This window comes from Brevibacillus sp. MCWH, from assembly GCF_013096935.1.
Lineage (GTDB): Bacteria > Bacillota > Bacilli > Brevibacillales > Brevibacillaceae > Brevibacillus > Brevibacillus aydinogluensis.
The window spans coordinates 57,672-115,216 of record NZ_SDLF01000008.1 but is presented as its reverse complement, the minus strand read 5'-3'; the positions used below and the strand labels follow the sequence as shown (position 1 = coordinate 115,216).

Sequence of the window (57,545 nt, the reverse complement as noted above, 5' to 3'; positions counted from 1 at the left end):
CGCTCACCGACGAGGATTGGGCGAACATCCACGAGCTGTCCCGTTCCCGCTACCAGAGCTGGGAGTGGAATTACGGAAAATCGCCGAAAAGCAACTTCCGGCAGTCCCGCCGGTTTGACATCGGGACGGTGGAGGTGCGGTTGGAGATCGAGAAGGGGCGCATCAAGGAAGCCAAAATCTACGGGGACTTCTTCGGAATGAGGGACGTGTCGGAAATCGAGGCCGTGCTTCGCGGCGTGCCATACGACAAGCAAGCGGTGGCGGATGTGCTTGCTGGCATCGACATCGAGCCGTTTTTCGGAAAATGGTCGCGTGAGGAACTGCTGTCGCTGCTGTTCTGACGAATACGCCTTTGACCACTCGTCCGCAGCGCATGAGAGATCGGGCCCGCTCGCTCGCTTGACGCCCAGCACAGAAGCGGATGAAGTCGGCTCCAAAACGAGACGCGGGCAGGGGACAAACATCTGGGTATTTCGAGGAAGTGAGACTTGTGTCCCCTGTTGATTCCCGCGTCTTCGTTTTTTCACTGAGTCGGTCGTCAAAGGAGCTCGCTTGGCCCATCCCGCCATGCGATGCCCATTGTCTTTTCGCTTTGGTTGATGAATAGGCACGCCTTTCGGCCTGGAAATCATTTTTTGTGGACGCTAACTCAATGAACCGTTTGTCTTCAGTCTGAAACCTCCCGAAAACGGGAGGTTTCAGTGCTGATTGAACGCAGCGGCGCCCGTTATGCCGAAATGGCCGGCGATTTTTCGTCCGACAGGGCAGGCGGATGAAACTCGTTCTCGTGCTTGGCGATGACCACCGCAGCCACGCCGTTGCCGATCAGGTTGGTGATGGCACGGGCTTCCGACATAAAGCGGTCGACACCGAGCAGGAGCGCGATGCCCTCGACCGGGATCATCGGGAACGCGGCCAGCGTTGCCGCCAGGGTGATGAAACCGGAGCCGGTGACGCCGGCTGCCCCTTTGGACGTGAGCATCAAAATGCCGAGCAGGGTCAGCTGCTGCCAGACGGACAGGTCGACGCCGTATGCCTGCGCGATGAACAGAGCGGCCATGGAGAGGTAAATGGACGTGCCGTCCAGGTTGAACGAATATCCGGTGGGCACGACCAGACCGACAACCGATTTGGAACAGCCGTATTTTTCCAGACGCTCCATCATGCGGGGCAGCGCCGATTCGGACGACGAAGTGCCCAACACCAGCAGGATTTCTTCGCGAATGTATTTGATAAACGAGAAAATGTTAAAGTTGAAGAAGCGGGCAATCAGCCCCAGCACCACGACGATGAACAAAAACATCGTGATGTAGACCGACCCCATCAAGAGGCCCAGTCGTTTCAGGGAGTCGAGGCCAAAGGTGCCGATGGTGTAGGCCATCGCTCCGAATGCGGCGAGCGGGGAGACTCTCATGATCATGTTGACGACGCCGAAGAATCCGTGCGCCAGCTTGTCAAACAGGTTGATCACCGGCTGGGCGGCGGAGCCCATGGCTGCGAGCGACAGGCCGAACAGGACGGCGAAGAACAGGATGGGCAGCAGTTCGCCTTTGGCCATGGCGTTGACCACGTTGTCCGGAATGATTCCGACGAGGAAGTCGATAAAGCCGTGACTGGTCTCCTCAGCCGCTTTCGTGTACTTGGAGATGTCAGCGCCGCTAAGGCCGGTCTTGTCAAAGCCGACGCCCGGCTTGATGATGTTGACCACGACCAGGCCGATGGCCAGCGCGATTGTGGTAACGATTTCAAAATAAATCAGCGCCTTGCCGCCGATTTTTCCCACCTTCTTCATGTCGCCCATGCCGGCGATGCCGTTGACGACGGTGAAGAAGACGATCGGCGGGATGACCATTTTGATCAACTTGACGAATACGTCTGCCAACACTTTCAGTTCAGCCCCGAACTTGGGCGCAAACTGGCCGACGAGAATACCGAGGATAATGGCGATCACGACCTGCACGGTCAGGTTTTTAAAAATACGCATAAGTCCCCTCCCTTTTACGCACAATGAAAGCGCTTTACATTCTCTGTACTTGCATTCTAAAGAATTGCTGGAATATTGGAAATGATACGGTCATATTGGTTGTTTTGGTCTTTTTGGTCACAGAGCATGCGGGGAGCGGAGACAAGCAAAATGCCCTTGGCCCGCCAATCCGGCAAGCCAAGGGCTGTATGGGTGCGGGGAATTTTTTCGACATCAGGTGCCGATATGGCCTGCATCGCGAGCGGAAGCGGCGGGTGCTGCGGATGGTGCGGCTGCATCCAGCCACTGTCTGTACCGGTCCCAAGCCTCTCGGGAATCTAGCGCCTGGCGGGCCGCGGCCACACCTTCATCCAAGTTCGGGACGCGCCCGGTGATCCACAGCCGCAGGGCACTGTTTAGGAGCACCATGTTGCGGTAGGCAGGTTCGGCTGTTCCGTTCAGCACCGCTTCCGCCGTCTGCCGCTGCAGTTCCGGCGTCCAGTCGGTATCCGGCGCTTCCGCCTGCAAGCCGAGCGAGGCCGGATCGACGACGAAGGGACGACAGCTGCCGTTTTCCACGATCAAGGCGCGGCTCGGTTTGGCGGCGGACACGTCTTCGGAGCCTTCCATGCCCTGCACGACGATTCCCCGTTCCACTCCGAGACGGAGCAGCAGTTCCGCCACTTTTTCAAATACCGTGCCGTGGAAGATGCCGATGGCCATGGACGGAGAGTCGGCTGGCCGCAGCAGCTTTTCCACCGTGTTGAACAGGGTGCGGACGCCGAGCTCCAGCCGCAGGGGGCGCAGCTTGTGCAGCGCGGGACACCACGTTTCCGTGGGGACAATCAGGACGCCGCTGCGCTCGGCAGCCGACAAAAGCGCCTGCCTGTCGGCGGCATCCACGGATACGCCTGCGGTCTTTAACACGTCCGTCAGCGTGATGCCCCACTTGGGCGGCAGCGATGGACTGCCGTGCAGAGTGACCCGCTGCCCGCAAGCGGCCAGTACAAAGGCGGCAGGCAGCGTGGCCATAAACGATTTTCGCCGCCCGTCGTAGGGGCCGGCGCAATCGAGACTGTCCGGAAACGAGACGGGCGACATGGTCCGGCGTAACACCTCCACAAACGCCGCCAATTCGTCCAGCGACTCCGATTTGATCCGCTCCGCCATCAGAAACGCGCCCATCTGTGCGGGTGTCGCGCTGCCGTTGAGAAACAGTTCCGCCGCTATCGTTGCCTGTTCGTACGTCAGGTCTTTTGCGCCGCGTTTGCCGCGTCCCACTTCTTTTAACAGTTCATACATCGTGGCTGTCACCTCTCTCAAAATTGCGTCATTCACCGACCATTAACAATCGGGCCGCGTCCAATATATATACGATTAAGTATACAGGAATACTATGATTTTTGAGAAGTCGTACAACTAGGTGGACTGGTCGCTGCAGAGCGTCTCTTTTGCTCTACTGAACTCCGGGCCGCTGCGCTGTCGAATCGGGGACTGTAAAAGCAGGGGAACGAGCAAGATATAAGTGAACGGGGCGAAACAACCAATCGGAGCCATCTCGGTCCTATGATTGACATGAAACCAAAAGGTGTCATAAAATCAAAAAGGAAACCATTTGGTTTCGTATTGCGTACAAGAGTTCCGCTCGGGTTTGCCCCAGGAAAAAGGGAAGCACACATATCAGGAGGTACGACGATGGAGAACAAAACCCCGCAAACCATTCCGGACATTCGACACACCCAGGTGTTCCATGCACCGATCCAGAAAGTGTGGGAAGCCGTTGCCACGGCGGAAGGTCTGGCCGCATGGTTCATGCCAAACGACTTTCAACCAGTGGTCGGTCACGAGTTTCACATAAATGCCGGTCCGTTCGGCATGTCCCCCTGCAAGGTGACGGAAGTGGACCCTCCCAACCGTCTGTCGTTTCACTGGGGGAAAGACTGGATCATTACGTTTGAACTGAAAGACCTCGGCGGGAAAACGGAGTTTACGCTGATCCACTCCGGCTGGAATCCCGATACTGTCACGGAATTCGGCGAACCGCACACGATCGTGCGCGACCGCATGAATCAGGGCTGGACCGGCATTATCCAAAAACTGGGTAAGTATGTCGAGGGCTGACATGGCTGCGGCGCCGTCCAGACATGACGTCTTTCAGGCAATTGCCGATCCCACGCGCCGCCAGCTGCTGAAATTGCTGGGGGATCAGGAATTGCCGGTCACCGTGATCAGCGGACACTTTCCGATGAGCCGGACGGCCGTTTCCAAACACCTGCGCATTTTGGCCGAAGCCGGCCTGGTCAAAGGGAGGAAAGTCGGCAGGGAGACGCGCTACCGGCTTGATCCGGAACCGCTGCTCGCAGTGAAGCAGTGGCTTGCGTATTACGAGCGGTTTTGGGAGAACAAGCTGGCGATGCTCAAACACTACGTGGAGTCCGGCGAAACGGACGGCGCCGAGCCTGTCGCCACGCGAACAGCGGTCCAGCCGACGAAACAGGAATAACCACGCAGCCAGCTGCCGCCTGGCCTGACGCTGTGAAGAGAGTGCATGAAGACAGTCCAAGACGGTGCTTTCCCCGTTTTGGCCTGTCTTTTTTGTCGGGGAAGACGCATTTCCTCGGGGCCAGGGAGATGGAACGAACGTGTTTACTGCTGCCTGTGCAGTTTGCTGATCTCGTCCATTAACGCCGAACCGATCATCGGGGCAAATGATTTGTACACCGGCTGCAGCGCCTCCCTCCAGACGGCCTGCTCCTGTGGTGTCAGCACGTGGATTTCCATGCTGCTCTCTTTGGTCAACTGCTTCCACTGCTGCTCGTTCATGGAGACGGCGATTTGGTCGCTGTAGGCCGTCGCCTCCTCCAACGCCTCGGTCAGCACGCGCTGTACGTCGGGGGGAAGCTTCTCCCAGAACGATTTGTTGATGATCACGGCATATCCCAGATAGCCGTGGTTGCTGACCGTCATGTATTTCTGCACCTGGTAGAGACGCTTGCTGTAGATGTTGGAGATGGTGTTTTCCTGGCCGTCCACCTCGTTGTTCGCCAGCTTGCGGTAGACGTCATTGAACGGAGCCCCCTGGGCTGTCGCCCCCAGCGTGCGAAACTGCGCTTCCAGCACGGGGCTTTGAATGATCCGGAAGCGCTGGCCGGCGAAGTCCTGCGGCGTGCGGATCGGTTTGTTGCTGGTCATCTGCTTGAAGCCGTTGCTCCAAAAGGCCAGTCCCTTCATGTTCAGCGGCTCCAGCGTCTCAAACAGCATCCCGCCGATCTTCCCGTGAAACGCCTGCTCAACATCCTGCTGATCGCGAAACACGTAGGGCAGGTCCAGCACCGACCACGCCGGAATCCGGTTGGCCAGATTGGAAAAGGCGGGAGCAATCATCTGGATGTCGCCGCGCCGCAGCGCATCCATCTCCGTCTGGTCGGAGTGGAGGATACCGTTGGGAAATACCTGCACTTCCACCCGGCCATTGGACTTATCCTTGACCAGTTGGGAAAAACGATCCACGGCCAGACCCTTCGGCGTATTTTCCGCTACCACATGGCTGAACTTGATGATAATGCGCTCGCTCAGCCCTTCCTGCTCCTCGTCGTATCCCAGCGATGCAAACGGCAGGTCGCTGCGAAAGCCGATAATCACGGCGCTGAGCAGGCCCAACAGGACGAACGCGACAATGCTTGCGATTGATCTCACGGGCCGACACCTGCTTTACCATCGGTTGATTTGCTTCACGTACTGTACCAAAATATATGGTAGCAGGCAAACCTACCGGAAAGGAAGAACACTCCTGTTCAAGCGTCTGAAAATTAAGTGGAAAATCATGCTGCTGTCAGTCGGCATCGTGCTTTTTTCCCTCTTGATCGGCGGCATCATCATCGTGGGCAGCATCATTCGCCTGACCGAGGCGGAGTTGGGACAGCGGCTGATGACCACGGCGCGGACAGTGGCGGAAATCCCGCTCATCCAGAAAAGCATCCAGGAACCGGACGGCTGGCGGACCATCGCTCCGACGGCACGGCGGATTCGCATTGTCAACGACGTGACGTACGTGGTGGTCATGGACATGAACAGGGTCCGCTATTCCGATCCGCTGGACGAGCGCATCGGCACCGTCTTTCTCGGCAAAGACGCGGAGGAGGCGTTTGCCGAGCACACCTACATCCGCAAGGTGCGGGGGGAGCTGGGAACGGCGCTGCGGGCCTACGTGCCGATCATGAACACCGATCACCAGCAGGTGGGCGTGGTCATGGTGGGCCATCTGCTGCCGAGCATCCCGCAGATCCTCTACGACCAGCGGGAAAACATCGCGATCACGTTTTTTCTCTCCCTGCTGTTTGGCATCTGGGGTTCGTACCGGCTCGCCCGCCACATGAAACGGCAGATGCTCAACCTGGAACCGGAAGAACTGGCCCGCATGCTGGTGGAGCGCACCGCCACGTTTCACGCCATGCGCGAGGGCGTGATCGCGATCGACACGCAGGAGCGGATCACGATCGTCAACGACAAGGCCAAACAGATTTTCAACATCGAAGACGACGTGCTGGGCAGACCGATCCGCGAGGTGATTCCCGATACCGCGCTGCCGGAAGTGCTGGAGAAGCAGCAAAACTTTTACGACCACGAACTGCACGTCGGAGGGGCGCTGATCTGGTCCAACCGCTTTCTGATCAGGACCGACGGGAAAGTCGTCGGGGCGCTGGCCATTTTCCAGGACCGGACCGAAGTGGCGCGGATGGCGGAAGAGCTGACCGGCGTAAAGGCATTCGTCGACGCGCTTCGCGTGCAAAACCACGAGTACATGAACAAGCTGCACACAATCGCAGGACTTTTGCAGTTGAATCAGAAAGAGAAGGCGCTGCAGTACTTGTTTGAAATCAGCGAACAGCAGGAAGAGCTGACTGCATTTCTCTCGGCCAAAATCACGGATGAAAGCGTTTCCGGCCTGCTTTTGGGCAAGGTGAGCAGGGGCAAGGAACTGGGCATTCGCCTCGTCATCGACCGGCGCAGCAATCTGGAGCGCTTCCCGCCGTACATGGATCACCACAATTTCGTGCTGATCCTCGGCAATCTGATCGAAAACGCGTTTGACGCTCTGGAGCAGACGGACAAACACGACAAGGAAGTCTACGTCAGCATCGAACAGGATGATGACATCTGCTCCATCCTGGTGGAAGACAACGGCATCGGCATGGATAACGAGACACGGCGGCGGATGCTGGAGCGCGGCTTCTCCACCAAGGAGGGGAAGAACCGCGGCCTGGGCCTCTACCTGGTGCAGCAGCTGGTGGCGAAGGGGCGAGGCGAACTGAGCTGCCAGTCGCAGCCGGGCGAAGGCACGAGCTTTTTGATTACCTTTCCGATGAAGGAGGCGGAAGCGTAGATGGGCGACCCATTTCGCGTGGTCGTCATCGAGGACGACCCGATGGTGCAGGAAGTGAACAGGCAGTTTATCGAACGGGTGTCGTCTTTCCGCGTGGTCGGCGCGGCCTCCAACGGAGCGGAAGGACTCGCCTTGGTGGAACAATTGAAGCCTGACCTGGTGATCATGGACATTTTCATGCCCGTGCTGGACGGCGTGCGCACCCTGCAGAAACTGCGCACAGCCAATCAGGCGGTGGACGTGATCGTGATCACGGCGGCCAAGGACAAACCGACGATCCAGGCAATGCTCCGCAACGGCGTGATGGATTACATCATCAAGCCGTTCAAGTTTGAGCGCATTCAGCAGGCGTTGGAAAACTACCGGGCGTTTCGCCAGCAGTTGGAGCAGGAGGGCACCGTCTCCCAGGCGGAGGTGGACCAGCTGTTGTTCCGCTCCGCCGCGAAAAGCCCCCGGGAGCTGGAGACGCTGCCGAAAGGGCTGCACATGCACACGCTGGAGCAGATTGTCCGCCATCTGCGCCAGGAAAAGCAGCCGCTGTCGGCGGAAGAGGTGGCAGAGCGGGTCGGTATCGCCCGCGTGACGGCGCGCCGCTACCTTGAATACCTGGAAAAGAGCGGACGGGTGAAACGGGACGTGGCATACGGCGGCGTCGGCCGGCCGACCAACCGGTACGTGCTGGTGTGACGCACTTTTCAAAAAATGGCGGTCAGGGGTACGGCAGGGCGGACCAAAAGTATCAATCAGTGAGGAGAATTCCGGATGAACAAGGGACACGCACTGAAACCAGGGGATACGATCGGGATCATCGCCCCGGCAAGTCCTCCGAAAACAATCGACAGCGTACACAAGGCCAAAGCTGAGCTGGAAGCGTTGGGATTCAAGGTGGTACTGGGAAGAACCTGCTATGAAAGCTATGGCGGCTATCTGGCGGGAACGCCCGAACAACGGGCAGCCGAACTGAACGAGATGTTTGCCGATCCCGACGTCGACGCCGTGATGGCTTTGCGCGGTGGCTACGGTTCGCCGCAAATCCTGCATCTTCTCGATTACGACATGATTGCGCAAAACCCGAAACTGTTCATCGGGTACAGCGACATCACCGCGCTGCACACGGCGCTCCGGCAGGAGGCGGGATTGGCGACTCTGCACGGTCCCAACGCATCGCCCGGACTGCTCAGCGGGACCAACGCGTATACGCGGGAATGTCTGCTGCGCGCCATGACCAGCACCGAGCCGCTGGGCGAGATCGTCAACCCGCCGGGGGAGGAGATCGTCTGCCTGGTGGAAGGAGAAGCGTGCGGCGAGATCGTCGGCGGCAATCTCTCGCTGGTGGCGGCGCTGGCGGGCACGCCCTACCAGGTGGATGCAAAAGGCAAGCTGCTCTTCCTGGAGGATGTGGACGAGGAGCCGTACCGGGTGGACCGCATGCTGACCCAGTTGGCGCTGGTCGGCACGTTTGCGGAGTGCGCCGGGATCATCCTCGGCACGTGGAACAACTGCACGTCGAAAAAACAGGACAGCTTCACCGTCCTCGACGTCATTTCCAACATGATCGCGCCGTATCAAAAGCCGATGATCTGGAACCTGCAGGCGGGCCACGGCGAAAACAACGCCGCCCTGCCGTTTGGCGTGCAGGCGTATCTTGACGCGACAGGCTGCCGGCTGATCGTCGAAGAGGCGGTCGTCCGGTAAAGGGGCCAATCAGGCGTACTTGCGGAAGGCCGGATTGCTGTCAGGGACGGGGAGATGTTGGCGGCGTCAGGCCGCAGCATCACCGGCGGAATAAACAGCAGTTCCCAGCGTAATACTAACATCGTTCTGTAGCATCTTCATGCGAGGAAAGGATGAAGTGACGCCGAATGAGCACTGCTGTGACAGGAGTGAAAAGCCCTTCCCTGACGGACGTGTTGAACAAACAGGTTGCCAACTGGAGCGTCCTGTACATAAAATTGCACCACTACCACTGGTATGTGACAGGACCCCACTTTTACACGCTCCACCAAAAGTTTGAGGAACTGTACAACGAGGCGGCCGGCTACGTGGATGAACTGGCGGAACGGCTGCTGGCAATCGGCGGACAGCCGGTCTCGACGATGAAAGCCTGTCTGGAGCAGTCGACCCTGCGCGAAGCGGCGGGAGGGGAGACTGCGGAACAAATGGTTCAGGCGGTAGTCGCCGACTTCCGGCAGCTCATCCGCGAGTTGGAGGAGGGAATGTCCATCGCCGAACAGGCAAATGACCAGGCGACCAGCGACATGTTCCTTGAGATCAGCACCAGCCTGCAAAAACACGTCTGGATGCTGCAGGCGTATCTCGGCAGGCGGCCGTGAAAAATCCCCCCTGGGCTGCGATAAGGCCAAAGGGGGGATTTTTTTCGCCAAACAAATGGTGACGCCCATGTTCTCCATCAGGCCAGGAATGGTATGCACCTTTCTTGCCGAGAGACGCACCTCACGTGTTCCCAAAAAGCGGCCGCAGGTGGTACACTATTGTGGAACATCTAATGGACAAGAACGAGAAAGGATGTACGGTTCCCATGGCATCTCCTTACATCACATTCAGTCGCGAGCAGTGGAGAGGACTGCGGGCTTCCACGCCGCTTACCATATCAGACGAAGAATTGGCCTGTCTGCAGGGGTTGAACGAAAAGCTCTCCCTGTCGGAAGTGGCGGACATCTACCTGCCGCTCTCCCGGCTGTTGAACCTGTATGTGGGGGCCACCCAGGAACTGTATCATGCAACGCATACATTCCTCGGCAATCAGGACAAAAAGGTTCCGTTTATCATCGGCATCGCCGGCAGCGTCGCAGTCGGCAAGAGCACAACCGCCCGCATTTTGCAAACGCTTTTATCCCGTTGGCCCAATCATCCCAAAGTGGACCTGGTGACCACGGACGGTTTTCTCTACCCCAACCGCGTCCTCGAAGAGCGCGGCCTGATGAAGCGCAAAGGGTTTCCGGAAAGCTACAACACGAAGCGGCTGGTGTCGTTTCTGTCCGACGTCAAGTCCGGCGTGCCGGAAGTGGCTGCCCCTGTCTACTCCCATCTGGTGTACGACATCGTGCCCGGCGAGTGGCAAGTGGTCCGCGAACCGGATATCTTGATCGTGGAGGGGCTAAATGTCCTGCAGACGCCGATCGACGAAAAACAGCGCCGCGTCACGGAAGTCTTCGTCTCCGACTTTTTCGACTTCTCCATTTACGTCGACGCGCGTGAAGAGGACATCATGAAGTGGTACGTGGAGCGGTTCAAGCTGCTGCGCGAGACGGCCTTCTCCAACCCGGCCTCTTACTTCCGCCGCTATGCCAGCCTGACCGACGAAGAGGCGACAGAGGTGGCCACGAGCATCTGGATGGAGATCAACGGCATCAACCTGCGGAAAAACATCCTGCCGACGCGGGGACGCGCCCGACTGATCTTGGAAAAAGGGGCGGATCACATGGTCCAGAGCGTCAAGCTGCGCCGGCTGTAATCCGGTGAATCCCCAATCGCAAAAGGCCGATCCGGCTGGAGGATGTTTGCAGTGTGGACAACCCTGGTCCCTGGTATCGAAATGAGGAAAGGAACTGGTGACAGTGAAAATCGTCAGTGCCTGTCTGATTGGCTGTCAGTGCCGATATGACCAGCGCGCCTGTCTGGACGCGGAAACCGAGGCGCTGTTCAAGGAAGGCAAGGCCATTCCTGTCTGTCCCGAGCAGATGGGCGGTCTGCCGACACCGCGCACGCCGGCGGAGATCGTCGGCGGCGACGGTTTTGACGTCCTGGACGGGAAGGCCCGGGTAATCGACCGGAACGGCTGCGACGTGACGGACGCGTTTCTCGCCGGGGCCAGGCAGGCGCTCAAGCTGGCGCAGGCGGTGGGGGCCACGTCCGCCGTGCTGAAGGAAAACAGTCCTTCCTGCGGCAGTTCGTTTGTCTATGACGGGACGTTCTCCGGCAATAAAAAGGCCGGAGTGGGCGTGACGGCCGCGCTGCTGATCCGCAACGGCATCGCGGTCCAATCGGAGCAGAAGAAATAAACGGAAAAAACGGCGAGCGTTCTCTCCCTGATGCGCTGGCTGACCTGATCAAGCCGCCCAATGCGCGAACGAAAAAAAGGGCGGGGAAAAGAGAACATAAGGCCAGCCGGCGAAACCATGCAAACAGGCCCGAGGTGCTGCCTCGGGCCTGGCTGTTTTCTATTTCGTTTCTACGGCGTGTCCGCCAAATTCGTTTCGCAGGGCAGCCACCACTTTGCCGTGGAAGGTGTCTTCCTCCAGCGAGCGGTAGCGCATCAAGAGGGACATCGCGATCACTGGCGTTGCCACTTGCAGGTCCAGTGCCGTCTCCAGCGTCCATTTGCCTTCGCCGGAGGAGTGCATGACGCCGCGAATGCTGTCCAGCTTCGCGTCTTTGCGGAAGGCCCGCTCGGTCAGATCCATCAGCCAGCCGCGGATGACGGAGCCGTTGGCCCAGACGCGCGCCACTTCGGCGTAGTCAAACGTGTAGCCGCTCTTCTCCAGCACCTCAAAGCCTTCGCCGATCGCCTGCATCATGCCGTACTCGATGCCGTTGTGCACCATTTTCAGGAAGTGTCCGCTGCCTGCTTCCCCTGCGTACAGGTAGCCGTTTTCAACGGTGATATCCTTTACCATCGGTTCGATATGGGCAAACGCCTCCTTGTCCCCGCCGATCATCATGCAGGCGCCGTGCCGCGCCCCTTCCATGCCGCCGCTTGTGCCGACGTCGAGGAAGTGGATGTCCTTTTGCTTAAGCTTGTGATAACGCTCAACCGACTGCTTGTAGTTGGAATTTCCGCCGTCAATCACGATGTCGCCGGGGGACAGCAGGCCGGACAGTTGGTCAATCAGCTTGTCCACGATGTCTCCTGCGGGCACCATCAGCCACACGACACGCGGCGCAGACAGTTTCGCGACCGCCTCTTCGACCGAAGCGGCCGGAATCGCTCCGTGCTTGCTCAGTTCAGCGGCAGGTGCGGGGTCGACGTCATAGGCGACGACCTCATGCCCGTGCGAGAGCAAGTTCAGGGTGAGATTGTATCCCATTTTGCCTAATCCAATCATCGCTAATTGCATTGTGATCGAAACACTCCTTATCCAGGTTCTCCAGGTGTCCAGGTTGTCAAACATGCAGAATCTGACCTAGCTGTATTATATGACAAAAATATTCACGTTTCATCATAAATGAAGAAAATTTTTTTCAAAATGACTTCGACCCGGACATTGCCTATAATGTGAACGAGAATGTTAGTGAACCAGAAAGGCACGATTGGGAGGTGCATGTCGTTGCCTGATTCCACACCGCGTGTTTCTGAAAGCGTGCTCGCCAAACTGCGTGCCGTTTATTCGCAGCTCAGCAGCAAAGAACAGCAGGTGGCCCGCTACATCCTGGAGCATGCGAGCGACATTGTCCATTTGTCCATTACCGAGTTGTCCGAGCTGTGCGAATGCGCTGATGCGACTGTTTTTCGCCTCTGCCGGCGATTGGGCTTTCGCGGATTCCAGGCGTTCAAGATTGCGCTGGCTAGCGAAGTAACCAACCCCAAGCAGGTGATTTACCAGGAAATCAACCTGGACGATGAAGACGTGCTGTCGATTGCCGGCAACATTTTTGCCGCAAACATGGAGACGCTGCGCGATACGCTGCACATACTCAACCGCGACGTACTGTCCACTATTATTGACTGGCTGGCGGGTGCCAAACGCATTGAATTCTACGGATCTGGCGGATCGGCTGCCATCGCCCAGGACGCCTATCACAAGTTCATGCGCACCGGGATTCCCTGTATTCATCACTCCGATGCACACTACCAGGTGATGTCGGCTTCCCTCCTGCGGGAAGGGGATGTGGCGGTGGGGATTTCCCACTCCGGTTCGAACAAGGACATTTTGAAAGCGCTGCACGTGGCCAAGGACGCGGGAGCGAAAACGATCGGCATCACCAGTTACGGAAAATCGCCGTTGGTAAAACTGGCGGACTGCTGTCTGTATACAACTTCGCGGGAAACGTTGTTCCGCACGGAAGCGCTCTCCGCCCGCCTGGCCCAGCTTTTCCTGATCGACCTGTTGTACGTGGCGGTCTCGCTTCGCCGGGAAGCGCAAACGATCGAGAACATCCAGCATATACGGGAAGCCATTTCCTTAAAACGCCTTTGACCGCGGGCGTTTTTTTTATTGGAAATAATACTGGTTGCGGAGCACATCACGAGCACTTTTTGAAACAAATTTTTTTCTCATGTATTAACAAAAGAAAAAAATTTCGATATAATCACTTTGACATCTTGAAAGCGGATACACATGAAGGGTGAGACGATAATGAACGAGACGTATTTTATCGGACTGGACATCGGCACCACCAGCACAAAGGCGATTGTGTTCACACGCTCCGGTTCGATCAAGGGAACGGGGAATGTCGATTATCCCCTGCTCGTTCCGCAGCCTTCTTGGGCGGAACAGGAGCCGGACGCGATTTTTAACGCGGTCATTCAGGCACTCCGCCAGGCGATTGCCCAGGCCGGGGCAAAACAGTCGGACATCGCCGGCATCGGGTTCAGCACGGCCATGCACAGCCTGATCGCCGTAGACGACAGCGGCAATCCGCTGACCAATGTCATCATCTGGGCGGACAACCGCAGTGTGGAGCAGACGGAGCGCTTGAAACAGGACGGCACCGGTCACCGGATATACCTGGCCACCGGGACGCCGATCCATCCGATGTCTCCGCTGACCAAACTGATCTGGATGAGGGAGAAGGACCCCGATACGTTCCGCAAGGCGGCCAAGTTTCTCTCGATCAAGGAGTACGTGATTTATCGGCTCTTTGGCCAATACGTGGTCGATTATTCCATCGCGTCGGCCACGGGGCTGTTCAATCTGAAGCGGCTTGACTGGGACGAGGAGGCGCTGCATGTCGCCGGCATCTCTGCGCAGCAGTTGAGCGAGCCTGTTCCGACCACACACGTGCTGCGCGGCCTGGACAAGCGCTACGCGGACGAAATCGGCATCGATCCCGATACGCCGTTTGTCGTAGGGGCAAGTGACGGGGTGCTGGCCAACCTGGGTGTCGGCGCGATCGAGCCGGGTCAGGTGGCGATCACCATCGGCACGAGCGGCGCTGTGCGGACCGTTGTGCCGGAGCCGATTACGGATCAGAAGGGACGAACGTTTTGTTACGTCTTGACGGACAAGCACTGGGTAATCGGCGGTCCGACCAACAACGGGGGATTGATGCTGCGCTGGTTCCGCGATGAGTTTAGCTGGCCCGAAGTGGAAAAGGCCAAGGAATTGGGTGTCGATCCGTACGACGTGATGATTCAGGCGGCCAAGGACGTACCGGCCGGAGCGGAAGGCCTGCTGTTCCTGCCGTTTTTGTCCGGGGAGCGGGCGCCCTGGTGGAATCCGCAGGCGCGCGGGTCGTTTTTCGGCATCGGCCTGCACCACAAGCGGCAGCACTTTATCCGCGCCGTGCTGGAAGGGATTTTGTTCAGCGTGTACAGCGTGGGGATTGCCCTTCGCGACTTGGCCGGAGGTGCGCGGGAGATTCGCGCGTCCGGCGGCTTTGCCCGCTCCAAGGAGTGGCGGCAAATCATGGCGGACATGTTTGGGTATGAGGTATTGATTCCGGGAACCCATGAAAGTTCCAGTCTGGGGGCGGCCGTGCTGGCGATGCATGCTGTCGGTGCCATCCGCGACCTGTCCGAGGTAAACGATCTGCTGCGCATTGTTCACCGCCACGAGCCGGATCTGGAGCGCTCCGGCACCTATCTGGAGTTGTTTTACATTTACGAGCGGGTTTATCTCAACCTGCTTGAGGAATACAAGCTCATCGCCGACTTTCAACAACGGTCGAGAGCATCGCTTAACACTCGATAAAAAGGAGGGGTCATGATGCCGTTGCTCATCACCTTGCTGGCTATTCTCATCCTGCTTATTCTGATCACTCGATTCAAGGTAAACCCGTTCATTACCCTGTTGATCGTTTCCGGCTTTGTCGGGATCGCTTCGGGGATGCCGCTCGACAAAATCGTCGATTCCATCAAGGAAGGGATGGGCGGCACGCTTGGATTTATCGCTATCGTACTCGCACTGGGAACCATGCTGGGGAAAATGATGGCGGAGTCCGGCGGTGCAGAGCGGATCGCCCGTACGCTGATCAACCTGTTTGGCGAAAAGAACGTCCACTGGGCGATGATGTTCGTGGCGTTCATCGTTGGGATTCCTGTTTTCTTCCAGGTAGGCTTTGTGCTGCTGATTCCGCTTGTCTTCACCATCGCCCGTCAAACGGGCATGTCCCTGCTGAAGATTGGCATCCCGCTGATTGCCGGGCTGTCCATCGTGCACGGGATTGTTCCGCCCCATCCGGCGGCGATGGCGGCCGTCGATATTTTTCAAGCGGACGTGGGCAAAACGATTGTGTACTCCATTCTGGTTGGCCTCCCGTCGGCGATCGTCGCCGGGCCTCTCTACGGAAGCTGGATCAGCAAACGGATCAAGACCAGCATCTCCTCGGAGCTGGCGGCACAGTTGGCGGAACCGAAGCAGGACCGCGAACTTCCCGGGTTTGGCATTACCGTCTTTACGATTTTGCTTCCGGTCATCCTGATGCTGGGGGCGACCATCGCAGACGTTACGCTGCCGAAGGAACACGCGGTGCGCGTGTGGGCTGACTTCATCGGCAACCCGATCACGTCCCTGCTGATTGCAACCGTGATCTCGTTCTGGACGCTGGGCTTTGCCCGCGGATTTAACAAGGATGACATTCTGAAGTTCACCAACGACTGCCTGGCACCGACGGCCACCATTCTGCTGGTGATCGGGGCAGGCGGCGCGTTCAACAAAGTGCTGCTCAACAGCGGAGTGGGCGATTACATTGCCGATCTGGCCACGGCGTCGGCCATCTCCCCGATCTTCCTCGGATGGCTGATCGCGGCGCTGATCCGCGTTGCCACCGGTTCGGCGACGGTGTCCATGATGACCGCTGCGGGCATTGTCGCCCCGATTGCGCAGCAAATGCCCGGAGTCAGTCCGGAGCTGCTGGTGCTGGCCACCGGCGCGGGATCGCTCATCCTGTCTCACGTAAACGATTCCGGTTTCTGGCTGATCAAGGAATACTTCAACATGAGCGTTCAGGATACGTTGAAGTCCTGGACAGTCATGGAAACCATCCTGTCTGTCACGGCCATCATCCTGATCATGGGCTTGTCCCTGATTATCTGAGATATCAGGCGGTGCTATTCTGGAAACAGGAAGCACCGTGCGCCATCCCCCACTGCGCGTGGGGGATGTTTTTTTGTGGTCTGTGCATGACGCGGCCTACACGTCGGCTGTGGGGGCAAACATCCGGATGAATCGGCGGGCTGCCTTGGACAGATGGCGGCCGGTCTGCCAGACGACGGCAGCGGAGGAGGAAATGGAGGTGCCGGTAATCTCCAGACAGTCAAGCGTATCGCTGGCCTGGGTCTCCCAGGCGGAGCGGGGCACGATCGACGCTGCCACTCCGGCTCTCACCATGCTGACGATCAGCGAGATGTCAGGACATTCACAGATGACGTGTGGATTTACGCCCAGTCGGGAAAACTCCCGGACCAGCATCTCGTAGATACCCAGCCCCGGCGCGCTGGGCATGATCAGCGGATGATCGGCGATGTCCCGCATGTGGATCCGGCCGGTGCCGGCCAGCGGGGAGGAGTCGGGAACGATCAGCACGAACGGCTCCTCGTCCAGCGGGATGGTGGTGCAGCCGGACAGCGAATGAGGCAGGCGGACGATGGCGACTTCGATCGTCCGCCGCTCCAGCCACTGGCTCAGCAACTGCGTATCTCCTTTCCACACCTTGTAGATGATCAGCGGATACTGCTGCTGAAACCGGCGGATTTGTTCCGGCAGCCCGTAGGAGGAGAGAGCGCTTACGCCGATTGACAGCGTGCCGCGGATGCCGGCCCCGGTTTCCTGTACCTCTGCGATCGCTTCCTCCATCTGGTGCACGATGTTGAGTGCCTGCCGGTAGAGTGTGACGCCCGCCTCCGTCAGCTCGATTCGTTTTCCCACACGTTCCACCAGCGCGACGCCCAGTTCTTCTTCCATTTGCTTCAACTGCTGGCTGAGGGGCGGCTGGGCCATGCGCAATCGCTTGGCGGCCCCGGTAATCTGCCCTTCTTCGGCAATGGCGATAAAATAGCGCAACTGACGAATGTCCACCGCGCAAGCCTCCGTTTCTTCCATATTGTTTTCATATGGATATGAGATTGAATCAATATTTTTCATATCATACGAGCTATGATAGCATATGTCTCGGCAACAAAACATGAGAAGCAAGCGAAAAAAAGAAGGGACATGTAAAATGCGTACATGGTTGGATCACATCTTTCGTTTGCGTGCTTTTGACACGACCGTTCAACGGGAAATCACGGCCGGATGCATCGGCTTTGTCACAATCGTCTATATCGTCGCCGTCAACGCTTCGATCTTGCAGGACGCCGGAATTCCTCTGGAAGCCGGTATCCTGGCGACGGTGCTGACTGCGTTTGCCGGTTCGCTGCTGATGGCGTTCTGGGCCAACGCACCGATGATTCTGGTGCCGGGAATGGGCATCAACGCGCTGTTTACCTATACGCTGTGCCAGACGATGGGACTGCCCTGGCAGCAGGCGCTGGCCGCCGTCTTCCTCGCCGGGCTGCTGTTTTCCATCATCGCTTTCACACGGGCGGCGACTCTGCTGTCGGAGGCGATCCCCGTCTCGCTCAAAGAGGCGATCACGGTGGGGATCGGCTTGTTTCTCACCTTTATCGGGCTGCAGAAAGGGGGCTTGATCGTCACCAATCCCTCCACGTTTGTCGCCTTGGGCAATTTGGCCAGCCCGCAGGTGATCGTCACGCTGGCGACACTTGTCCTGACGCTGATTTTGTTCATCCGAAACGTGCCGGGAAACTTTCTGATCGGGATTGCTGCCGGGACGGTGATGGGGATGCTGGCGGGGTTGGTACAGCCGGAAACAGGCGGACTGGCCTCCTTGTCGCTGCACGAATACGGCCGGGTGTTCGCCGGCTTGTCCTTCTCCGGGGTGTGGACGCTGTCGTTCTGGGCCGCTGTGTTTTCGATGGCGATGGTGATCGTCTTTGAAAATATCGGCCTGCTGCACGGCCATACCGGAATGCTGGGCCAGCCGCAGAAGTTTCAACGCTCCCTGCAGGCGACTGCCGTGTCCACCGCCCTGAGCGGCATGCTGGGCACCAGCCCCACGGTGGCTTCGGTGGAATCGGCCGCCAGTATTGCCGCCGGAGGGAGAACCGGCCTGACCTCGCTGGTCACCGGCGTGCTCTTCCTGCTGACGCTGGTGTTCCTGCCGCTGGTCAAGCTGATTCCCGACAGCGCGATCGCGCCGGTGTTGATCATCATCGGCGGGCTGATGCTGCAACACGTGCAGAACATCAACCTGCGTGATTTCACCGAAGGCTTTCCATCCTTCCTGATCATCGCCCTGATTCCGCTGTCCTACAGCATCGTGGACGGGATCGCCTTTGGCTTCGTCGCCTATCCGCTGCTGAAACTCGCCCTCGGCAAACGCCGGGAGGTGCCGGCGCTGCTCTACGTGATCGCCGGGCTGTTCCTGCTGAACATGGTGCTGCCCTTTGTAGCGTAGTGCAATCCGCCAGCCGCGGCGAATCGTGTGACAGGCCAATCCGCACGTCTCTTTTCGTCGACAGCCGTCTTGCGCCAGCTGTGCGCGGGGCGGCTGTTCGTCGTGACAACCTGCTTTTGCCGTGTTCGGCAATTTCCATGCTCCTCTTGCCAGGAGGGCGCATATCTTGTAGGTGAATCACGACAAAGGAGACCAGATCGAGATGAGCGGATACTGGTATGGACCTTTTCAGTACACTTCTTACTTGCCCGTGCGGCTCGCCGCGCTGGAGGGGTACGATGAGCGGATGAAGGTCGTCCTCCGGATGTTGCAGGAAGGCATTGCGGGAGAGCGGCGGGATGAGCTGTTATACGACTTTCTGATCGAGCAAGCACCGACCGAGCAGGAAAAACAGGTGATTGCCGGCATCCGCGATGACGAGCGGAGACACCGCCGGCTGTTTCTCCAGATCTACGGCCAGTTGACCGGACAGCGTCCTGCGGCACACTATGAGATCGAGGCGCTGCAGCCTCCGGTGAGCTATCTGGACGGGATTGAGCAGGCCCTGTTTGGCGAATTGAAAACGTTCGAACGTTACCGCACGATCTATAAATACATGCTGCTGCAGTATCGGGATACCGTGTTTGAAATCATGACCGATGAGCTGAAGCATGCCAGCTATTACAACTGGCTGTACGCCAGAAACAGGTGACACAGCCGACGGCCGCCTCTGTTGGTTGGGAGCGGCTGACAATCCATACTGATGCGAAATAGCAAGCAAAACCGCCCGAAAACGGAGCGGTTTTTTTGCTTCCGGTGATGGCACGACGTACCCGCCGCACAGCAAGACCGGTTTTTCCGAAAAGCATCGGTCAAAGTGCGTATGCCCATCGTGCGTATTCGACTGTTGTAGGGCCCAGCAGCATGTAGTACAATACCCATGAATATGATAACAATTATCACTATCAATTATTGAACAGAAAATATGCCTGAACCGGAGATGATGAGCATGCAGCAAAGTGACTGTGACAAACTGGAACGGCACTTTTTTGTCAGCAGACGCGAGATGGACAATGCTGTCTGGTCCGGCCCCGCGTCCGAACTGTTGGAAACAGCACAAATGTCCAGCCTGATCAGTGTGTACGCCCGACTGCTCAAAGCAGCGGATCTGGCTCCTGCCGCCACCTTTTTCAGCGGGTGGCTGAGCGGACCGGCCCTGGCCGTCCAGTACGCGATGTCCGTCTGGAACAAGACGTTTGACCTGTCGCTGAACAACCTTAGCGTGCAGTTGTACAACCAGGACGGCTATTACCGGTTCTCGTTCATGCTCAACCGCTGGGCGGAGGAGGACGGGCCGGCCGATGAGGCAGCGAGAACAGAGTGGCGCAGCAGTGTGCTTCAAGATGTGTATGGAAACACGCTCAGGCCGCTTTTGGAGGCTGTTGCTGCTGCATCCGGGGTGCATGTCGGCCAATTATGGGGACAGCTTCCGGCCCGATATCATTACGAACGGAACGAATGGCTCAAGGCGGCGGAGCATGAGCTGTTGCGCCGCCGGATCGCTGACGACTTCCGTTTTTTGACCGAGCAGCTTGACCCGCAGGTGTTCGGCCAAGCGAAAAATCCGTTGGGGGTGAAGCTGCGGCTGATCGAAGACCTGTGCGATTCCGAGCGGCACGTCAGCATAAAAAGCGCCTGCTGTCTCTACTACCGCACGGAGGGTGGCCGTTACTGCTACACCTGTCCGCGTCTGAAAGAAGCAAAGCGGGCGGAGATGAGAGCCAGCATGAGAGCGGAGGCGGCTCAGACGAAGGCCTAACGCCATTGACAGACGGCTGTCATCCGCGAAAGAGTCGCCACTGCATCGGCCGTCTTTTCCTTGCGGGTGCAAAACGGGTATTTTTTCCTGAAACGATGCGCTGCGGACGCCGTCTAACCTTATAAAGAAAATGTAAACAGCCCACCATGAATCGAGGGGATACCATGCGCGCGTTGCTTGTGCTCTGCCTGCTGGTCGGGCTGCTCCTTGGCTGCACGGCGTCGAAAGAGAAGCCGAACGACCAGGCCCAACCCGGCAGGGAGCCCATTACGGCACCATCGGATCAACCGCCCGCCACGGCTCCGTCCGACCAGCCAAACGATGCCGTTCCTGCACAGCCGGATGACGGACAAACACAATACGAAAATGACCGGTTTCAAGGCGTAACGGTGAAAACGACAAACGAACATACGTATGAAGTAAAAGGAAAAGCGCGTGTATTTGAGGGCGTCGTTCACTACGTCGTCGAGGACGGTCACAATGAACTGGCGGCGGGGGTGACTCAGGCGTCCGCCGGGGCGCCGGAGTGGGGAGAGTTTCACTTTACGCTTTCCGTGAAGAAGGAGAATCCCTGATGTCTATGTGGCAGATGACACGTGCGCACCGCACGGGTCTCAGTGTGCAGACCAAGTGGCCGGTTTCGAGGAGAACACGTTTCCGTCATCCTCGTGTCAGCAGGTCGATGCAAAGCCCCGTTCACAGCGATACGGGCCTTTCGGATGCCAGAAACGTCACCCCCACCGGGAAGCTCCGGTGTGGGTGACTGTGTTAGCGGACAGCCGCTTAGTCCTTGGCTGTCTTCCAGTATTCGTATGCGTGGACGGCATTCCCCTTGTACGACGGGTGCTCTGCCAAGAGATTGGGCAGTTTTTCGAGCTGACGCATCATTTCCGCTTTCCCTTCCTCGTGGAACGTGATGTGTTCTCCTTCTCCGCTTTCCTTCATTTCCACGGCGATGATCAGCTTCTTGTTCAACTCGTCGGCAAATCTCAATTCATCCTTGGACACGGCGGCGATGCCACCCGGTCCTTCGGCGTAGTCGCGAAAAGCCATCAGCGTCACATGGTCCAGCCGGGCGATTACCCATTTGCTGAAAGGGGTTCCGGGGTCGTCCGGGACGTCAAACTGATCCAGCCAGACGGCCAGGTCGCAGCTTGTCTCCAGGTTGGAATCCCGTTTCGTCTCTTCCACGAACGCGTCGAGATTGCTCATCCACTGCCGCAGCACCTCGTCTCTGTCCTCCCGCCAGACGGGCATGACGTAGGGCTCAATGTCCAGATGGATGCCGCGGAACTTCTGATTGGGAGCGACATTTTGATTGTAGCCTTTCACGTAGCGGACCAACTTCAGCATCCGCTCCCGGTACTGCTCCAGGGCCCAGATCGGGTGTCCGCCCATCGCGTGCACCTCGATTCCAGCTTCCGTTGCCTTTTCCACAAAATCGGCGTACGCCTCGTAGGGCTGCTCCAGGTCCAGCCGCACGTACAGCAAATTGATTCCCTGCTCTTTGGAAAAGGCGAGAATCTCGTCCCCTTCGGTAATCGCGTGCTCGGCGTGCCATATGTACGTGCCGAGCAGCGGCTTCGTCGTCGAGTCCGTATGCTTGATCATGTTTCGCCAGTAGCGGTAATCGTGAACCGCGACGCCGGTGAAAGACGAATGTCTGCCCAGCCGCGATGTCACTTCGGCGAGCTGAGCGTCCATCTCTTCCGCGCCCACCCCAAAAAACGTCGTGTGCGGCTCATGCGGCATCTCTTTTGTGTTGACGGCAATGATCACCTGTTTGCCGAGGGCGTCCGCCGCCTCCATCTCGTTCTTGACGATCGCTTCGATGCCATTGGAGCCGTCCACCTTGTTGCGGTACGCCATCAGGGTGACGTGGTCAAATGTGTCGATCATCCATGTGCTGAACGGCATATCGGCTGTTCCCGGCACCGGAAATTGATCGAACCAGGCGGCCATGTCGGTGCCCACTTCCAGACCGTTCTCCTCTCGGGCTGCGGTCACAAACGCTTCGATGTTTCCCATCCATTGTTTCAGTACGGCGGGTTGATCGTCGTACCACTCGTCAAGCAGGTACGGCTCGATGTCCAGGTGCACCCCCCGGATGCGTTCCACCTGGTCCACTGTGCGGTTGTATCGTTTTACCCAGTCCACGAGGCCGAGCATTCGCTCCCGGTCGACAGTAAGCGCCCAGCGCGGATGTCCGCCCAAGGCGTGCACGTCGATACCGGCCAACTGAGCCTCCCGGATGAACGGACGGTAGTAGTCAAAGGGCTTGTCCCTGTCGATGCGCAGATAGATCAGATTGATCCCTTGGTTTTTGGCAAAGTCAAGAATTTTTTGGCGTTGGGTGTCGATCAGCTCTGCCTGCCAGATCCAGGTTGCTTTTTTCCCCTTGTCGGGCGACGAAAAGCCGACCAGAAAACCGGCAGCCAGACAGAGTAACAGGTAGAGAAAACGAGCTGGTTGCATGGCAAGATCCTCCGTTGAGTAGTTGGTGCGTACAGGCCACTTGTCAAGCGAAAGAACTGCTATCGCTCGGGGGGGATTTACACTTTTCCCATCTTATTACAAGGGAAAAAGCAGCTACAAGTGAACATTAGCCTACTTTCGGGTATGAAAAAACGAACATAAAAAAACAGGCTGTCCCGAAAGACAGCCTTTTGGCAGGGGAGTGTTCCCCGCATCCAATTTGTTTACAACCGGGCCATGCCCATGGCCTTTTCCACTTTGTGCAGCATCTGGTTGGCAACGCGGTTCGCCTTTTCGGCGCCGGCAGAGAGAATGGCGTCCAGTTCCGGCGAGTCGATCAGCTGGTGGTAGCGATCCTGGATCGGTCTCAGCGTCTCGATGACCACCTCGGCCAGATCGGTTTTAAAGACGCCGTAGCCTTTGCCGGCGTACATCTCTTCCAGCTCCTCCAGAGATTTGCCGGAGCAGAGCGAGTAGATGGTCAGCAAGTTGGAGATGGCCGGCTTGTTCTGCTTGTCGTAGCGGACGGCGTTGTCGGAATCGGTCTGCGCCCGCTTGATTTTTTTCGCGATTGTGTCCGGCTCGTCAAGCATGGAGATGTACGCGCCCTGGTTGGGATCGGATTTGCTCATTTTCTTGGTCCCGTCCTGCAGCGACATGATTCGCGCGCCCACTTCCGCCACGCGGATTTCCGGGATGGTGAAGATCTCGCCGTAGCGTTTGTTGAAGCGGATGGCCAGGTCGCGGGTCAGTTCCAGGTGTTGTTTCTGGTCCTCACCGACCGGGACGTAATGCGTGCCGTACAGGAGAATGTCGGCCGCCATCAGCGGCGGATAGGCCAGGAGGCCCGCCGGGATGGACTCGCCGCGCCCTTGGGATTTGTCCTTGTATTGGGTCATTCGCTCCAGTTCGCCCACGTAGGAGGTGCAGAGCATGATCCAGCCGAGCTTGGCGTGGGCCGGTACCTCCGATTGGATAAACAGGGTCACTTTCTCAGGGTCAAGGCCGACAGCCAGGTAGAGGGCGGCCAGGCGGCGAATGTTTTCGCGGAGCGCGGCCGGGTCCTGCGGAACGGTGATGGCGTGCTGGTCGACGATACAGAAGTAGCAGTTGAATTCATCCTGCAGCGGGACGAAGTGCTTCATCGCGCCCAGGTAGTTGCCCAGGGTGAGGATGCCGCTGGGCTGGATGCCGGAAAAGATGGTTTTCATTATTGGATTCGCTCCTTTCCAAATGTGACGATGAAGTTGAAGATCAATAAAAAAGGTCCATCCGCCCATAACAGGGACGGATGAACCGCGGTGCCACCCTTCTTATTTCAATCCACGACCGTGCCATATATGTGCGTGCTCGTGGTTGAAATCGCTTTGTTCCGTACCAGTGATACGGTGTCCGTTGTAACGTGCGGACGTTCACGCCGAAGCCTACTGCCGCCGGGCGGGTTCGGTCCGGAGCTCGGAAGCCCATTCAACATCCAGTTGACGCTGATTCGCACCAGCCATCAGCTCTCTTCAGTCTCCTGTGATGCCTACTCTTCTTCCTCATCGCCATGTACTTCCTCTTTGAGCTAACATTTTACCGATTGCCCGGCAAAAAATCAAGGGAGATCCCTTTTGGATCGACGAAAAGGGCGGTTGGGTTGGTTCGGTTCGGTTGGCCGGGAATTGCTCTTGGGGGCTGACGAAATGAACAAAAAACGGTGATTTTCGCATTGCTCGGCCTGTTCCTCTTGTCTTCTCCATTTATATATGTAAAAGGAACGTTGGTAAGTTTGGAGAAAAAGGTACGCCACTATCTCATTACCGAGAGAAATATTGATGAGAAGCTGATCGTTCGCATCGATGGCGTATTCGGGAAGCTTCCGGTCTTCGGTGCAGAGGTGGTTTTTGCAGATGAACCTGATGTAAGATACTATTACACGGAAAGAAACGGGAAAATAATCCCTTTACAGCCATCGTTTAAACACAGAGGATATAAATACAAACACAAATAAGTCCCCAGGCGCTGGCTGGTACTATCCCATCTTCGCTCAATGGTTCTAGACGGCCTCGCCCTGACACCACGACTGCATGCAGCTGTATACCAGCAAAGAGGAATGCGGATACGGCGCCAACGCGCTGTACCGAACCGTACTGTCACCGAGTGAATTGACATAATTATTGAAAAATACGGAATGTGAGCTCCCTTGACCAGCGCAAGCCGTCTGCAAGGGGGGCGCACATCACAAGGAGGCATGAATGATGACGACAACAGCGACGTTAAACGACGCGGTGGAACAAATCAAGGAGCAGGTGATCGCGTGGAGGCGCTATCTGCACCAGTATCCGGAGCTGTCTTTCCACGAGGAACAGACGGCCCAATTCGTATACGATACACTCCTGTCGTTTGGCAACCTGGAGGTGCATCGTCCGACGAAGACCAGCGTCATGGCACGGCTGATCGGCTCCCAGCCGGGGCGGGTCCTGGCGATGCGGGCAGACATGGATGCCCTGCCGATTACCGAAGAAAACACGTTTGATTTTGCCTCGAAAAATCCGGGCGTCATGCACGCCTGCGGACACGACGGCCACACGGCGATGCTGCTTGGGACAGCCAAGATTTTGTCGGGGATGAAAGACCGGATCAAAGGCGAGGTGCGTTTTCTGTTCCAGCACGCAGAAGAACTGTACCCCGGCGGAGCGGAAGAAATGGTGCAGGCGGGCGTGATGGACGGCGTCGACGTAGTGATCGGCACGCACTTGTGGTCGCCGCTGGAGTATGGCAAAGTCGGCATTTGTCCCGGGCCGATGATGGCTGCACCGGACACGTTCTGGATCACGGTCCTGGGTAAAGGGGGCCACGCTGCTCTGCCCCACCAGACCGTCGACAGCATCGCGATTGCCGCACAGGTGGTGACCAACCTGCAGCACATCGTCTCCCGCAATACCGATCCGCTGGACAACCTGGTCGTTTCCGTCACCCAGTTTGTCGGCGGCACCATGCACAACGTAATTCCGGGATCGGTCAGCATCTGCGGTACGGTGCGCAGCTTCGACCAGAAACTGCGCGAGTCTGTCCCGGCCCTGATGGAGCGGGTGGTTAAAGGGATTACGGAAGCGCACGGCGCCTCGTACGAGTTCAAGTACGAGTTTGGCTACCGTCCGGTCATCAACGACGCCGACGTGACCAGGCTGATGGAGGAAGTGGTGGTGGAGACGCTGGGTCCCCAATGGGTGGAGCATATCAAGCCAAACATGGGCGGCGAGGATTTCTCCGCCTTCCAGCAAAAAGCGCCGGGCTGCTTCTTCTACGTGGGTGCCGGCAACAAGGAGAAAGGCATTATCTACCCGCATCACCATCCGCGCTTTACCGTGGACGAGGATGCGCTGCAGGTGGGCGTGAAGTTGTTTGTCAACGCTGCCCGCAAAATCGTGATGTGACCGTTCCCTGGCGATGGCTTGCTTGTCCGCCGCTCCGCCAGGCGGCGGCAGCACCTCTTGACGGGAACACCCATGCGCAGATTGACACAGTCTGAATCGCACAGGTTCGAACAGAAACGGAAGGGAGAGGTAAGGGTCCCATGAAGGTGATTCATGTATTGGCGTTGCTGCCGTTTATCGGCATTCTCGCCTGCATCCCGCTGGTTAACCGCGTCACCCCATACGTGTTCGGTCTGCCGTTTCTCCTCTTTTGGGTCGTCATGTGGGTCGTGCTCACATCGGTGATCATGGCAGTCGTGTACAAACTGGACCCGGCGAACAGGGAGGAGGATGCAAAATGAACGCCGCGCTGCTGGTCATTTTCGCCTTTCTGGCGCTTTCTCTCTACCTCGGCATCCGGGCGCGCAAAGGCAAGGACATGAATCTGGAGCAGTGGACAGTGGGGGGGCGCGGCTTCGGCACCATTTTGGTCTTTCTCCTGATGGCGGGGGAAATCTATACCACGTTTACATTCCTCGGCGGCAGCGGCTGGGCCTACAGCAAGGGCGGCCCGACGTTCTACATCATCGCGTACGGCGCGCTGGCCTACGTTCTCTCCTACTGGCTGCTCCCCGCCATCTGGCGCTATGCCAAGGAGCACAAGCTGGTCTCCCAGTCGGACTTTTTCGTCAGCAAGTACAACAGCCCGTATCTGGGCATCCTGGTCTCGCTCGTCGGCGTGGCGGCGATGATTCCCTATCTGGTGCTGCAGCTCCAGGGCCTGGGGATCATCGTGTCGGAAGCGTCGTACGGCAGTATCTCCCGTCAGGCGGCCATCTGGATCGGGACCATCGCCGTCACCTTGTACGTCATGGTCTCGGGCATTCACGGCTCCGCCTGGACAGCGATGCTCAAGGACATCATGATTCTGTTTGTCGTCGTCTTTCTCGGTCTCTATCTGCCATTCCACTACTACGGCGGCATTCAGCCGATGTTTGAAGCGGTGGAAGCGGCGATGCCCGGATTTCTCGCCCTGCCGGAGAGCGGCATGAGCCCCTCCTGGTTTATCTCCACGGTGCTTCTGACCGTGCTGGGCTTCTACATGTGGCCGCACACGTTCGGTTCCTCCTACTCGGCGGAAAACGAGCGGGTGTTCCGAAAAAATGCGATCATCATGCCGCTCTACTCGCTGGTGCTGCTGTTTGTGTTTTTTGTAGGGTTTGCCGCCATTCTGCAGGTGCCCGGTCTGAAGGGGGCGGACGGCGACCTGTCGCTCCTGCGCCTGTCCATCCAGACGTTTGACCCGTGGTTTGTCGGCGTGATCGGGGCAGCGGGCCTGCTGACCGCCATCGTGCCAGGGTCGATGATCCTGATGGCCGCCTCCACGCTGCTGGCGAAAAACGTGTACAAGGTGTTCGCCCCGCAGGCGAGCGACGCGCAGATTTCCAAGCTGGCCAAGTACCTGGTGCCGGTGGTGGCGCTCATCTCCCTCTACTTTACGTTTGAAGGCGGCAGTGCAATTGTCGCGCTGCTCTTGATGGGGTACAGCCTGGTGACGCAGCTGTTTCCCGCTCTCTTGTTCAGTCTGATGAAGCGCAATGTGGTGACCAAACACGGGGCAGCGGCCGGCATTATCGCCGGGGTGGCCACGGTGGCTGCCATTACGCTGAGCGAGACCACGGTCGGCAGCCTGTTTCCCTTTTTGCCGCAGGCGATTCAGGATCTGAACGTCGGCATCGTCGCGCTGATCGTCAACGTCGTGGTGATGGTGGCAGTCAGCCTGGTGATGCGAAGCAGGAGCGCGATCGGCGACAAAAACGCGCATGCCGCGTAAGCGATTTGACATGGCTTTCATTCCCTTCTATCATCAGAGGGAAAGCAAGATCATTGTTGAGGGAAGGTAGGGAGATCACATGTTGGATATCCGGTATCACGGCCACTCCTGCGTACAGTTGACGAGTGGGGAACATTCGATCATCGTGGACCCGTTCATCTCCGGCAATCCGCTGGCGACGACCGCGCTGTCCGACATTCGCGTGCAGTACATCCTGCTGACGCACGGCCACCAGGATCACATCCTCGACGCCGTGGAGCTGGCCAAGCAGAACGATGCGACGATTATCGCCACTTTTGAACTGGCCAACTACCTGGCCTGGCAGGGCGCGAAGACGATGGCGCTCAATCTGGGCGGGTCGGCAGCGTTCCCGTTTGGCCGCGTAAAAATGACCCAGGCGTTCCACAGCTCAGGCATGGTCTACGACGAGGAGCAGCGGATCGTCTACCTGGGCATGCCCGGCGGGTTCATCGTGAACATCGGCGGCAAGACCGTGTACCACGCCGGAGATACCGGCCTGTTCGGCGACATGAAGCTGCTTGGGGAGCGCCACGACATCGACGTTGCCTTCCTGCCGATCGGGGATGTCTTCACGATGGGACCGGAAGACGCGGAAACGGCCGCCGAGTGGCTCAAGGCCAAGTTCGTCGTGCCCATTCACTACAATACGTTCCCGCCGATCCAGCAGGACGGAGAGGCGTTCATCGCCCGGCTGAAGGAAAAACGGATCGATGGACAGGCGCTGAAGCCGGGAGAAAGCATCCAATTGTAAACGCTTTGTGCAGACAAAAGCGGGCAGTGCGAACGAATGTGAAGCACGTCCAGTCAAACAGGCAGACACAGCCGTTCCTCCCTTTCAAACCGGGAGGGCGGCTTTTTTGTTTGTACCAATAGCAGGCGCAGCGGCATATGTGGCGTTATTTTCATGACATGTGCTGCTTTACATCTCTCATATCTAAATGATATACTTATGATATCACTTTAAAATCATTATAAAAAGGAGCGTGCGGAAATGACGGAAAAACAGACGTGGGCGCTGAATGGGTTTATCGGTTTGCTGCTGGAAGTCGTTCTTTTTGCATTGGGACTGTACTTCCTCAGCGAGGGCAGTCTGATCGGCGTCCTCTTTCTGCTGCTTGTCGCTGTGGGTATCTCGGGGTTCTTCATCGTACAGCCCAATGAAGCAAAGGTGCTCATCTTCTTTGGCCAATACTTGGGCAGCGTGCGCCGGAGCGGCTTTTGGTGGGGAACGCCGTTTACGATTCGTAAAAAGGTGTCGCTGCGCGTTCGCAACTTCAACAGCTCTAAGCTGAAGGTCAACGATGTGGAAGGAAATCCGATCGAGATTGCGGCCGTCGTCGTGTTTCGCGTGGTTGATTCCGCCAAAGCCTTGTTTGACGTAGACAATTACGAGACATTTGTGGAAATCCAAAGCGAAACGGCACTCCGACACATTGCCAGCAGCTATCCCTACGATACGTTTGAAGACATCAATGCCAGCTCACTGCGCGGCAATGCGGATGAGGTCGCGGCGGAACTGGCCCGCGAACTGCAGCAGCGGCTGCAAGTAGCCGGTGTTGAGGTGTTGGAGGCGCGCCTGACCCATCTGGCCTATGCGACGGAGATTGCGGGAGCGATGCTGCAGCGACAGCAGGCAGCCGCGATCATTGCCGCTCGGCAGAAGATCGTGGAAGGGGCTGTCGGCATGGTTCAAATGGCCGTCAACAAGCTCAAGGAAGACGGCGTGATCGACCTGGACGAAGAACGAAAGGCAGCCATGGTCAACAATCTGATGGTAGCCATTGTATCCGAACGGGAAGCTCATCCGGTCATCAATACGGGCACGATCTACTAGAGCAGATGCTGGTACAGGGATATGGCCAAAAAGAAGCAGTTTCCCTTGCGAATTGACATGCATCTGTACGAGGTGCTGGAACGGTGGGCGGCCGATGAATTCCGCAGCGTCAATGCCCATATTGAATTTCTGCTTCGTGAGTCCGCCAGACGCGCCGGCCGCCTCTCTTCTGGCGGCAAGGAACAGAAACATCCGGATGAGAACGACCAGGAACATGACTGATGCTTCCTGCCACGCGATCACGGCGGGCGTACCTGTATCCGCCAAGAAGTGTGTGGCACATACGAAACACAAGCCGTGCTCCCAATGGGGGACACGGCTTGTGTTTTTGCGTCCGTGCGTTTCGTCACAACCCCTGGACCAGTCTCGCCGCCCGCTTGGCCGCCTGTTTTTTGATCTCTTCCCAGGAGAGGGTAAGGAGTTCACGCCGCCGCATCATTATGCGGCCGTTGACGAATACGGTGTCGACGTCTCCGCCCTGGGCGCCGTAGGCGATCAGCGAGGCGATGTTGTGGACAGGCTGCAGGTGAGGCTTGTCGAGGTCGATCAGAATGAGGTCTGCCTTTTTGCCCGTTTCCAGAGTCCCTACCTCGTGGTCGATGCCCAGCAGTTTGGCGCTTTCGATCGTCGCCATGCGCAGCACCTGTTCGGCCGGCAGCCGGGTCGGGTCGCCGTAATCCAGCTTCTGCAGCCAGGTGGCGGCTTTGATCTCCGCAAACATGTCCAGCGTGGTGGCGCTGCCGGCGCCGTCCGTACCAAGGCCGACGGTGATGCCTTGCGCCAGCAGATCGGTCACCGGCGCAATTCCGCAGCCCAGCTTTAGGTTGCTGACGGGATTGTGGGCGACGCCGCCGCGCATGCCGCGCAGGTAGCCGATGTCTCGGCGCGTCAGGTGGACGGCGTGGGCCAAGAGGACATGATGGTGGTCGAACAGGCCGAGCTGGTACAGGTATTCGGTCGGGGTCTGTCCGTACTTGTCGCGGAGCTTGACCGTCTCCTCGATCGTTTCGGCCAGGTGGATGTGGATGGGCACGCGCCGCTCCCGAGCCAGTGCGATCACCTCCCGCAGCGGTTCGGGCGGGCAGGTATAGGGGGCGTGCGGGCCAAACATCGTGGTGATGCGTCCATCGCCAGCACCAGACCACTTTTCCACCAGGTCGATCCCTTCCTGCATCCGCTTGCCTCCGTCATCCTGGAGAAAGACCAGACCCCGGGTGAGCGAGGCCCGCATCCCGCTGTCCAGCACCGCCTGTCCCACCGCGTCCATGCAGACATACATGTCGGCAAACGCGGTCGTGCCGGAGCGGATCATCTCCGCTGCGGCGAGCAGCGTGCCCCAGTAGATGTCCTCTTCCGTCATCCGCGCTTCAGCGGGCAGCATCTTTTTCTCCAGCCAGTCCATCAGCTTCAGGTCGTCGGAAAAGCCGCGCATCAGGCACATGGCGGCGTGGTTGTGGGCGTTGATCAGGCCGGGCATCGCCGCCATTCCCCTGGCGTCAATCACCTCGTCTGCCTCACGGTCGATGACAGGGGCGACGCCGGCGATCCGCTCGCCCTCGATCAGGATGTCCCCCGCAAACGGTTGCTCTCCCTCCCGCATCGTCAGAATCGTGCAGCCTTTGAGCAGTGTCGTCTTCATCTGGACTCCCCTCCACGTAATGATGATGGTGTCGCTTTGAGCGTAAGGGTTGCCGTTGCGGAAAGGTCAAGAGGCGGAGAAAACTCATCGTATGATATCCCTTTTGTTATTGTCCCGAAAATTTTCATGGAGGATTGTCTATGTTCTATGTACCCTGCTAAAAATGCAATACATGGAATGATTTCCCGATGTTTTACAAACATGACTGATGCGGATTCGCGAGATAGGCATTTCAGTGCTGGGGTGATAGAAAAGCTTCATTTGAGGCAGGTTGGAAATGATGCAACGCATAGGGGACTTGAGGAACGGTAGATTCACGGCATCACGGGCTATATTTACGTTTATGCTGAACATATTTTTTATACTATTAGCTTATATGACCGATTTCATTTGTAACAGGTTGTCGAGAATTTCTCGACAACCATGATTTTTGTTTTTTAGCGATAGTTTCAGGTTTATTTTAATTTGAATGAAAGAATATAGATAATCATAAAAATAACGAAACTTACTATAGAAACTATTCTTCGTTTATTAAATTCCTTCTCATTTTTCTCGACAATCCATTTAATAGCTTCTAAGAAATTGTATATGGCAAGAACGAATAGGATCATCAGTATTCCTAAGTAATAAAATTCCACATTAATACCTCCCTTAGTGTTTTTTCTATCTTCCTCATTATGTAAATTTCCACCTATATATTACAAATGATATAACAAAAAAGTAAACCTGCTCGCATGTGCAGTAGTTTCATCCATTCCAAACAAATGCTTTTCCCCTTTGTCATAATATAGGTCAGCCTGCTTATCCCCTTTTGGATGTAGACGCATGCCTTCATCAAGTTTTTTAGGAAGTCCAAAGCGACAACGTCTTCGAGTGTTGCCCCTTTCCAACGGACATTTTTTTGCCGTTGTTGTAATATTGTTTAATAAACAGCGATTGACTTTAGAAATAAAATTACATAAAATAAAAGGGAAGTTTTGGTAGGAAGTGGTGTCGGGATGCTGAGCGGAGGTCTTGTCAGTCTGCAAGCAATGTTGGAAGAATTGAAGCCGTCCGAACGAAAAGTGGCCGATTTTATTCTCGCCCATCCGCATGAGGTGGTAAAGCTGTCGGTCCAGAAGCTGGCGGAGTTGAGCGGCGTTTCGGAAGCGACGATCATTCGCCTGGCGCGGACGCTGAACATGAAGGGATACCAGGAATTAAAGCTGAGAATCGCCGGGGATCTGAACAAGCAGTCGGAGTCGGACAGCTACCAGGAAATCATGATGGAGGGCAGCGTGGACTCGATCATGCAGGCGATCAGTTGGAACAACATCCAGTCGATCAAGGACACGCTTTCCGTCCTATCAGCCGAAGAGGTGGAGCGGGCGGCCGAAGCGCTGTCCCGGGCCCGCAAGATCGACGTGTACGGAGTAGGCGCTTCTGCCGTGATCGCGGAGGACATCAAGCAAAAGTTTTCCCGGATCAACCTCTGGTGCGAAGCGTATTCCGACTTTCACGCCCAGCTCACGTCGGCCGTCAACCTGACGGAGCGGGACGTGGCAATCGGCATCTCCTACTCGGGACAGACGGAAGACATCATTCAGTCGCTGACGGAGGCGAAACAGCAGGGGGCGACCATCATCACCCTGACCAAATTTGGGCTGTCTCCCGTCGCCGAGCTGGCCGACATCCGACTGTTCACCAGTTCGGTCGAAAAGAGTATCCGCAGCGGCGCCATGGCCTCCCGGATCGCCCAGTTGAACGTGATCGACATTGTGTTTATCGCCATGGTCTCCAGAAGGCATCAGGAAGTGATCCCGCTGCTGGAAAAAACGCGCCTGGCCGTGAGCCGGACCAAGCGGTCGTAGAGGAGGAAGCGAAGATGGAAAGCGTCAAGCGGCTGCTGGAGGAATGGGTGGAGCAGGGGTTGATACCAGGGGCCGCCTTGCGTGTCGTCAACAGGCGCGGCCTCCTCTTCGCCTGTGACGTGGGCCGGACCAGTCTGCCGGACGGACAGCCGGTGACGCCGGATACGCTGTTCGACCTCGCTTCGCTGACGAAAGTGACAGCCACCTTGCCTGCCGTTCTGCTGCTGCTGCAGGAGAGGCGGCTCGCCCTGGACGATCCCGTAGGCTGCTTCTTTCCCGACTGTCCGGCCGACAAGCGGGATATCACCATCGAGCAGCTCCTGACGCATACGGCGGGATTGGCTGCCGACACGGAAAAACGGCGCAGGGACGCTCACATTCCGCTGCCGGAGACGTTGTACGCGCTGCCGCTGCTGCATCCGCCCGGCGAACGCGTGGTGTACAGCGACCTGGGGATGATCTGGCTGGGGCTGCTCGTGGAGAAGCTGACCGGAGAGCCGCTGGACCGTTATGTCAAGCGGCGCCTGTTTGATCCGCTGGGCATGCGGCACACCTGCTTCCGTCCGGATCGGAAAATTTTTCGCAATATTGCGTCTACAGAGTGGTGCCGCTTGACCAACGGCTTCCTCACCGGTGAGGTGCACGACGAAAAAGCGTACGCGATGGGAGGAGTAGCCGGTCATGCCGGCTTGTTTGCCACCGCCGACGACCTGTGCCGCTATGCCATGATGTGGCTGGGCAGCGATCCGGCGCCGATCACCCCCAAATGGAGGGAGCAGGCCGTACGCTGCCGCACGGAGGGCAAGGGAGGAGCGAGGGGCCTGGGCTGGGAGGTGAACTGCGCCGGTGAGGGGCTGAGCTGCGGCTGTGGATTCAGCCGGAACAGCTTCGGCCACACCGGCTTTACCGGGACCAGCATGTGGATCGATCCGGAGCGCGGATGGGCCGTCATTCTCCTCACCAATGCCGTCCATCTTGGCCGCGATCACGCGCTCAGGCGCTTGCGGCCGATCCTGCACGATGCCGTCACGGCCCGGCTCATGCCGGACCTGACATAAATTGCAGTCAAGTGTACAAAAGGGGGAAGTTGGAGCATGAAGAGGTTCTGTTTGCACACAGCCGCTTCGGTTGTGCTGGCCGCCACGATGGCCCTGGCCGGATGCAGCGGCGGAGCAGAGACGACCAAACCGTCGGGCGAGCAGGGAGGGCAGGGCGACTCCGCGCAGGTGACGCTCACCATGAACAGTTGGCGCGTCGAGGACACAGAGGGGTACAAGAAGATCATCCAGGCGTTTGAAGCAGAGAACCCCGGCATCAAGATCGACTTCAAGCCGCTCAAGGCCACGGAGTACGACACGATCCTGAACACGGCCCTGCAGAGTGACAGCGGCCCCGACATCCTGCAGCTTCGGCCCTACGCGCCCGGCATCTCGCTGGCGGAAGCGGGCCATTTGGAGCCGCTTGACAATCTGCCCGGCATACGCGAGTTTCCCCAGGACGTCCTGGCAGCTGCCACAGGCAAAGACGGCAAGATATACGGCGTCCCGCTCTCGCTCAACTCGACGCAGATTTACTACAACAAAAAAATCTTCGACCAGTACGGGTTAAAGGAGCCGAAAAGCTGGGACGAACTGATCGCCACAGCCAAAACACTGAAGGAAAACGGCGTGGTGCCATTCGCGTTTGGCGCCAAGGAAGGATGGCTGCTCTCACTCAGCCACGGCGTGATCGCACCGGGAACCTACAACGGCAACGCGTTTGTTGACAAGCTGCTGAAAGGGGAGAGCACCTTTACCAGCCCTGAGTTTGTCAAATCGCTGCAGCGGATGCAGGAGCTGGTCCCTTATTTCCCGGAAAATTTCGTCGGCCTGGAACTGAATGACATCCGCACGATGTTTTTCACCGAAAAGGCGGCCATGTTCATCAATGGCAGCTTTGAGCTGGAAGGGCTGAAAAAGATGAACCCGGATCTGCCGATCGATTTCTTCCCGATGCCGACGGATGACGGCAGCAACGTTTTGACCACCTGGGTGGACGGCTCGTACGCAGTCAACGCCAAGTCCAAACACAAACAGGAGGCGCTGAAGTTTTTGGAGTTTATGACGACGAAAAAATTCGGCGAGCTGTTTGCAAGCGAGTTCAAACGGATCAGCGCCGTGCCCGGAGTGAGCACCGACGACCCGCTGGTGAACAAGATGGCGGAGATGTCGCAGAGCATCGCCACGCCGTATCTGATGGTGGTCCATTTTGCGGAAGGGAATCCGTCGACGAAAAAGACGCTGGAGAACGCCCTGCAGGGCATGTACCTCGGCAAATTGACGCCGGAGCAGGTGGCGCAAGAGGTGCAGAATTCAGCGGAAAAATGGTTCCCCGCTTTCAAGAAGTAGACATTTGTGGAAAATGGCGGCGGGGTGAGAGCGTGCTTGTTTCCGCTCCGCCGCCCTCATCAGGGGGTGGGTGAACATGAGCATAGCAAAGACACGGGCTGCCCGTTCAAAGGGAAAAGCGCGGTGGCTCGTCCACCTGTTTCCCCTTCCGGCTCTCGTGATTTACACATTGTTTGTCGTCTACCCGATCGTGTCTGCCTTCACCTACAGCTTGTACGAGTGGGAGGGCATTTCCAGAGGCGCCTACGTCGGCCTGAAAAACTTCATCACGCTGTTTCGGGTGGAGCCGTTTCAGGAAATGTTCTGGAATGCGTTTGGCCACAACGTCATCTACTTCGTGGTCGAGATGATTGTGCAAAACGGCATCGCCTTTGTGCTCGCCTTTCTCATCTACCGGAAGCTCAGGGGAGCCGGTTTCCTCAAGGTGGCCTATTTCCTCCCTCGACTCTTGTCCGTCATCGTGGTCGGCTTTTTGTGGAAACTGATTCTCAACCCCAACTACGGGGCGCTCAATACCTTGTTGCACAAGCTGGGCCTTTCGGAGTGGGCCAGGCCCTGGCTGGGAGACCCGGATACCGCCTTGTTGGCGATCATTCTCGTCAACTGCTGGTTTGGCATCGGGTTTGCGGTGCTGATCTTCCTCGCCGGGCTGCAGTCCATTCCCGAGGAGCTGATCGAGGCGGCCCGCTTGGACGGGGCGAGCGGCCTTCGCATGCTGGTGAAGATCATTCTTCCGCTCTGCATGCCTTCGATCACGATCATGACGATCTTTACCTTCATCCAGGCGTTCGAAGCGTTTGAACTGGTGTACGCCATGCAGGGGTCGATGGGCGAACCGTATTATTCCACCGACACGCTGGCCGTCTACTTTTACCGGTTGGCGTTCAGCGGGGCGGGAGGCGCCGGAGACATCTCCATTGGTCTGGGCTCGGCGCTTGCCATCGTCATCTTTTTCATCGTCGCATCCGTCTCAGCCCTCTCTCTCTACCTGATGCGGAAACGGGAAGTGCAGCACTGACGGAGCGGAAAGGAGGAGCAGTCTTGTGAAAACTGGCGTGGGCGTCCGGTCGCTGCAGTATGTGTTCGCCTATCTGTTTGCGCTGGTGGCGACGTACCCGATTGTGCTGATGATCGTCTCGTCGTTTAAAACCAATGTGGAGATTTTTTCTGATCCGCTCTCGCTGCCCCGCTCGTTCAGCCTGGAGACGTACCGCAAGCTGTGGGAGGCAGTGCCGTTTGGCCACTTTTTTTGGAACAGCATCGTTGTCAGCGTCGCCTCGGTCGTGCTGATCGCCCTCGTTTCGGCAATGGCCGCCTATTATCTGGCCCGGTTCTCGTTCCGCTGGACAGGGGTGCTGTACTTCTTCTTTCTGATCGGCTTGATGATCCCGATCAAGCTGGGGATTGTGCCGCTGTTCATGCTGATGAAAAAGCTGGGGCTGTTAAACTCCCTCTGGTCGCTGATTGTGATATACACGGCGAGCGGCATCCCGATCTCCGTGTTCATCCTCACCGGCTTTTTCCGCACGCTGCCGGTGGAACTGGAGGAGGCCGCCCGAATCGACGGCTGCAGCCACTTTCAAATCCTGTGGCGGGTGCTGCTGCCGCTGATTCGGCCCGCGCTCGGGACCGTGGTGATCATCAATTTTATCAGCGCCTGGAACGATTTCTTTTTTCCGCTGATCTTCATCCAGGAAGAGACGCTGAAGACGATCCCGGTGGGGATGATGGTGCTGTTCGGCGAGTACGAGACGGACTGGAGCCTGCTGTTTGCCGGCCTGACGCTCTCCGCCCTGCCGATGATCGTCGTGTTTCTCCTGGCGTCCAGGCAGTTCATGGAGGGGTTGACAGCCGGTGCGGTCAAGTGAACAGCGGCGCTGGTTTGTCGGCATCGACGGCGGCGGGAGCAAGACTACGGCGGCTGTCTGCGGTGCGGACGGGCAGATCGTCGCCCTGGCGATGGGAGAGGGAAGCAATCCGCTGTCGCGCCCCTGGCCGGAGGTGGAGGAGACGCTGCGCGCGTTGCTGCGCGACTGTTTCCAACAGGCGGGTGCGGCGGCACACGAGGTGGAAGGGCTGTTTTTCGGATTGGCCGGTGCCGACCGGCCGCAGGTGCAGACGCAGATTGCCAACGCGTTTCGAGCGGAGTGGGGAGAGCGGCTGCAGATCGACAACGATGCCGTGGCCGCACTCTACTCCGGCACCTGGGGCGAACCGGGCATCGTGCTGATTGCCGGCACCGGTTCCATCGCCTACGCGCTGACGGCGGATGGGAGCCGGCATCGCGTCGGAGGCTGGGGATATCTGGTCGGCGACGAGGGAAGCGGCTATGACCTGGGCCGGCAGGCGGTGGCGGCTGTGCTCCGGGCGTTTGACGGCCGCGGCGACCCGACGGCGCTGACCGGGATGCTGGTGTCGCACTACGGGGTGGAGGCGCCCGACCAACTGATCGCTCGATTGTACGGATCGCCCAATCCGCGCAGGGAATTGGCCGGGGCGGCCATCCTGGTGGACCGGGCGGCTGCCGCAGGAGACGAGGTGGCCGGACGGCTGGTGCGGCAGGCAGCCGCTTCGCTCGTGGAGCTGGCGGAGGCGTGTCGGGCCAAGGCTGGAGAGCGGCTGCCCGTAGTGCTGGCGGGCGGGTTGTTGGCATCTGATACGATGCTGCGCCGCGCCGTGCTGCAGATGGCCCGGTTTGAGGCGGTCCTGCCGGATGCGCCGCCGGTGACCGGTTGTCTGGCCGAGGCGCTGAGGCGGGCAGGCCTGTCAGTCAATGCAGCAGTCAGGAAAAATCTGTGCCGATACCATCCAGAGGGGGAAGCCAATGGGGGAGAACTTGTTTGAGCTCACAACGGAGATGCGCAACCAGGCGAGCGAGTCGCTGGATCAGATGTCCAGCCTGGAAATCGTGACGCTGATGAACGAAGAGGACAAAAAGGTGGCGCACGCCGTACAGTGTGTTCTGCCCGAGGTGGCACGGGCTGTGGACATGATCGCCGCCGCCCTGGAAGCAGGAGGGCGCCTCTTTTACTTCGGCGCCGGCACAAGCGGCCGGCTGGGGGTGCTGGATGCTGCGGAGTGTCCGCCCACCTTTGGCACTGATCCGCAAATGGTGCAGGGAATCATCGCCGGCGGGGAAGCAGCGTTGAAGGAAGCGATCGAAGGGGCGGAAGACTCGCCGGAGTTGGGAAAAGAAGACGTCCGCCGGTGCGGCGTCCGCGCCGGTGACGTAGTGGTGGGCATAGCCGCCAGCGGCCGAACGCCGTACGTGATCGGCGCGCTGGAAGAAGCCAAGGCGCGGGGGGCGGCCACCGTCTCCCTCTCCTGCAATCCCGATCCCGACATCAGCCAGGGCGTGGACGTCTCGATCAACATCGTCGTCGGCCCGGAAGTGGTGACCGGATCGACGCGGCTGAAGGCGGGGAGCGCCACCAAGATGGTGCTGAACATGCTGACGACGGCCAGCATGGTCCACCTGGGCAAAGTGTACGGCAACCTGATGGTCAACGTACAGGCGACCAACCACAAGCTGCGGGAGCGGGCCAAGCACATTGTCATGCAGGCAGCCGGCGTCAGCTACGCCGAGGCGGAGCAGTTGATCGCCGAAGCCGGCGGAGACGCCCGCGTGGCGATCGTGATGAAGCTCGCCGGCCTGTCGGCGGCGGAAGCGGCGGAGCGGCTGCGCCAGGCAGGCGGCAAGGTGCGGAACGCCATTGATCAAGCGAAGAAATAGACACACGAGACAGCGGCGCAGGCCGGTCCGGTGACACGGATCGCCTGCGCCTTGCTTTGTTGTGCGGGAGGCGTCGGTATATGTATCTGACCCATCGACCAGAGGATGGAAACAACAGATGGAATAGGGTAAAATTGGTTGTACATAACAATAAAATTCGGCACAGGCTATTGCCTTGAAGGGGTAGCCGTTTTCTCGTCCGTCAAACAAGGGAGCGGATCGGACGAAGGGTTCTATTCCAACAATGAGCAGGGAGGATGAATCGGATGGCGGACTGGACGGACAGGCGGACCGTGTTGACGGCAGGCTTTGCCCAAATACCCAAGGGGACGACCTTGTACGAATTGTCCACGATGGTGGGATGTGTGCTGATCATCGACGTGGAAGACGATGTCATCTGCGATGCCAGCTTTACGTTTGTCATGGAGAAAACGAGCGACTTTCTCGCCTCGCTGTTGAGAGGAAAATCAGTCGCGAACGGGATGGCGGAGATTGTGCAGGAGGTGCAGGAACGTTTCCTGGCGCCTGGTCAGGGAGCGGTGCTGCAGGCGATTCGCGCCGCAGTCGACCGTTATCACGAGAGAAAGCGATAGGGAAAGCGCAGTCGGCGGCGAAGCGCCAACAGGATCAACGCTCGAAGGTGCTGGAGGGTTGTACATGCGTGAAGAACCATCGACCAGGGAAGAGTACACGCTGCACCTGCTGAAACGGTACAGCCAGTGGCTGCACCGGATCGAACAGGTGGACCGCGAGGAAGTGGATGCGCTCTCCCGCCAACTTGCCGGGGATCTCCCGGAGCCTGAATACATCGGTCACAAACAACTGCTGGAGGGAATTGTCACCCTGCATGAAAAAGTGACACATCTGCTGTGGTTGTCAGAACATTTAAAAATTATCCACGACCTCAGCCACATCTTTGCCAAGACCTTTGAGGAAGAAAAGATTCTGTGGAAGGCCTTTGAACTGGTCTCCCGGGTCATGCCGACAGACGCCTTCCTGATCGCCTTTTACGATGAAGGGGACAACGAGATCCGCATTCCGCTTTGCATCGACAGCGGGGTGAACTACGGTCCGATCACCCTCCCCTACGGAAAAGGTTTGATTTCCAAAGTGCTCGCCACCCGGCAAACCGTCCATCTGCAGACGTCGGATGATGAGGCGGAAGGGGCGTCCGTGCGGTGGGGCAACCCCGACAACGACACCAATGCCTGCATTTTTGTGCCGCTGATGCTGGACAACCAGATCAAAGGGGTGATCTCCGCCCAGTCGTACCGCGAATTTGCCTACAAAAAGGAGCACGAGGAACTGCTTGCCATCATCGGCTTCCAGGTGGCCAGCGCGATTGAAAACGCCAGGCTGTACGATCGGATGTACCAGATGTCGTTCAGGGACGAGCTGAGCGGCATTCTGAACTACCGCGCCTTTCACCGCGATCTGGAGCAGCTTCTAGAGAGCCAGCCGCCCTCCGTCGCGCTGATCATGTTCGACTCCGACCATCTGAAAGCGGTGAACGACCAGTACGGCCATCACCTGGGCGACGCGCTGATTCGGCGCATCGCCGAGGCGTTAAAACAGAGCGCCGCACCGGAAGACAGCGTCTACCGCTACGCCGGAGACGAGTTCATGCTGCTGTCCCCGCGGGCGACGCTGGACGAAGCGATGGCCAAAGTGGGCGCTGTCCGGGAGTACCTGCGCCTGCACCCGCTGGTTTGCGAAGAGCAGGTCATTCCGGTATCGGTCAGCGTGGGAATCGCATGTTATCCCCAGCACGCCGACACGGCAGACGGGTTGAAGCGGGCGGCAGACGAAGCGCTCTACCGCTCCAAGCACAACGGGAAAAACTGTACCACGGTGTACGGTTCGGCGTAGTGCTTTAGCGGCGGAACCAGGCGTAGATAAAGGTAAACAGCGGCGACAGCCACAAAAACAGGGCGTACGGCAGGTATTCAACCGTTGATACGTGCAGCATGTTGGTGAAAAACGCGCCGCTCACGCCCCAGGGAATGAGGGGATTGACCAGCGTGCCGCAGTCCTCCAGGGTGCGGGAGAGACGCTTGAGCTCCATCCCCCTGCGGGCAAAGGTCTCCCGAAACATCTGGCCAGGCAGCAGGATGGAGAGGTACTGCTCACCGGTCAGCGTGTTAACCAGAATGGAGGAGGTTCCGGCCAGCCCGACCAGCCCGCTGTCTCGCTTGATCCGTTGCATCAGCGAGCGAAACAGGCCATCAAACACGCCGCTGTGGTGCAGCAGACCGCCCAGCGAGAGAGCGATCAGGATCAGGGAGAGCGACCAGGTCATCGACATCAGGCCGCCGCGGTTGACGATCGAGGCGACAATGTCATTGGAAAACGAGGCGTGAAACCCATTTTGCATCACATTCAGCCACTCGGCCGGCGAGGTCACGCCCTGCAGCAGCGCAGCGACCGCGATCCCGCCGGCAATGCCCGTAACCAGCGTCGGCATGATCGGCAGGCGCATGGCGGAGCAGAAGAGCACAGCCAACGCCGGCAGCAGGGTCAGGGCCGAGATGGTAAAGTGCTGCTCCAGTTCCTGCCGGATGGCGTAAATTCCCTGCAGGTCGACAGGCGCTGTCTGTCCCTGCAGAGCAAAGAACAGCACGGTAATGGCAAATGCGGGGACGGTCGTCCGCGTCATGAAGCGAATATGCGTCGTCAATGGCACGCCCGTCACTCCGGCGGCAATGTTGGTCGTGTCGGACAATGGCGACATTTTGTCCCCAAAACAAGCGCCGCAGATGACGGCACCTGCCGTTACGAGCGGGTCCATCCCCAGGGCGGTGGAGACACCCATCATCGCGACGCCGACCGTGCTGACCGTGGTGAACGAGCTTGCGGTTACGGTAGAGATGACGAGCGTCAGGAACAGGGCGCTCAGCGCAAAATACTGCGGCTGGATGATGGCGATCCCGTAGTACAGGATGGTCGGAATCGTTCCGCTCATCATCCATACCCCGATCAGGATGCCGATCAGCGCGAGAAGCAGCATCGGCGCGACGGCTGACTGCACCCCTTTCACCAGGCCTTCCTCCATACGGCTCCACCTGATGCCGTACAGGCGCAGCAGAACCGTGGAGGCCACGGTCGCGGCCAACAGCGGCATGTGCGGCTCGGCTTTTCCCCAGAACATGGCGGGAAACAGCACGGCAACGACGGCAGCCAGCACCGATGCGCTTTGCGCAAACGACAACGATTTGTTCATCAATAGTCATACTCCTTGTACAAAGTGGAATGTATGCACGTTTCCGCTTTTTGGCTTTACGGCTTTTGTGCTTTTGTGCGTTTAAGTGAGATAGGGGTACTGTAGCCTGATTTGCTTGATTCGTCAATGATTTTTGTCGTATTCAGAATGGTAAAAAAATAGTGGGCAATTACGTCATAGGGATTTTCCTGCCGCTGTCCACCCCGAATTTCAGACGCGTTTTCGTCCTTGTCTGTTCTACGTCCCCCTTCTTACAATAAACCTACAGCGCTGTGTAGTAGAACATTCGCAGGAAGAACACGTAAATCGGGGTGAACGCATGAAGACAGTGGAAGAGTTGGAACGGAAAATGACAGAACCTTCAGACGATTTGGTTCGAGCGGTATCCCAACTGGACGGGGATCTGATCATCCTCGGCGTCGGCGGCAAGATGGGACCCAGTTTGGCCATGTTGGCGAAAAACGCGATCAGGGCGGCAGGAGGGAAGCAGCGGGTGATTGGCGTTTCCCGTTTTTCCTCCGGGACGCTCCGATCCAAGCTGGAGGCAGCCGGGATTGAAACGATATCGGCCGATTTGCTGGACGACCAACAGCTTCAGCAGCTGCCCAAGGCGGAGAATGTCATCTACATGGCCGGCCAAAAGTTTGGCACGACTGGCCGAGAGCCGTATACCTGGGCGATGAATGCCTACCTGCCGGGCCGGGTAGCGGAAGCGTTTCGCCACTCGCGGATCGTCTCCTATTCGACGGGGAACGTGTATCCGCTCATGCCGGTCAAAGGGGGAGGAGCCACCGAGGAGACGCCGGTTGCGCCGGTGGGCGAATACGCGCAGTCGTGCCTGGGCCGGGAGCGGATTTTCTCCTATTTTTCAACCGTTTACAACATCCCCATGCTGCATTTTCGGCTCAATTATGCGATAGACATGAGATACGGGGTCCTGCTGGAAGTAGCCACGGCCGTCCGCGAGCGGCAGCCGATTGATTTGAGCATGGGGCACGTCAACGTCATCTGGCAGGGGGACGCCAACGAAATGGCGATCCGCTCGCTCGCCCTGTGCGATACGCCTCCTCGCATCCTGAACGTAACCGGTCCGGAAACGATTTCCGTACGCTGGCTGGCTGAACAGTTCGCCAAGCGCTTTGGGGTCGATCCCATCTTCGTGAACGAGGAGCAGGATACCGCCCTCCTGAGCAATGCGTCTGAAGCCCATCGGCTGTTCGGGTACCCGCGGGTCTCGCTTCAGCAGATGATCGACTGGACAGTAGAGTGGATTGAAGCGGGCGGCGAGATTTTGAACAAAGCGACGCGCTTCCAGGAGCGAAAGGGGGAATTTTGAGGTGGTCCAAGGGCTTCGTCCGGCTGTCGCCAAAAACCTGTACGAAGGGGTGGTGATTCCGGCCCACCCGCTCGCGCTCGATGCCTCACGCAAGCTGGACGAACGGCGGCAGCGCGGGCTGACGCGATACTATCTGGCTGCCGGAGCCGGTGGAGTGGCCGTGGGAGTCCACACGACCCAGTTTGAGATCAGGGACCGGGAGATCAATCTGCTGGAACCGGTGCTGCGTCTCGCTGCCGAGGAAGTGGAGCGGGCGGGAAAAACCGACTCATTCATCAAGGTAGCAGGCATTTGCGGCCCCACCGCACAGGCGCTGCACGAAGCGGAATTGGCGGCCAAACTGGGCTACGATCTGGGGCTGGTCAGCATGGGAGGGCTTCACGACTGGAGTGAAGCGGACCTGCTGCGGCGAACCGAGGAGATCGCCAAAGTAATCCCGGTGTTTGGCTTTTACCTGCAGCCCGCAGTCGGGGGACGGGTGCTGAGCGACGCGTTTTGGCGGGAGTTTGCCGAGATTCCCGGCGTCATGGCGGTGAAGATCGCCCCGTTCAACCGGTACCAGACGCTCGATGTGGTGCGGGCCGTCTGCCAATCCAGCCGCCGTGACGACATTGCCCTGTACACGGGCAACGACGACAACATCGTCGCCGATCTGCTGACGATCTATCGGGTTTGGGTGGACGGAAAGCCGGTGGAAAAACGGATCGTCGGCGGGCTGCTCGGCCACTGGGCGGTCTGGACGCATGCGGCTGTGAGGCTGCTCGACGAGATCAAGCGGGCGAGGGAGAGCGGGATGATTCCGGCAGAGCTGCTGGTCCGCGGCATCGCCGTTACGGACGCCAATGCCGCCTTTTTCGACCCCGCACATCACTTTGCCGGGTGCATCCCCGGCATCCACGAAGTGCTGCGGCGGCAGGGGCTGCTGGCGGGGCGATGGTGCCTGCGGCCGGATGAAGAACTGTCGGAAGGCCAGATGGAGGAGATTGACCGCGTGTACCGGGAGTACCCGGAGCTGAATGACGATTGGTTTGTCCAAAAACATTTGGATGAGTGGCTGTCATAAGTCCCAACAGGCGCAGGGAGGAGGGCGTGGCGATGCAGATCAAAATCAAGATCGGGGTTATCGGACCAGTCGCGATTGTGGAAAACATCCGGGAGGCGATCAAATCGTTTCCCAATTTCATCCCCGTATTTCGCGCTTCCGATCAGATTACGGACGCGCCCGTCTTTGCCCGAGAGTTGATGGACGAAGTGGAGGTGCTGCTGTTTTCCGGCTACTATCCGTACAAAATCGCCAAGGAATCCGTGTCCTTTACCGTCCCGGTCCACTACGTGCCGCTGACGGGAACGGGACTGTACCGCGCGCTGTTTCGCCTGTATCCGTACAGGAAGAGGGGCTGCTTCTCCATTGACACGATTGCCCCGCAGGCGGTGGAAAAAGTGCTGAACGAACTGGGAGAGCCGTTTGCCGAGATGCACTACTACAGCGGGGGCTCCTATCAGGTGGAGGAGATGATCCGCTTTCACCGGGAAGCGTTTGAGCAGGGGATAAGCGACGGGGCGCTGACCGGCGTGAAGGCCGTGTCCGACGCGCTGACCAGTCTTGGCATTCCCAACGAGTGGGTGACGCCCACCATCCAGGACATCACCGTATCCCTGGAGCGGGCGCTGCTGTCCACGGAGAAGCGGCGCAACAAGGAGTCGCAAATCGTCTTCGGACTGATTCAGATCGACGGCTACACGCAGTGGGTAGAGCGGAGCTCGTCCGAGTACGACGTGCAGAAGCGAAAACTGGAGATTCACCGGATGTTTCTCGATTACGTGGGCTGCCTGGACGGCTATTTGACCAGCCTGGGCGGGGGAGAGTACCAGTTTGTCACCACCCGGGGAATTTTCGAACGGGAGACGAGAGGGTACAAATTCATTCCGCTCTTGACGGACGCGAAATCCGCCCTGGGCGTTTCGCTCAGTATTGGCGTCGGCTTTGGCAAGTCGGCCAACGAAGCGGGAACCCACGCCCGGCTGGCGCTCCGCCAGTCCAAAGAGTTCGGAGGGGACATCTGCTTCATCGTGCTGGAAGACAGGAGCGTCATCGGACCGGTCGAAATGGCGCATCCGATGGTGTACGGGCTGTCCATCACCGACAAGGACCTGCTGCAAAAGGCGGAAAAGGCGGGCATGACCGCTGCCTACATGAGCAAACTGATGGCACAGGTGACGCGTCTGGGGAAAACGGAGTACACCGCGCAAGAGCTGGCCTCGATTCTCGGGGTGACCGTCCGCAGCGCCCACCGCATCTTGCTGCAGTGGCTCGACGCCGGGCTGGTGGAGATCGTCGGGGTGGAAAAAATCACGTCGCGGGGCAGGCCGCGGCAGGTGTACCGCCTCTCTTTTGCCGCCTCTCCGATCAACCACAGCGAGCATGAGCGGGCCTCGGCCGAGTGAGCGGGAAGGAATTTCAGACGGGTTTTCGACATTGACCCATTATCTGGGGATTGCGTACAGTTGAAGTACAGCAGCATTTATCTGAATGTTTTCAATATTATTGCCGAATGGGGCTTGGACCTGGATGAGCGGTCCACCGTCCTGACGGCAGACCCGGCTCATCCGATTGGTAACGGAAAAAAACGGGGGGATTCGCATGCGTAAACACCGCATCATCAAATGGCTGGCAGCCGTTGGCCTTAGCGGAACGCTGCTCATCAGCGGCTGCTCGGGCAGCCAGGACGCCGCTGGAGAGACCGGCGAAAAGGTGTCCATAAAACTCGGCTACTACTCGTCCGGCTCCTCGGATGCAAAAATGCAGGAGCTGGTGAAGCGATTCATGGAAAAGCACCGCAACATCGAAGTGACGACAGAATCGGCGCCATACGGCAAGTTCTTTCAAAAGCTGGACACCCAGATTGCCGCCGGCAGCGCGCCTGACGTCTGGCTCTCCGACGGTGTCTACGTGGCCAAGTTTGCCGAGCGGGGGGCTGCCAGGGATCTGACCGACTGGGTCATGAGGGACTTGAACACGGACGACTACTACGGCCTGGAGTTCAACAAGGACGCCGACGGACGCTACTGGGGAGTGCCGCAGGGGCTGCAGATCGCGGTGCTGTTTTACAACAAGGAGATGTTTGACAAAGCGGGAGTGCCGTACCCGAACGAAAACTGGACCTGGGACGATCTGAAACAAGCGGCTGAAGTGCTTACGCTTGACAGCAGCGGACGCAATGCCCGCGACCCGGCATTCGACGGAAAGGCTGTCAATCAATTCGGCCTGGCCTTTTTCAGCATCACCGAGGGCTGGATGAGCGTGCTCAAGTCCTACGGCGGCGGCGTATTGGACGAGACGATGCAAAAATCGATCATCCAATCGCCGGAAAACAAGCAGGCGCTGGAGTGGATCGTGGACGGGATGAAGCGCAACCTGTTTACCGATCCGAGCGATCTGAAAAGCTTTAAAAGCCCGGTCGCCCCGTTCCCCAGCAGGCAGGCAGCGATGCGGATCGGCATTTACGCCAGGGTGCTGGCGGCCAACGAAGCGGGCCTGAACTACGACGTTACCCTGCTGCCCAAAGGGCCGGACGGCAAGCGGTTTGCCCCGATCATCGCCAATTCCTGGGTGATCAACAGCAAGACGAGCGACGCGAAGGCACAGGCTGCCTGGGAGTGGATCAAGTACTGGGTGACGGACGACGAGGTGCAGCAGGAATGGGCCCGTCTGGGCGAAGCGGTGCCGGTGAAAAAATCGGTGGCGAACTCCCCGCTGTTCCTCGATACCGGCACTCCGCCGCAAAACAAGCAGGCGTTTTTGGACAGCTTCGCCTTCGCCGGCCGGCTGGACGACAACGCGGTGTGGGAAGAGTGGCTGAGCAAGTTTAACGACAACATGAACCGTGCCTTCTTGGGCGAGATGTCGGTAGAGGAAGCGATGGCCAAGGCGGATCAAGAAGTGCAGCAGGTGCTGGACGCATTTTACAAAAAGTGAGGGCGCGTCGAGATGGAAACGGTGAAGAAAAATGCCCTAAAGAAGAGCGAGGGGAGATGGGGACTTTTAATGGTCTCCCCTTACATCGTCCACTTCGTCGTGTTTGTGGCGGTGACGTTTCTCGCCTCGCTCTATTTCAGTTTTTCGGACTATGACATCCTGAATCCGCCAAAGTGGGTGGGTCTGGCCAATTACGAGAAGCTGGTGCAGGACCCGGTGTTTTGGAAAGCGCTGTGGAACACCGTTTATTTCGCCGTCTTGTTCGTGCCGGCCCAGACCTTTCTGGCACTGGTGCTGGCGGTCGCGCTGAACCAGAAGCTGAGGGGGTTGAAGCTGATCCGGCTGGCCCATTTTCTGCCGGTCATCTCCTCCTGGACGGTGATCTACTACGTGGCCGACGCGATCTTCAACCCGCGTTTCGGCATGGCCAACTCCCTGCTCATGCGGCTGGGGCTGGAGCCGCAGAAATGGCTGCAGGACGAGTTGCTGGTCATCCCCATCCTGGTGCTGGTGGCTGTCTGGAAGGGGGTCGGCTACATCATGGTGATCTTTCTGGCGGGTCTGCAAAACGTTCCGCAGGAGATGTACGAGGCGGCCGACATCGACGGAGCGGGAACAGTCAAAAAGTTTTTCAAGATCACCATGCCGATGATCTCCGGGACGACCTTTTTGGTCCTCATCCTCAGCACCATCTCCACGTTTCAGGCGTTTGAGCAAATCTACGTGATGACCGGCGGATCGGTGGACGCCACGGCGGCCGGCGGCCCCAACAACGCCAGCCTGCTGCTGATGGTGTACCTGTATCGCGAAGGCTTTTCCTTCCTCCATATGGGCTATGCCTCGGCAATCGCCTGGGTGCTGTTCATCATTTTGTTCGTGCTTACGCTGATCCAGGTCAAACTGCAAAAGCGCTGGGTGTATTACGAGAAATAAGGATGGGTCCCGGAGTGAAAGGAGGCGTTCCATGAACTACTTCCGATTGAAAAAAGCAGCCGGCTACGCTGTGATTCTGTTCAGTTCGCTCGTGATGCTTGTGCCCTTTGTCACCGCCGTATTCAACTCGCTGAAGACGTATCAGCAGTACACGGCCGTACCGTCCACGTGGCTGCCCGATCCCGTGCAGTGGAGCAACTACGCCGAAGTCTGGAACATGGCTGATTTTGGCACCTACACGTTGAACAGCCTGATCGTCGCGATCCTGTCTGTCATCGGGGCCATTCTGTCCAACTCCATGATCGCCTACGCGTTTGCCCGACTGGATTTTCCCTTCAAAAACACGCTGTTTCTGATCGTGCTGGGAACGATGATGATTCCCGCCGTTGTGACGATGATTCCGCAGTTTATCATCTTCAAGGAGCTAAAGATGCTGGATACCCTGATGCCGCTGTGGATTATCGAGTGGCTCGGGCAGCCGTTCGGGATCTTCCTGATGCGGCAGGCGTTTTTGAGCGTCCCGACCGCGTATGAAGACGCGGCCAAGCTGGACGGCTGCAATCCGTTCCAAATCTACTGGCGGATATTTTTGCCCATGTGCAAGCCGGCTCTCGCCACGCTGGCCATCTTTACCTTCATGACCAAGTGGAACGAAATTCTGATGCCGGTGCTGTACCTGACGTCCAAAGAAAAGTACACGCTGCCGATCGGCATCCTGGCGCTGCAGGGGCAGTGGTTCGGGAACGAACAGTACCTGGTGGCGGCCGCGCTGTTGAGTCTCCTGCCCATTCTCATCGTCTTTCTCATCGGAGAAAAGTACTTTGTCCACGGAGCAGGCAGTTCCGGTTTGAAGTAAACGGCCGCGGGACAGCTCCCTGCGGCAAGCGGAAAGGGTGATGGACATGTACCGGGTCGTCGTCATCGGGGCGGGCGAAATCGCCAACAGCCATTTGGAGGCGATCAAAACGAGCAGCGAGCTAAAGGCGGTCGCGGTCGCCGACATCGACGCCGGGCGGGCACAGGCGGTTGGCAGACGCTTCGGCGTCACTCCCTACACGTCCTACAGGGAGATGGTGGAACGGGAACAGCCTGATATCGCGGTTGTGGCCCTGCCGCACCACCTGCACCGGGAGGCCGCCGTCCTCGCTGCGGAGCACGGCTGCCACATCTTGTTGGAAAAGCCCATGGCGAGGAACGAAGCGGAGTGCGATGCGATCATCCGGGCGGCGCAGCAGCACCGCGTGACGCTGATGGTGGGGCATACCCAGCACTTCAAGCCGGAGAACCGCAAAGCCAAAGCGCTGATGAAAACCGGGGCGCTGGGCCGGCTGGTGATGGTCAACGACACGCGCCACCTCCACTACTTCCGTGAAGAGCGGCCTGCCTGGTTTTTGGATAAGGCCAAGGCGGGCGGCGGCATACTGATGAATCTGGGCGTCCATTCCGTCGACAAGCTGCAGTGGCTGACGGACAGCAGGGTGGTCCGGGTGAAGGCATCTGTCAGCCACTTCGGCCCGAGGGGAGACGTCGAGGGGAGCGGCCTGGCCTATTTGGAGACGGACAGCGGCGTGGTGGCGACGATTTCACAGTCCGGATACAAGGGAGCGGCGAAAGACGAAACCGAGCTGATCTTTACCGGCGGGATGCTGAAACTGGTCAGCGGCAAAGGGCTGTGGATGAGCGACGGCGGGGAGTACCGGCGCGTCGAGGTGGAAGAGGAAGCTGATCCGTTCGCCCTGCAGTTTGCGGCGCTGCTTGCGGCAATCCGCACCGGCTCCGAACCGGAGTGCTCCGGGGCGTATGGGAAAAGTGTCGTCGGCGTGGTGGAGGCGATGTATCGCTCGCATCACCTCGGCGCGGAAGTGGAAGTCGCACAGGGGAGGTCAGCGCGGTGAAATGGAGCATGTGCACGACGGGATGGAAGGAACACTCGCTGGAAGAGGCAGTCGCTGTCGCCAGACGCTTGGGATTGGACGGGCTCGAAATCTGGACGGGACATCTGGCCGAAGAAAAAGGACGTAACAGGACGCTGACGCAGGTGCGCGACCTGCTGCACCGCTTGGGGATGGCCGTGCCGATGCTCAGCACGTATGCCAATTTTTCTCCCGGCAGGGAAGCGGAGAGTCTGGCGGAGACGGAGGCAGCGATGCGGCAGGCGGTCGCGCTGGGCTGTCCGGCCGTGCGCGTCTTTGCCGGCACGAAGCCGTTTGCTCAGTCGACGGCAGAAGAGCGGGAGCGGATGATTGCCGCCCTGCAGCAGGCGGCGAAACGAGGGGAGCAATACGGTGTAACCGTGGCCGTGGAGCTGCACAACAACACCTACGCCGACAGCATCGAGGGAGTGGAAACGCTGCTGGCTGCGGCCGATCATCCGCGCCTGCGCCTGATTTTTGACGGCTTCAACCTTTACGTGGACGGACGGGACCAGTTGGTCGCGCTGGATCGCCTGTACCGATGGATCGATCACGTCCATCTCAAAAACTACCGCTGGCAGCCGCAGCGGTGGGCCGACAGCGTTCCCGTCTCCGTCTTTACGGGGGACGTGGACAATCGGAAGCTGTTGGCTGAGCTGGTCAGGCGCGGCTACCGGGGCTTTGTCTCGTTCGAATACTTCGGCGAGCAGGCGGAGTCGTGCGTCAGGCAATCGCTCGACGAGGTAAAGATGATCGCGCGTACAGAATGAACGGAGCGGGGACGAGTCACGCGTAAAGGACGTCCCGCTTCGCGAGGAGGAGAAATCATGGCTGAACACAGGACAACGCCTGCGTATTTTTGGTCTGAGCAGGACCGGGACTATGTGGTTGCCGCCTGCCGATCCCATTGGCCGCAGGAGGTGGACGAGGTGTTGAAACGGGCGGACCTCGCTTGCGAAAACACCTTTATCTTTACCCACCGCTGGGACATGGAGCGCTGCGACACGCCGGTCACCTTTCCCGGACGCATCGATTGGACGTACCGGCACAACGGTGATTTTGAGTGGACAGTCATGCTCAATCGGGCGCGGTACATGGCGGAACTGGGGCAGGCGTACTGGCTGACCGGCGACGAAAAGTACGCGGCCGGCTTTGTTCGGCTGATGAAGGACTGGCTGGAGCAAAACCCGCTGACGGAAGAAGAGGTGCACGCCAGCCGGGAACGTTATTACAACGTAAAGGATACGTGGCGCAAACTGGACAGCGGCATCCGGATCGTCAACTGGATCAAGGGCTATCACTGTGTCCGCAGCTCTCCCGCATGGGGAAGGGACGAAGAGCGGCTGTTTTGGGAGGCGCTGCGGCTGCACGGCATGTATCTGCACATCGCCTACGTGCCGCACGATCGGCAGAGCAACTGGGGATTTTTGGAAACAAACGGATTGTTTCAAATCGGGTTGTTGTTTCCTGACCTGGCTGAGGCGCAGACGTGGCTGCGCGCGGCCATCGAGCGGCTGTCCGCGATGGTCCGCCTGCAGGTGTTTGAAGACGGCATGCACAACGAACAGTCTCCGATGTATCACCACGAAGTGCTGCAGTGTCTGTTTGAATGCGTCTGGCTGGCGGAGAAAAACGGAGTGGCGTATCCCGACGAGCTGAAGCGGACGCTCCATAACATGTACACTGCTTCGCTCGCGCTCATGAAACCAAACGGTCACCAGCCGATGGCCAGCGACAGCGACGATACCGACATTCGCGACATCCTCTGCCAGGGCGCCGTGTTGTTTTCCCGGGGAGACTTGAAATCGCAGGCCTATCCCGTGCTGGACTATCAGGGCATCTGGTACTTTGGCCGCGAGGGGGTGGAGGCGTACGAGCGGCTCCCGGCCGAACCGCCTGCGTTTGTTTCGGTTCATCTCGAACAGGCGGGGTATGTCGCCATGCGCAGCGAGTGGTCGCCGGACGCCCATTATCTGCTGTTTGACGCCGGACACATGGCCCTGACGGGAAAAGCGCACGGTCACGACGATCTGCTGCACATCGAGCTGTCTGCCTACGGTCGCGAGTTTCTCGTCGATGCCGGCCGCTATACCTACATGGAAAACGACGAGCGCAAATATTTTAAGGAAACGTTTCAGCACAACGTCGTCACCGTGGACGGCCTGCCGATGTCCGCTTACATCGACTCGTGGCTGTGGGGCAGGACGGCGCTGCCCGTTGACAGGTACTGTCGCATTCACGAGGCGTATGCGTACGCGCAGGCGGGGCACGACGGGTACCTGTCGCTCAGCCAGCCGGTGCAGGTGTTGCGGCGGATTTTGTACGTGCCGCCGGACTGCTGGATCGTGGTGGATACCTTCCGATCCGAAGGCGCTCACGGATACGCGCAGCACTTTCACTTTGCCGAGGACGTCCCGCTGCAGATCGATCGGGAGACAAATACGGCCCGTACCGCCTTTTCCGAGGGCGCCAATCTGACCCTGATACAGCTCGGCCAAGGCGAATGGACGATGCAGCCCTGCTGGATTTCCCGCCACTACAACCAGAAGCGGGCGGCGAAGAAGCTGGTCTATCGGCAGGCGGCACACGGGTTTCACGCCTTTGTAACTGTCCTGACCACCCATCTGGGGCGGGAGGAAGCCGGCCTTTTCGTGCGGGAACTGGAGGTGAGGGATACGCGGGACCGCCTGTTGGATGCAAAGCAGGTAACGGCGCTGGAGATCCGGCGGGAGGGGCGGTCGGCGGTGGCGCTCTTCTCTCATCAAGGACCGGACAGCTATCAATTCGCCGGAACGCACATGAGCGGTGAGGTAATACTGATTCGCCGCGATGCGGGGCAGGGCGGGCAGGCGTATGTGGTGAAGGTGTGAGTGCTTATGCGAAGGGGAGGAAAAGAAACGGATGAGCACACGGCTTGGCATTTGCCTGGACGGAGAACTGGCGGAGTTGGCGGCGGGTGTGGAAGCGCTTGGCGGGCAGCTGGGCGTGTATCTCGCGCCGGACGGCATACCCGTTCGCGCAATCCGCACGCCGGGTGACTTGACGGTATCGTGGGAAAACGGACGGGGCGAGATTCGCTACGATCAGCCGATTCACTTCTTCCGCGGTCTTGGCCTGCTCGCAGAGGCTTTGCGGGAGGGGCCAACCAGGCCGGTCCGGATACGGGAGGAACCCCAGTTTGCCATGAATGGCGTGATGGTGGACGCGTCGCGCAATGCCGTGCCGACCGTGGACAGCGTGAAAACGCTGCTGCGGCACATGGCAGTCATGGGCCTGAATGTGCTGATGCTGTACACGGAAGACACGTACACTGTCGACAGCCAACCCTACTTCGGCTACATGCGCGGCCGATACTCGCCTTGGGAACTACGGGAGATCGACGATTACGCCCATCAGTTTGGCATAGAGGTCATCCCGTGCATCCAGACCCTGGCTCACCTGGAGACGTTTTTAAAGTGGAAGGCGGCTGACGGACTGCGGGACACGTCGGACGTGCTGTTGGCGGGGGACGAGCGAACCTATCAATTTGTCGAAGAGATGATCACGGCAGCCTCCAGGCCGTTTCGCAGCAAGAACATTCACATCGGGATGGACGAAGCGCACGGGCTGGGGAGAGGGAGGTATCTAGATCTGCACGGGTACCGGTCCCGGTTTGACATCATGACGCAGCACTTGAACAGCGTGCTGGCGATTACGCGCAGACTGGGCCTTACGCCGATGATCTGGAGCGACATGTACATCCGGATCGGGTCAAAGACAGGTGACTATTACGATGAGGCCGCCGTCATCCCTGAAGACGTGATCACCGGCATGCCGCAGGACGTCAGGTATGTCTACTGGGACTACTACCACACCGACCCGGCCTTTTACGAGAAGTACATTCGCCTGCACAAGCAGTTCGGCTCCCCGCCCGTCTTTGCCGGGGGAATCTGGACGTTTTCCGGGATCGGGACCCATTACGAGAAAACGTTCCTCGCCACCAACGCAGCGCTTGAGGCGTGCAAGCGGGAGGGGATCAGGGATGTGTTTGCCACGATCTGGATGGACGACGGAGGGGAGAATCACCTGTTTTCCAGCCTGCTCGGCCTGCAGCTGTTTGCCGAACACGGCTACGCCCGGCAGTTGGACGAGGGCAAGCTGAACAGGCGATTTCGCTTTTGCACGGGCGCCGATCCCGATGCGTTCAGGCTGCTCGGCTCGATTGACACGCCCCCCGGTGCCGAGTGGCGGCAGCCGCTGGAGCCGGACAATCCCGGCCGGTACCTGCTCTGGCAGGACGTCTTGCTTGGTCTGTTTGACCGGCACGTGGAGGGGCGGGACGTCGCTTCCCATTATCGCTGGCTGGCCGGTGCGCTGGCAGAGGCGGCGCGGCAAAACGAGGCGTGGCGGCACGTATTTGAGGTGCCGGTCAGGCTGTGTGAAGTCTTGAGCGTGAAAAGCGAGATCGGCATCCGGCTGAAGCGCTCGTACGAGGAAAACAGGCGGGATCAGCTGGAGCGGCTGTGCACCCGCGATCTGCCCGAACTGCACCGGCGCGTCGATGAACTGCGGCGGGTGCATCGCGATCAGTGGCATCGCATCTACAAGCCGTTTGGCTGGGAGGTGCTCGATATCCGCTACGGCGGACTGCTTGCGCGGATTGACACCGCGATCCGGCGCGTCACGGACTATCTGCAGGGAACGATCGAACGAATCGAGGAACTGGAAGCGGAGCGACTGTTCTTTGACGGCCGAAAGAGAGCGGACGCGGAGGGGATGGGCCGCTGCAATCGCTACCGGCACATCTGCACAGCCAACGTGTTATAGGTTTATAGGAGAGAAAAAACACAAGCCCGGGCGGGACAGCTCGGGCTTGTGTGCGTTGGGGAGATTTCCTTTCAGCGGTACTGCCTGGACACGATCCATTCCGTAAAGGGTAAAACGATCATCGCGAAGCAGGTGACCACAATCAGCGCCATGTTTTCCCGGTCGAACGCCCATTTTTCCACGGCGAGCGCAGCGAGCAGCAGGCCGATGAGGATAAAGTAACTAATTTTGGCGCTTTTCATCGTGATATACCGACCCAGTTCTTCATCCTGGGCTGGGCCGTCGCCCTCTTCAGGCGATCCCCAGGTGATTGCGGTAAAAAACGAACCGAGCAGAACAGCCGTGGGCATCAACTCATTGAAGCCGACGGGCTGGCCCATCAGCAACTTATATGCGGTAAACCCCGCAATGATGACAGTGGCCGTTCCGATTATTGCGGCACCCCATATCCGTGTCGTCATCTTCATCTTACATCTCCTCCTTACGCGTGAAACAATTCGTCGACGGTCACTCCAAGCGCGCGGGCAAGCTGAAACGCCAACTTGAGGCTGGGATCGTACTTGTTGTTTTCAATGGCGTTGATGGTCTGCCGGGAGACGCCGCACATCTTGGCCAGTTCTTCCTGGGAGATGTTATTCAGCTTGCGCAGCTGCTTGATCTTGTTTTCCATGGCGGTCTCTCCATTGGGGAAATGTAAAAGATGTTTTACATATACAGCGTACCAATCATATGGAAAAATGTCAAACATGTTTTACATACGCGTTTTTATTTAAAATAATTATAAATAGATATTGACTTTCATTTTGTATCAAGTATAATGATAACTGTTCCTAGTTGATAATTATTTTAATTTGATTTGGGAAAGAGGGGGGAGCTGGAATGTACGATGTGATTGTGATCGGCGCAGGTCCGGCAGGCACATCCGCAGCCATCTATACGGCGAGGGGCAACCTGAAGACACTGGTGATCGACAAAGCGCCCGGCACCGGCGCACTTGCCCTGACCCATAAGATCGCCAACTACCCTGGCGTGGAAGGCGAGCTGACGGGTAAAGAACTGCTGGACAAAATGAATCGGCAGGCCAAGAGCTTTGGCGCCGAGTTCCTGCAGACGACGATTACGGCCGTGGATGTGGAGGACGAGGTGAAACGCATCTACACCGCGCACGGTACGTTTGAAGCCAAAGCGGTGATTGTCGCCACCGGCTCCAAGGGACGCAATCGCATGCTGCCCGGCGAGGAACGCCTGTTGGGCAGAGGTGTCAGCACCTGCGCCACCTGCGACGGCGCGTTTTACCAAGGGAAGCACGTCGCGGTCATCGGCGACACGGAAGAGGCGCTGGAAGAAGCCATGGCGCTGACCAAATTTGCCGGCAAGATCACCTTCATCATCCCGCGCGGCGACCT

The 57,545-nt window shown here is 58.3% G+C and carries 53 protein-coding genes and 1 other annotated feature (2 of these 54 cut by a window edge); of the genes, 42 read left to right on the top strand and 11 right to left on the bottom strand.

Translation table 11 applies throughout. The features are described from left to right. Positions 1-341, top strand: partial view of a lipoate--protein ligase gene (gene lplA / locus ETC00_RS09765; protein WP_171565809.1) — the end only. Its footprint begins 646 nt before the window's first position; 341 of the gene's 987 nt are visible here — the last part of the coding sequence; its start codon lies off the left edge, out of view; its stop codon occupies positions 339-341. 386 nt (positions 342-727) lie between these two features. On the opposite strand, the gene ETC00_RS09760 is transcribed toward lplA, so the two are convergent. Together ETC00_RS09760 and ETC00_RS09755 are read right to left on the bottom strand one after the other, a co-directional pair. Then, positions 728-1,984 carry a dicarboxylate/amino acid:cation symporter gene (locus tag ETC00_RS09760; protein WP_171565808.1) on the bottom strand — a complete coding sequence of 419 codons (1,257 nt, stop codon included), beginning with the start codon at positions 1,982-1,984 and terminating at the stop codon, positions 728-730. Between the two features lie 213 nt (positions 1,985-2,197). After that, positions 2,198-3,265, bottom strand: coding sequence for an anthranilate phosphoribosyltransferase (locus ETC00_RS09755; protein ID WP_171565807.1), 1,068 nt, complete (start codon positions 3,263-3,265; stop codon positions 2,198-2,200). 393 nt (positions 3,266-3,658) lie between these two features. On the opposite strand from ETC00_RS09755, the gene ETC00_RS09750 reads away from it, so the two are divergent. Together ETC00_RS09750 and ETC00_RS09745 are read left to right on the top strand one after the other, a co-directional pair. After that, entirely contained in the window at positions 3,659-4,084 is a 426-nt protein-coding gene (locus ETC00_RS09750; protein WP_171565806.1) for an SRPBCC family protein, read from the top strand. A 1-nt stretch (position 4,085) separates the two neighbouring features. Continuing rightward, entirely contained in the window at positions 4,086-4,466 is a 381-nt protein-coding gene (locus ETC00_RS09745) for an ArsR/SmtB family transcription factor (protein ID WP_171565805.1), read from the top strand. A 143-nt stretch (positions 4,467-4,609) separates the two neighbouring features. Here the strand turns inward: ETC00_RS09745 and ETC00_RS09740 are convergent, their stop codons facing one another. Then, on the bottom strand, positions 4,610-5,659 hold the full coding sequence (locus ETC00_RS09740; RefSeq protein ID WP_171565804.1) for a DctP family TRAP transporter solute-binding subunit: 1,050 nt from the start codon (positions 5,657-5,659) through the stop codon (positions 4,610-4,612). A gap of 127 nt (positions 5,660-5,786) precedes the next feature. Between ETC00_RS09740 and ETC00_RS09735 the strand changes: the two genes are divergently transcribed. From ETC00_RS09735 to ETC00_RS09710, 6 genes are all read left to right on the top strand, one after another. Continuing rightward, positions 5,787-7,346: an ATP-binding protein gene (locus tag ETC00_RS09735; RefSeq protein WP_171565803.1), complete on the top strand. Its 1,560-nt coding sequence runs from the start codon at positions 5,787-5,789 to the stop codon at positions 7,344-7,346. Continuing rightward, positions 7,347-8,033 carry a response regulator gene (locus ETC00_RS09730; RefSeq protein ID WP_171565802.1) on the top strand — a complete coding sequence of 229 codons (687 nt, stop codon included), beginning with the start codon at positions 7,347-7,349 and terminating at the stop codon, positions 8,031-8,033. Positions 8,034-8,108: 75 nt separating this feature from the next. After that, on the top strand, positions 8,109-9,041 hold the full coding sequence (locus tag ETC00_RS09725) for a S66 peptidase family protein (RefSeq protein ID WP_171565801.1): 933 nt from the start codon (positions 8,109-8,111) through the stop codon (positions 9,039-9,041). A gap of 167 nt (positions 9,042-9,208) precedes the next feature. Next, positions 9,209-9,679 (top strand): Dps family protein, encoded by a 471-nt coding sequence (locus ETC00_RS09720; RefSeq protein ID WP_171565800.1) that lies wholly within the window; start codon positions 9,209-9,211, stop codon positions 9,677-9,679. A gap of 206 nt (positions 9,680-9,885) precedes the next feature. Beyond that, positions 9,886-10,821, top strand: a complete 936-nt coding sequence (gene coaA / locus ETC00_RS09715) for a type I pantothenate kinase (RefSeq protein ID WP_171565799.1) — start codon at positions 9,886-9,888, stop codon at positions 10,819-10,821. Between the two features lie 103 nt (positions 10,822-10,924). After that, positions 10,925-11,368 (top strand): 2-thiouracil desulfurase family protein, encoded by a 444-nt coding sequence (locus ETC00_RS09710; protein WP_171565869.1) that lies wholly within the window; start codon positions 10,925-10,927, stop codon positions 11,366-11,368. Positions 11,369-11,527: 159 nt separating this feature from the next. Here ETC00_RS09710 and gnd read toward each other — a convergent pair whose 3' ends face one another. Beyond that, the gene (gnd, locus tag ETC00_RS09705; protein WP_171565798.1) at positions 11,528-12,424 is read right to left on the bottom strand and encodes a phosphogluconate dehydrogenase (NAD(+)-dependent, decarboxylating); all 897 of its coding nucleotides are present in this window, start codon (positions 12,422-12,424) and stop codon (positions 11,528-11,530) included. A gap of 210 nt (positions 12,425-12,634) precedes the next feature. On the opposite strand from gnd, the gene ETC00_RS09700 reads away from it, so the two are divergent. The 3 genes from ETC00_RS09700 to ETC00_RS09690 all read left to right on the top strand — a co-directional run bounded on the left by ETC00_RS09700 (position 12,635) and on the right by ETC00_RS09690 (position 16,564). After that, a complete protein-coding gene (locus ETC00_RS09700; RefSeq protein ID WP_249178935.1) occupies positions 12,635-13,504 on the top strand; it encodes a MurR/RpiR family transcriptional regulator in 870 nt (289 codons plus the stop codon). Positions 13,505-13,663: 159 nt separating this feature from the next. Then, positions 13,664-15,220 carry a gluconokinase gene (gntK, locus tag ETC00_RS09695; protein ID WP_171565796.1) on the top strand — a complete coding sequence of 519 codons (1,557 nt, stop codon included), beginning with the start codon at positions 13,664-13,666 and terminating at the stop codon, positions 15,218-15,220. Positions 15,221-15,235: 15 nt separating this feature from the next. Continuing rightward, complete coding sequence (locus ETC00_RS09690) at positions 15,236-16,564, top strand: GntP family permease (RefSeq protein WP_171565795.1); 1,329 nt, start codon at positions 15,236-15,238, stop codon at positions 16,562-16,564. A gap of 96 nt (positions 16,565-16,660) precedes the next feature. Here ETC00_RS09690 and ETC00_RS09685 read toward each other — a convergent pair whose 3' ends face one another. Next, entirely contained in the window at positions 16,661-17,545 is an 885-nt protein-coding gene (locus tag ETC00_RS09685; protein ID WP_171565794.1) for a LysR family transcriptional regulator, read from the bottom strand. 142 nt (positions 17,546-17,687) lie between these two features. Between ETC00_RS09685 and ETC00_RS09680 the strand changes: the two genes are divergently transcribed. The 4 genes from ETC00_RS09680 to ETC00_RS09665 all read left to right on the top strand — a co-directional run bounded on the left by ETC00_RS09680 (position 17,688) and on the right by ETC00_RS09665 (position 21,359). Beyond that, positions 17,688-18,986 (top strand): NCS2 family permease, encoded by a 1,299-nt coding sequence (locus tag ETC00_RS09680; protein ID WP_171565793.1) that lies wholly within the window; start codon positions 17,688-17,690, stop codon positions 18,984-18,986. A gap of 172 nt (positions 18,987-19,158) precedes the next feature. Next, positions 19,159-19,677, top strand: coding sequence for a ferritin-like domain-containing protein (locus ETC00_RS09675; protein WP_311837793.1), 519 nt, complete (start codon positions 19,159-19,161; stop codon positions 19,675-19,677). Between the two features lie 297 nt (positions 19,678-19,974). Beyond that, the gene (locus tag ETC00_RS09670; protein ID WP_171565792.1) at positions 19,975-20,784 is read left to right on the top strand and encodes a (2Fe-2S)-binding protein; all 810 of its coding nucleotides are present in this window, start codon (positions 19,975-19,977) and stop codon (positions 20,782-20,784) included. Positions 20,785-20,948: 164 nt separating this feature from the next. Next, the gene (locus ETC00_RS09665) at positions 20,949-21,359 is read left to right on the top strand and encodes a Gmad2 immunoglobulin-like domain-containing protein (protein WP_171565791.1); all 411 of its coding nucleotides are present in this window, start codon (positions 20,949-20,951) and stop codon (positions 21,357-21,359) included. Positions 21,360-21,567: 208 nt separating this feature from the next. On the opposite strand, the gene ETC00_RS09660 is transcribed toward ETC00_RS09665, so the two are convergent. Together ETC00_RS09660 and trpS are read right to left on the bottom strand one after the other, a co-directional pair. Continuing rightward, positions 21,568-23,259, bottom strand: a complete 1,692-nt coding sequence (locus ETC00_RS09660; RefSeq protein WP_171565790.1) for a hypothetical protein — start codon at positions 23,257-23,259, stop codon at positions 21,568-21,570. 224 nt (positions 23,260-23,483) lie between these two features. After that, positions 23,484-24,470 (bottom strand): tryptophan--tRNA ligase, encoded by a 987-nt coding sequence (gene trpS / locus ETC00_RS09655; RefSeq protein WP_171565789.1) that lies wholly within the window; start codon positions 24,468-24,470, stop codon positions 23,484-23,486. Between the two features lie 69 nt (positions 24,471-24,539). Beyond that, positions 24,540-24,813, bottom strand: a binding site (T-box leader). Between the two features lie 686 nt (positions 24,814-25,499). On the opposite strand from trpS, the gene ETC00_RS09645 reads away from it, so the two are divergent. From ETC00_RS09645 to ETC00_RS09620, 6 genes are all read left to right on the top strand, one after another. Then, the gene (locus ETC00_RS09645) at positions 25,500-26,678 is read left to right on the top strand and encodes a M20 family metallopeptidase (protein ID WP_171565787.1); all 1,179 of its coding nucleotides are present in this window, start codon (positions 25,500-25,502) and stop codon (positions 26,676-26,678) included. Between the two features lie 140 nt (positions 26,679-26,818). Next, complete coding sequence (locus ETC00_RS09640; protein WP_171565786.1) at positions 26,819-27,019, top strand: DUF3311 domain-containing protein; 201 nt, start codon at positions 26,819-26,821, stop codon at positions 27,017-27,019. After that, positions 27,016-28,491: a sodium:solute symporter family protein gene (locus ETC00_RS09635; protein WP_171565785.1), complete on the top strand. Its 1,476-nt coding sequence runs from the start codon at positions 27,016-27,018 to the stop codon at positions 28,489-28,491. Before ETC00_RS09640 ends, ETC00_RS09635 begins: the two co-directional genes overlap by 4 nt. 79 nt (positions 28,492-28,570) lie before the next feature. Next, positions 28,571-29,263, top strand: a complete 693-nt coding sequence (locus ETC00_RS09630; RefSeq protein ID WP_171565784.1) for a metal-dependent hydrolase — start codon at positions 28,571-28,573, stop codon at positions 29,261-29,263. 240 nt (positions 29,264-29,503) lie between these two features. After that, the gene (locus ETC00_RS09625; protein WP_171565783.1) at positions 29,504-30,346 is read left to right on the top strand and encodes an SPFH domain-containing protein; all 843 of its coding nucleotides are present in this window, start codon (positions 29,504-29,506) and stop codon (positions 30,344-30,346) included. A gap of 21 nt (positions 30,347-30,367) precedes the next feature. Beyond that, positions 30,368-30,568, top strand: a complete 201-nt coding sequence (locus tag ETC00_RS09620) for a type II toxin-antitoxin system antitoxin (RefSeq protein WP_171565782.1) — start codon at positions 30,368-30,370, stop codon at positions 30,566-30,568. Positions 30,569-30,692: 124 nt separating this feature from the next. Here ETC00_RS09620 and ETC00_RS09615 read toward each other — a convergent pair whose 3' ends face one another. Continuing rightward, on the bottom strand, positions 30,693-31,985 hold the full coding sequence (locus ETC00_RS09615) for an amidohydrolase (protein ID WP_171565781.1): 1,293 nt from the start codon (positions 31,983-31,985) through the stop codon (positions 30,693-30,695). A gap of 998 nt (positions 31,986-32,983) precedes the next feature. Here ETC00_RS09615 and ETC00_RS09610 point away from each other — a divergent pair. The 9 genes from ETC00_RS09610 to ETC00_RS09570 all read left to right on the top strand — a co-directional run bounded on the left by ETC00_RS09610 (position 32,984) and on the right by ETC00_RS09570 (position 41,824). Beyond that, positions 32,984-33,835 (top strand): MurR/RpiR family transcriptional regulator, encoded by an 852-nt coding sequence (locus ETC00_RS09610; RefSeq protein WP_171565780.1) that lies wholly within the window; start codon positions 32,984-32,986, stop codon positions 33,833-33,835. A gap of 14 nt (positions 33,836-33,849) precedes the next feature. Next, on the top strand, positions 33,850-34,893 hold the full coding sequence (locus ETC00_RS09605) for a serine hydrolase domain-containing protein (protein ID WP_171565779.1): 1,044 nt from the start codon (positions 33,850-33,852) through the stop codon (positions 34,891-34,893). A 36-nt stretch (positions 34,894-34,929) separates the two neighbouring features. After that, positions 34,930-36,222: an ABC transporter substrate-binding protein gene (locus ETC00_RS09600; protein ID WP_171565778.1), complete on the top strand. Its 1,293-nt coding sequence runs from the start codon at positions 34,930-34,932 to the stop codon at positions 36,220-36,222. A gap of 76 nt (positions 36,223-36,298) precedes the next feature. After that, positions 36,299-37,240 (top strand): carbohydrate ABC transporter permease, encoded by a 942-nt coding sequence (locus ETC00_RS09595; RefSeq protein WP_171565777.1) that lies wholly within the window; start codon positions 36,299-36,301, stop codon positions 37,238-37,240. Between the two features lie 25 nt (positions 37,241-37,265). Then, the gene (locus ETC00_RS09590; protein ID WP_171565776.1) at positions 37,266-38,090 is read left to right on the top strand and encodes a carbohydrate ABC transporter permease; all 825 of its coding nucleotides are present in this window, start codon (positions 37,266-37,268) and stop codon (positions 38,088-38,090) included. Continuing rightward, entirely contained in the window at positions 38,077-39,066 is a 990-nt protein-coding gene (locus ETC00_RS09585) for an N-acetylglucosamine kinase (RefSeq protein WP_171565775.1), read from the top strand. Before ETC00_RS09590 ends, ETC00_RS09585 begins: the two co-directional genes overlap by 14 nt. After that, positions 39,047-39,955 carry an N-acetylmuramic acid 6-phosphate etherase gene (gene murQ / locus ETC00_RS09580; RefSeq protein ID WP_171565774.1) on the top strand — a complete coding sequence of 303 codons (909 nt, stop codon included), beginning with the start codon at positions 39,047-39,049 and terminating at the stop codon, positions 39,953-39,955. Before ETC00_RS09585 ends, murQ begins: the two co-directional genes overlap by 20 nt. Before the next feature lie 266 nt (positions 39,956-40,221). Further along, positions 40,222-40,548, top strand: a complete 327-nt coding sequence (locus ETC00_RS09575) for a DUF3870 domain-containing protein (RefSeq protein ID WP_171565773.1) — start codon at positions 40,222-40,224, stop codon at positions 40,546-40,548. Positions 40,549-40,612: 64 nt separating this feature from the next. Then, complete coding sequence (locus tag ETC00_RS09570; protein WP_171565772.1) at positions 40,613-41,824, top strand: sensor domain-containing diguanylate cyclase; 1,212 nt, start codon at positions 40,613-40,615, stop codon at positions 41,822-41,824. Between the two features lie 4 nt (positions 41,825-41,828). Here the strand turns inward: ETC00_RS09570 and nhaC are convergent, their stop codons facing one another. After that, the gene (nhaC, locus tag ETC00_RS09565) at positions 41,829-43,175 is read right to left on the bottom strand and encodes a Na+/H+ antiporter NhaC (RefSeq protein ID WP_171565771.1); all 1,347 of its coding nucleotides are present in this window, start codon (positions 43,173-43,175) and stop codon (positions 41,829-41,831) included. Positions 43,176-43,494: 319 nt separating this feature from the next. Here nhaC and ETC00_RS09560 point away from each other — a divergent pair, with 319 nt between their 5' ends. The 10 genes from ETC00_RS09560 (at position 43,495) to ETC00_RS09515 (ending at position 56,139) form a co-directional block, all read left to right on the top strand. Next, a complete protein-coding gene (locus ETC00_RS09560; protein ID WP_171565770.1) occupies positions 43,495-44,511 on the top strand; it encodes an NAD-dependent epimerase/dehydratase family protein in 1,017 nt (338 codons plus the stop codon). A 1-nt stretch (position 44,512) separates the two neighbouring features. Beyond that, entirely contained in the window at positions 44,513-45,574 is a 1,062-nt protein-coding gene (locus tag ETC00_RS09555; protein WP_171565769.1) for a dihydrodipicolinate synthase family protein, read from the top strand. A gap of 32 nt (positions 45,575-45,606) precedes the next feature. Next, a complete protein-coding gene (locus ETC00_RS09550; RefSeq protein WP_171565768.1) occupies positions 45,607-46,956 on the top strand; it encodes a helix-turn-helix domain-containing protein in 1,350 nt (449 codons plus the stop codon). A 196-nt stretch (positions 46,957-47,152) separates the two neighbouring features. Continuing rightward, positions 47,153-48,487, top strand: a complete 1,335-nt coding sequence (locus ETC00_RS09545) for an ABC transporter substrate-binding protein (protein ID WP_171565767.1) — start codon at positions 47,153-47,155, stop codon at positions 48,485-48,487. 12 nt (positions 48,488-48,499) lie between these two features. Further along, complete coding sequence (locus ETC00_RS09540) at positions 48,500-49,420, top strand: carbohydrate ABC transporter permease (RefSeq protein ID WP_171565766.1); 921 nt, start codon at positions 48,500-48,502, stop codon at positions 49,418-49,420. Between the two features lie 31 nt (positions 49,421-49,451). Then, positions 49,452-50,276 (top strand): carbohydrate ABC transporter permease, encoded by an 825-nt coding sequence (locus tag ETC00_RS09535; RefSeq protein ID WP_171565765.1) that lies wholly within the window; start codon positions 49,452-49,454, stop codon positions 50,274-50,276. Between the two features lie 40 nt (positions 50,277-50,316). After that, entirely contained in the window at positions 50,317-51,315 is a 999-nt protein-coding gene (locus tag ETC00_RS09530; RefSeq protein ID WP_171565764.1) for a Gfo/Idh/MocA family protein, read from the top strand. Further along, a complete protein-coding gene (locus ETC00_RS09525; RefSeq protein WP_171565763.1) occupies positions 51,312-52,103 on the top strand; it encodes a sugar phosphate isomerase/epimerase family protein in 792 nt (263 codons plus the stop codon). Before ETC00_RS09530 ends, ETC00_RS09525 begins: the two co-directional genes overlap by 4 nt. Before the next feature lie 57 nt (positions 52,104-52,160). Next, positions 52,161-54,203, top strand: a complete 2,043-nt coding sequence (locus tag ETC00_RS09520; RefSeq protein WP_171565762.1) for an alginate lyase family protein — start codon at positions 52,161-52,163, stop codon at positions 54,201-54,203. Positions 54,204-54,234: 31 nt separating this feature from the next. Next, a complete protein-coding gene (locus ETC00_RS09515) occupies positions 54,235-56,139 on the top strand; it encodes a beta-N-acetylhexosaminidase (protein WP_171565761.1) in 1,905 nt (634 codons plus the stop codon). A gap of 71 nt (positions 56,140-56,210) precedes the next feature. Here the strand turns inward: ETC00_RS09515 and ETC00_RS09510 are convergent, their stop codons facing one another. Next, positions 56,211-56,606: a hypothetical protein gene (locus ETC00_RS09510; protein WP_171565760.1), complete on the bottom strand. Its 396-nt coding sequence runs from the start codon at positions 56,604-56,606 to the stop codon at positions 56,211-56,213. A gap of 14 nt (positions 56,607-56,620) precedes the next feature. Continuing rightward, entirely contained in the window at positions 56,621-56,809 is a 189-nt protein-coding gene (locus ETC00_RS09505; protein ID WP_171565759.1) for a helix-turn-helix transcriptional regulator, read from the bottom strand. A 209-nt stretch (positions 56,810-57,018) separates the two neighbouring features. Between ETC00_RS09505 and ETC00_RS09500 the strand changes: the two genes are divergently transcribed. Beyond that, on the top strand, positions 57,019-57,545 hold the 5' portion of the coding sequence (locus ETC00_RS09500; protein WP_171565758.1) for an NAD(P)/FAD-dependent oxidoreductase. Its footprint extends 397 nt past the window's final position; the window shows 527 of its 924 coding nt (coding positions 1-527); the start codon lies at positions 57,019-57,021; the stop codon falls past the right edge of the window.

What these genes read in the sequence shown, in the direction of transcription:
- ETC00_RS09645 (WP_171565787.1), top strand. Translation starts at nt 25,500, where the DNA reads ATGACGACAACAGCGACGTTAAACGACGCGGTGGAACAAATCAAGGAG.
- ETC00_RS09670 (WP_171565792.1), top strand. Translation starts at nt 19,975, where the DNA reads ATGCAGCAAAGTGACTGTGACAAACTGGAACGGCACTTTTTTGTCAGC.
- ETC00_RS09730 (WP_171565802.1), top strand. Translation starts at nt 7,347, where the DNA reads ATGGGCGACCCATTTCGCGTGGTCGTCATCGAGGACGACCCGATGGTG.
- ETC00_RS09745 (WP_171565805.1), top strand. Translation starts at nt 4,086, where the DNA reads ATGGCTGCGGCGCCGTCCAGACATGACGTCTTTCAGGCAATTGCCGAT.
- ETC00_RS09545 (WP_171565767.1), top strand. Translation starts at nt 47,153, where the DNA reads ATGCGTAAACACCGCATCATCAAATGGCTGGCAGCCGTTGGCCTTAGC.
- ETC00_RS09505 (WP_171565759.1), bottom strand. Translation starts at nt 56,809, where the DNA reads ATGGAAAACAAGATCAAGCAGCTGCGCAAGCTGAATAACATCTCCCAG.
- ETC00_RS09540 (WP_171565766.1), top strand. Translation starts at nt 48,500, where the DNA reads ATGGAAACGGTGAAGAAAAATGCCCTAAAGAAGAGCGAGGGGAGATGG.
- ETC00_RS09520 (WP_171565762.1), top strand. Translation starts at nt 52,161, where the DNA reads ATGGCTGAACACAGGACAACGCCTGCGTATTTTTGGTCTGAGCAGGAC.
- ETC00_RS09680 (WP_171565793.1), top strand. Translation starts at nt 17,688, where the DNA reads ATGCGTACATGGTTGGATCACATCTTTCGTTTGCGTGCTTTTGACACG.
- ETC00_RS09550 (WP_171565768.1), top strand. Translation starts at nt 45,607, where the DNA reads ATGCAGATCAAAATCAAGATCGGGGTTATCGGACCAGTCGCGATTGTG.
- ETC00_RS09755 (WP_171565807.1), bottom strand. Translation starts at nt 3,265, where the DNA reads ATGTATGAACTGTTAAAAGAAGTGGGACGCGGCAAACGCGGCGCAAAA.
- nhaC (WP_171565771.1), bottom strand. Translation starts at nt 43,175, where the DNA reads ATGAACAAATCGTTGTCGTTTGCGCAAAGCGCATCGGTGCTGGCTGCC.
- ETC00_RS09735 (WP_171565803.1), top strand. Translation starts at nt 5,787, where the DNA reads ATGCTGCTGTCAGTCGGCATCGTGCTTTTTTCCCTCTTGATCGGCGGC.
- ETC00_RS09665 (WP_171565791.1), top strand. Translation starts at nt 20,949, where the DNA reads ATGCGCGCGTTGCTTGTGCTCTGCCTGCTGGTCGGGCTGCTCCTTGGC.
- trpS (WP_171565789.1), bottom strand. Translation starts at nt 24,470, where the DNA reads ATGAAAACCATCTTTTCCGGCATCCAGCCCAGCGGCATCCTCACCCTG.
- ETC00_RS09725 (WP_171565801.1), top strand. Translation starts at nt 8,109, where the DNA reads ATGAACAAGGGACACGCACTGAAACCAGGGGATACGATCGGGATCATC.
- coaA (WP_171565799.1), top strand. Translation starts at nt 9,886, where the DNA reads ATGGCATCTCCTTACATCACATTCAGTCGCGAGCAGTGGAGAGGACTG.
- ETC00_RS09615 (WP_171565781.1), bottom strand. Translation starts at nt 31,985, where the DNA reads ATGAAGACGACACTGCTCAAAGGCTGCACGATTCTGACGATGCGGGAG.
- ETC00_RS09640 (WP_171565786.1), top strand. Translation starts at nt 26,819, where the DNA reads ATGAAGGTGATTCATGTATTGGCGTTGCTGCCGTTTATCGGCATTCTC.
- ETC00_RS09630 (WP_171565784.1), top strand. Translation starts at nt 28,571, where the DNA reads ATGTTGGATATCCGGTATCACGGCCACTCCTGCGTACAGTTGACGAGT.
- ETC00_RS09535 (WP_171565765.1), top strand. Translation starts at nt 49,452, where the DNA reads ATGAACTACTTCCGATTGAAAAAAGCAGCCGGCTACGCTGTGATTCTG.
- ETC00_RS09620 (WP_171565782.1), top strand. Translation starts at nt 30,368, where the DNA reads ATGGCCAAAAAGAAGCAGTTTCCCTTGCGAATTGACATGCATCTGTAC.
- ETC00_RS09595 (WP_171565777.1), top strand. Translation starts at nt 36,299, where the DNA reads ATGAGCATAGCAAAGACACGGGCTGCCCGTTCAAAGGGAAAAGCGCGG.
- murQ (WP_171565774.1), top strand. Translation starts at nt 39,047, where the DNA reads ATGGGGGAGAACTTGTTTGAGCTCACAACGGAGATGCGCAACCAGGCG.
- ETC00_RS09760 (WP_171565808.1), bottom strand. Translation starts at nt 1,984, where the DNA reads ATGCGTATTTTTAAAAACCTGACCGTGCAGGTCGTGATCGCCATTATC.
- ETC00_RS09530 (WP_171565764.1), top strand. Translation starts at nt 50,317, where the DNA reads ATGGACATGTACCGGGTCGTCGTCATCGGGGCGGGCGAAATCGCCAAC.
- ETC00_RS09635 (WP_171565785.1), top strand. Translation starts at nt 27,016, where the DNA reads ATGAACGCCGCGCTGCTGGTCATTTTCGCCTTTCTGGCGCTTTCTCTC.
- ETC00_RS09625 (WP_171565783.1), top strand. Translation starts at nt 29,504, where the DNA reads ATGACGGAAAAACAGACGTGGGCGCTGAATGGGTTTATCGGTTTGCTG.
- ETC00_RS09660 (WP_171565790.1), bottom strand. Translation starts at nt 23,259, where the DNA reads ATGCAACCAGCTCGTTTTCTCTACCTGTTACTCTGTCTGGCTGCCGGT.
- ETC00_RS09690 (WP_171565795.1), top strand. Translation starts at nt 15,236, where the DNA reads ATGCCGTTGCTCATCACCTTGCTGGCTATTCTCATCCTGCTTATTCTG.
- ETC00_RS09515 (WP_171565761.1), top strand. Translation starts at nt 54,235, where the DNA reads ATGAGCACACGGCTTGGCATTTGCCTGGACGGAGAACTGGCGGAGTTG.
- ETC00_RS09605 (WP_171565779.1), top strand. Translation starts at nt 33,850, where the DNA reads ATGGAAAGCGTCAAGCGGCTGCTGGAGGAATGGGTGGAGCAGGGGTTG.
- gntK (WP_171565796.1), top strand. Translation starts at nt 13,664, where the DNA reads ATGAACGAGACGTATTTTATCGGACTGGACATCGGCACCACCAGCACA.
- ETC00_RS09570 (WP_171565772.1), top strand. Translation starts at nt 40,613, where the DNA reads ATGCGTGAAGAACCATCGACCAGGGAAGAGTACACGCTGCACCTGCTG.
- ETC00_RS09560 (WP_171565770.1), top strand. Translation starts at nt 43,495, where the DNA reads ATGAAGACAGTGGAAGAGTTGGAACGGAAAATGACAGAACCTTCAGAC.
- ETC00_RS09575 (WP_171565773.1), top strand. Translation starts at nt 40,222, where the DNA reads ATGGCGGACTGGACGGACAGGCGGACCGTGTTGACGGCAGGCTTTGCC.
- ETC00_RS09720 (WP_171565800.1), top strand. Translation starts at nt 9,209, where the DNA reads ATGAGCACTGCTGTGACAGGAGTGAAAAGCCCTTCCCTGACGGACGTG.
- gnd (WP_171565798.1), bottom strand. Translation starts at nt 12,424, where the DNA reads ATGCAATTAGCGATGATTGGATTAGGCAAAATGGGATACAATCTCACC.
- ETC00_RS09610 (WP_171565780.1), top strand. Translation starts at nt 32,984, where the DNA reads ATGCTGAGCGGAGGTCTTGTCAGTCTGCAAGCAATGTTGGAAGAATTG.
- ETC00_RS09510 (WP_171565760.1), bottom strand. Translation starts at nt 56,606, where the DNA reads ATGAAGATGACGACACGGATATGGGGTGCCGCAATAATCGGAACGGCC.
- ETC00_RS09600 (WP_171565778.1), top strand. Translation starts at nt 34,930, where the DNA reads ATGAAGAGGTTCTGTTTGCACACAGCCGCTTCGGTTGTGCTGGCCGCC.
- ETC00_RS09750 (WP_171565806.1), top strand. Translation starts at nt 3,659, where the DNA reads ATGGAGAACAAAACCCCGCAAACCATTCCGGACATTCGACACACCCAG.